This window comes from Lelliottia sp. RD5, from assembly GCF_056032945.1.
The window spans coordinates 1-57,671 of sequence record NZ_JBVYHQ010000001.1; the positions used below are offsets into that span (position 1 = coordinate 1).

General features: G+C 53.7%; 53 protein-coding genes (1 of these 53 running past the window's edge). 34 read left to right on the forward strand and 19 right to left on the reverse strand.

Annotation, left to right across the window (positions count from 1 at the left end):
- Positions 1 to 537: 537 nt before the first annotated feature.
- The gene (locus tag AC0LWE_RS00005; RefSeq protein WP_219347631.1) at positions 538 to 1,797 is read right to left on the reverse strand and encodes a dicarboxylate/amino acid:cation symporter; all 1,260 of its coding nucleotides are present in this window, start codon (positions 1,795 to 1,797) and stop codon (positions 538 to 540) included.
- A gap of 437 nt (positions 1,798 to 2,234) precedes the next feature.
- On the opposite strand from AC0LWE_RS00005, the gene AC0LWE_RS00010 reads away from it, so the two are divergent.
- From AC0LWE_RS00010 to cheZ, 11 genes are all read left to right on the forward strand, one after another.
- On the forward strand, positions 2,235 to 2,804 hold the full coding sequence (locus AC0LWE_RS00010) for a Csu type fimbrial protein (RefSeq protein ID WP_059179678.1): 570 nt from the start codon (positions 2,235 to 2,237) through the stop codon (positions 2,802 to 2,804).
- Between the two features lie 14 nt (positions 2,805 to 2,818).
- Positions 2,819 to 3,367, forward strand: a complete 549-nt coding sequence (locus tag AC0LWE_RS00015; protein WP_059179679.1) for a Csu type fimbrial protein — start codon at positions 2,819 to 2,821, stop codon at positions 3,365 to 3,367.
- A gap of 16 nt (positions 3,368 to 3,383) precedes the next feature.
- On the forward strand, positions 3,384 to 4,145 hold the full coding sequence (locus tag AC0LWE_RS00020) for a fimbrial biogenesis chaperone (RefSeq protein WP_202693054.1): 762 nt from the start codon (positions 3,384 to 3,386) through the stop codon (positions 4,143 to 4,145).
- Positions 4,121 to 6,505 carry a fimbria/pilus outer membrane usher protein gene (locus AC0LWE_RS00025; RefSeq protein WP_219347632.1) on the forward strand — a complete coding sequence of 795 codons (2,385 nt, stop codon included), beginning with the start codon at positions 4,121 to 4,123 and terminating at the stop codon, positions 6,503 to 6,505. Before AC0LWE_RS00020 ends, AC0LWE_RS00025 begins: the two co-directional genes overlap by 25 nt.
- A complete protein-coding gene (locus AC0LWE_RS00030; protein WP_219347633.1) occupies positions 6,502 to 7,467 on the forward strand; it encodes a Csu type fimbrial protein in 966 nt (321 codons plus the stop codon). The genes AC0LWE_RS00025 and AC0LWE_RS00030 overlap by 4 nt, the downstream gene beginning before the upstream one ends.
- 84 nt (positions 7,468 to 7,551) lie before the next feature.
- Positions 7,552 to 9,219, forward strand: coding sequence for a methyl-accepting chemotaxis protein II (gene tar, locus AC0LWE_RS00035; RefSeq protein ID WP_219347634.1), 1,668 nt, complete (start codon positions 7,552 to 7,554; stop codon positions 9,217 to 9,219).
- A gap of 43 nt (positions 9,220 to 9,262) precedes the next feature.
- Positions 9,263 to 10,864 (forward strand): methyl-accepting chemotaxis protein IV, encoded by a 1,602-nt coding sequence (tap, locus tag AC0LWE_RS00040; protein ID WP_219347635.1) that lies wholly within the window; start codon positions 9,263 to 9,265, stop codon positions 10,862 to 10,864.
- Between the two features lie 19 nt (positions 10,865 to 10,883).
- Positions 10,884 to 11,750: a protein-glutamate O-methyltransferase CheR gene (cheR, locus tag AC0LWE_RS00045; protein WP_015959457.1), complete on the forward strand. Its 867-nt coding sequence runs from the start codon at positions 10,884 to 10,886 to the stop codon at positions 11,748 to 11,750.
- Entirely contained in the window at positions 11,747 to 12,796 is a 1,050-nt protein-coding gene (locus AC0LWE_RS00050; RefSeq protein ID WP_059179685.1) for a protein-glutamate methylesterase/protein-glutamine glutaminase, read from the forward strand. Before cheR ends, AC0LWE_RS00050 begins: the two co-directional genes overlap by 4 nt.
- Positions 12,797 to 12,812: 16 nt before the next feature.
- Positions 12,813 to 13,202 carry a chemotaxis response regulator CheY gene (gene cheY / locus AC0LWE_RS00055; protein ID WP_015959455.1) on the forward strand — a complete coding sequence of 130 codons (390 nt, stop codon included), beginning with the start codon at positions 12,813 to 12,815 and terminating at the stop codon, positions 13,200 to 13,202.
- 10 nt (positions 13,203 to 13,212) lie between these two features.
- Positions 13,213 to 13,857, forward strand: coding sequence for a protein phosphatase CheZ (gene cheZ, locus AC0LWE_RS00060; protein ID WP_059179686.1), 645 nt, complete (start codon positions 13,213 to 13,215; stop codon positions 13,855 to 13,857).
- Between the two features lie 45 nt (positions 13,858 to 13,902).
- Here the strand turns inward: cheZ and AC0LWE_RS00065 are convergent, their stop codons facing one another.
- From AC0LWE_RS00065 to AC0LWE_RS00080, 4 genes are all read right to left on the reverse strand, one after another.
- Entirely contained in the window at positions 13,903 to 15,054 is a 1,152-nt protein-coding gene (locus AC0LWE_RS00065; RefSeq protein WP_059179687.1) for a fimbrial protein, read from the reverse strand.
- Positions 15,044 to 17,599, reverse strand: coding sequence for a fimbria/pilus outer membrane usher protein (locus AC0LWE_RS00070; protein WP_219347636.1), 2,556 nt, complete (start codon positions 17,597 to 17,599; stop codon positions 15,044 to 15,046). Before AC0LWE_RS00070 ends, AC0LWE_RS00065 begins: the two co-directional genes overlap by 11 nt.
- A gap of 11 nt (positions 17,600 to 17,610) precedes the next feature.
- Positions 17,611 to 18,297: a fimbrial biogenesis chaperone gene (locus AC0LWE_RS00075; protein ID WP_219347637.1), complete on the reverse strand. Its 687-nt coding sequence runs from the start codon at positions 18,295 to 18,297 to the stop codon at positions 17,611 to 17,613.
- Between the two features lie 128 nt (positions 18,298 to 18,425).
- On the reverse strand, positions 18,426 to 18,995 hold the full coding sequence (locus tag AC0LWE_RS00080; protein WP_219347638.1) for a fimbrial protein: 570 nt from the start codon (positions 18,993 to 18,995) through the stop codon (positions 18,426 to 18,428).
- A gap of 513 nt (positions 18,996 to 19,508) precedes the next feature.
- Between AC0LWE_RS00080 and flhB the strand changes: the two genes are divergently transcribed.
- The 5 genes from flhB (at position 19,509) to bglB (ending at position 26,110) form a co-directional block, all read left to right on the forward strand.
- Positions 19,509 to 20,657, forward strand: a complete 1,149-nt coding sequence (flhB, locus tag AC0LWE_RS00085; RefSeq protein ID WP_059179691.1) for a flagellar biosynthesis protein FlhB — start codon at positions 19,509 to 19,511, stop codon at positions 20,655 to 20,657.
- Positions 20,650 to 22,728: a flagellar biosynthesis protein FlhA gene (gene flhA, locus AC0LWE_RS00090; protein WP_131487887.1), complete on the forward strand. Its 2,079-nt coding sequence runs from the start codon at positions 20,650 to 20,652 to the stop codon at positions 22,726 to 22,728. The genes flhB and flhA overlap by 8 nt, the downstream gene beginning before the upstream one ends.
- On the forward strand, positions 22,728 to 23,120 hold the full coding sequence (gene flhE / locus AC0LWE_RS00095; RefSeq protein ID WP_059179693.1) for a flagellar protein FlhE: 393 nt from the start codon (positions 22,728 to 22,730) through the stop codon (positions 23,118 to 23,120). Before flhA ends, flhE begins: the two co-directional genes overlap by 1 nt.
- Positions 23,121 to 23,382: 262 nt before the next feature.
- Complete coding sequence (locus AC0LWE_RS00100) at positions 23,383 to 24,966, forward strand: MFS transporter (protein WP_219347639.1); 1,584 nt, start codon at positions 23,383 to 23,385, stop codon at positions 24,964 to 24,966.
- Between the two features lie 4 nt (positions 24,967 to 24,970).
- Positions 24,971 to 26,110 (forward strand): beta-galactosidase BglB, encoded by a 1,140-nt coding sequence (bglB, locus tag AC0LWE_RS00105; RefSeq protein ID WP_219347640.1) that lies wholly within the window; start codon positions 24,971 to 24,973, stop codon positions 26,108 to 26,110.
- A 41-nt stretch (positions 26,111 to 26,151) separates the two neighbouring features.
- Here bglB and argS read toward each other — a convergent pair whose 3' ends face one another.
- Positions 26,152 to 27,885: an arginine--tRNA ligase gene (gene argS, locus AC0LWE_RS00110; RefSeq protein WP_219347641.1), complete on the reverse strand. Its 1,734-nt coding sequence runs from the start codon at positions 27,883 to 27,885 to the stop codon at positions 26,152 to 26,154.
- A 239-nt stretch (positions 27,886 to 28,124) separates the two neighbouring features.
- On the opposite strand from argS, the gene AC0LWE_RS00115 reads away from it, so the two are divergent.
- On the forward strand, positions 28,125 to 28,685 hold the full coding sequence (locus AC0LWE_RS00115; RefSeq protein ID WP_131487895.1) for a VOC family protein: 561 nt from the start codon (positions 28,125 to 28,127) through the stop codon (positions 28,683 to 28,685).
- An 86-nt stretch (positions 28,686 to 28,771) separates the two neighbouring features.
- On the forward strand, positions 28,772 to 29,515 hold the full coding sequence (cutC, locus tag AC0LWE_RS00120) for a copper homeostasis protein CutC (protein ID WP_219347642.1): 744 nt from the start codon (positions 28,772 to 28,774) through the stop codon (positions 29,513 to 29,515).
- Positions 29,516 to 29,633: 118 nt separating this feature from the next.
- Here cutC and cmoB read toward each other — a convergent pair whose 3' ends face one another.
- Genes cmoB through AC0LWE_RS00145 form a run of 5 tightly spaced genes read right to left on the reverse strand, consistent with a single transcriptional unit; the run spans position 29,634 to position 33,211 of the window.
- Positions 29,634 to 30,605 (reverse strand): tRNA 5-methoxyuridine(34)/uridine 5-oxyacetic acid(34) synthase CmoB, encoded by a 972-nt coding sequence (cmoB, locus tag AC0LWE_RS00125; protein WP_202693044.1) that lies wholly within the window; start codon positions 30,603 to 30,605, stop codon positions 29,634 to 29,636.
- Positions 30,602 to 31,342: a carboxy-S-adenosyl-L-methionine synthase CmoA gene (gene cmoA / locus AC0LWE_RS00130; protein ID WP_059179700.1), complete on the reverse strand. Its 741-nt coding sequence runs from the start codon at positions 31,340 to 31,342 to the stop codon at positions 30,602 to 30,604. Before cmoA ends, cmoB begins: the two co-directional genes overlap by 4 nt.
- 40 nt (positions 31,343 to 31,382) lie before the next feature.
- A complete protein-coding gene (locus tag AC0LWE_RS00135) occupies positions 31,383 to 31,778 on the reverse strand; it encodes an MAPEG family protein (protein WP_015959439.1) in 396 nt (131 codons plus the stop codon).
- A 51-nt stretch (positions 31,779 to 31,829) separates the two neighbouring features.
- Complete coding sequence (locus AC0LWE_RS00140; RefSeq protein WP_216981258.1) at positions 31,830 to 32,648, reverse strand: DUF72 domain-containing protein; 819 nt, start codon at positions 32,646 to 32,648, stop codon at positions 31,830 to 31,832.
- The gene (locus AC0LWE_RS00145) at positions 32,645 to 33,211 is read right to left on the reverse strand and encodes a hydrolase (RefSeq protein WP_131487900.1); all 567 of its coding nucleotides are present in this window, start codon (positions 33,209 to 33,211) and stop codon (positions 32,645 to 32,647) included. Before AC0LWE_RS00145 ends, AC0LWE_RS00140 begins: the two co-directional genes overlap by 4 nt.
- 264 nt (positions 33,212 to 33,475) lie before the next feature.
- On the opposite strand from AC0LWE_RS00145, the gene aspS reads away from it, so the two are divergent.
- The 6 genes from aspS (at position 33,476) to ruvB (ending at position 38,839) form a co-directional block, all read left to right on the forward strand.
- The gene (gene aspS, locus AC0LWE_RS00150; RefSeq protein ID WP_219347643.1) at positions 33,476 to 35,248 is read left to right on the forward strand and encodes an aspartate--tRNA ligase; all 1,773 of its coding nucleotides are present in this window, start codon (positions 33,476 to 33,478) and stop codon (positions 35,246 to 35,248) included.
- A gap of 1 nt (position 35,249) precedes the next feature.
- Positions 35,250 to 35,693: a dihydroneopterin triphosphate diphosphatase gene (gene nudB, locus AC0LWE_RS00155; protein WP_059179705.1), complete on the forward strand. Its 444-nt coding sequence runs from the start codon at positions 35,250 to 35,252 to the stop codon at positions 35,691 to 35,693.
- A 139-nt stretch (positions 35,694 to 35,832) separates the two neighbouring features.
- Positions 35,833 to 36,573 (forward strand): YebC/PmpR family DNA-binding transcriptional regulator, encoded by a 741-nt coding sequence (locus tag AC0LWE_RS00160; RefSeq protein WP_015959434.1) that lies wholly within the window; start codon positions 35,833 to 35,835, stop codon positions 36,571 to 36,573.
- A 34-nt stretch (positions 36,574 to 36,607) separates the two neighbouring features.
- Positions 36,608 to 37,129, forward strand: coding sequence for a crossover junction endodeoxyribonuclease RuvC (gene ruvC / locus AC0LWE_RS00165; RefSeq protein WP_059179706.1), 522 nt, complete (start codon positions 36,608 to 36,610; stop codon positions 37,127 to 37,129).
- Positions 37,130 to 37,208: 79 nt separating this feature from the next.
- Positions 37,209 to 37,820 (forward strand): Holliday junction branch migration protein RuvA, encoded by a 612-nt coding sequence (gene ruvA / locus AC0LWE_RS00170; RefSeq protein WP_015959432.1) that lies wholly within the window; start codon positions 37,209 to 37,211, stop codon positions 37,818 to 37,820.
- A gap of 8 nt (positions 37,821 to 37,828) precedes the next feature.
- Entirely contained in the window at positions 37,829 to 38,839 is a 1,011-nt protein-coding gene (ruvB, locus tag AC0LWE_RS00175; protein ID WP_059179708.1) for a Holliday junction branch migration DNA helicase RuvB, read from the forward strand.
- A 37-nt stretch (positions 38,840 to 38,876) separates the two neighbouring features.
- Here ruvB and znuB read toward each other — a convergent pair whose 3' ends face one another.
- Together znuB and znuC are read right to left on the reverse strand one after the other, a co-directional pair.
- Positions 38,877 to 39,662, reverse strand: coding sequence for a zinc ABC transporter permease subunit ZnuB (gene znuB, locus AC0LWE_RS00180; RefSeq protein ID WP_059179709.1), 786 nt, complete (start codon positions 39,660 to 39,662; stop codon positions 38,877 to 38,879).
- Positions 39,659 to 40,414 (reverse strand): zinc ABC transporter ATP-binding protein ZnuC, encoded by a 756-nt coding sequence (gene znuC, locus AC0LWE_RS00185; RefSeq protein WP_059179710.1) that lies wholly within the window; start codon positions 40,412 to 40,414, stop codon positions 39,659 to 39,661. Before znuC ends, znuB begins: the two co-directional genes overlap by 4 nt.
- A 77-nt stretch (positions 40,415 to 40,491) precedes the next feature.
- Here znuC and znuA point away from each other — a divergent pair, with 77 nt between their 5' ends.
- The 3 genes from znuA to lpxM all read left to right on the forward strand — a co-directional run bounded on the left by znuA (position 40,492) and on the right by lpxM (position 43,864).
- A complete protein-coding gene (znuA, locus tag AC0LWE_RS00190; protein ID WP_219347644.1) occupies positions 40,492 to 41,436 on the forward strand; it encodes a zinc ABC transporter substrate-binding protein ZnuA in 945 nt (314 codons plus the stop codon).
- A 15-nt stretch (positions 41,437 to 41,451) separates the two neighbouring features.
- On the forward strand, positions 41,452 to 42,771 hold the full coding sequence (mepM, locus tag AC0LWE_RS00195) for a murein DD-endopeptidase MepM (protein ID WP_131487904.1): 1,320 nt from the start codon (positions 41,452 to 41,454) through the stop codon (positions 42,769 to 42,771).
- 121 nt (positions 42,772 to 42,892) lie between these two features.
- A complete protein-coding gene (gene lpxM, locus AC0LWE_RS00200) occupies positions 42,893 to 43,864 on the forward strand; it encodes a lauroyl-Kdo(2)-lipid IV(A) myristoyltransferase (protein ID WP_131487906.1) in 972 nt (323 codons plus the stop codon).
- Between the two features lie 49 nt (positions 43,865 to 43,913).
- Here the strand turns inward: lpxM and pyk are convergent, their stop codons facing one another.
- Together pyk and AC0LWE_RS00210 are read right to left on the reverse strand one after the other, a co-directional pair.
- Positions 43,914 to 45,356, reverse strand: coding sequence for a pyruvate kinase (pyk, locus tag AC0LWE_RS00205; protein WP_059179714.1), 1,443 nt, complete (start codon positions 45,354 to 45,356; stop codon positions 43,914 to 43,916).
- Between the two features lie 106 nt (positions 45,357 to 45,462).
- Positions 45,463 to 46,332, reverse strand: coding sequence for a MurR/RpiR family transcriptional regulator (locus AC0LWE_RS00210; RefSeq protein ID WP_174343334.1), 870 nt, complete (start codon positions 46,330 to 46,332; stop codon positions 45,463 to 45,465).
- A gap of 357 nt (positions 46,333 to 46,689) precedes the next feature.
- Here AC0LWE_RS00210 and zwf point away from each other — a divergent pair, with 357 nt between their 5' ends.
- The 3 genes from zwf to kdgA all read left to right on the forward strand — a co-directional run bounded on the left by zwf (position 46,690) and on the right by kdgA (position 50,892).
- Positions 46,690 to 48,165 (forward strand): glucose-6-phosphate dehydrogenase, encoded by a 1,476-nt coding sequence (zwf, locus tag AC0LWE_RS00215; RefSeq protein ID WP_131487908.1) that lies wholly within the window; start codon positions 46,690 to 46,692, stop codon positions 48,163 to 48,165.
- Between the two features lie 234 nt (positions 48,166 to 48,399).
- On the forward strand, positions 48,400 to 50,211 hold the full coding sequence (edd, locus tag AC0LWE_RS00220) for a phosphogluconate dehydratase (RefSeq protein WP_174343333.1): 1,812 nt from the start codon (positions 48,400 to 48,402) through the stop codon (positions 50,209 to 50,211).
- A gap of 39 nt (positions 50,212 to 50,250) precedes the next feature.
- Positions 50,251 to 50,892 (forward strand): bifunctional 4-hydroxy-2-oxoglutarate aldolase/2-dehydro-3-deoxy-phosphogluconate aldolase, encoded by a 642-nt coding sequence (kdgA, locus tag AC0LWE_RS00225; RefSeq protein WP_216981264.1) that lies wholly within the window; start codon positions 50,251 to 50,253, stop codon positions 50,890 to 50,892.
- Positions 50,893 to 50,926: 34 nt separating this feature from the next.
- Here kdgA and purT read toward each other — a convergent pair whose 3' ends face one another.
- On the reverse strand, positions 50,927 to 52,105 hold the full coding sequence (gene purT, locus AC0LWE_RS00230; protein WP_219347645.1) for a formate-dependent phosphoribosylglycinamide formyltransferase: 1,179 nt from the start codon (positions 52,103 to 52,105) through the stop codon (positions 50,927 to 50,929).
- 176 nt (positions 52,106 to 52,281) lie between these two features.
- Between purT and AC0LWE_RS00235 the strand changes: the two genes are divergently transcribed.
- Both AC0LWE_RS00235 and ptrB read left to right on the forward strand, forming a co-directional pair.
- Positions 52,282 to 52,932, forward strand: coding sequence for a tellurite resistance TerB family protein (locus tag AC0LWE_RS00235; protein ID WP_216981266.1), 651 nt, complete (start codon positions 52,282 to 52,284; stop codon positions 52,930 to 52,932).
- An 87-nt stretch (positions 52,933 to 53,019) separates the two neighbouring features.
- On the forward strand, positions 53,020 to 55,095 hold the full coding sequence (gene ptrB / locus AC0LWE_RS00240) for an oligopeptidase B (RefSeq protein WP_219347646.1): 2,076 nt from the start codon (positions 53,020 to 53,022) through the stop codon (positions 55,093 to 55,095).
- On the opposite strand, the gene exoX is transcribed toward ptrB, so the two are convergent.
- The 3 genes from exoX to AC0LWE_RS00255 all read right to left on the reverse strand — a co-directional run bounded on the left by exoX (position 55,077) and on the right by AC0LWE_RS00255 (position 56,761).
- Entirely contained in the window at positions 55,077 to 55,739 is a 663-nt protein-coding gene (exoX, locus tag AC0LWE_RS00245) for an exodeoxyribonuclease X (protein WP_219347647.1), read from the reverse strand. The two genes, ptrB and exoX, sit on opposite strands and share 19 nt — an antisense overlap.
- A gap of 24 nt (positions 55,740 to 55,763) precedes the next feature.
- Positions 55,764 to 56,420 carry a carbon-nitrogen hydrolase family protein gene (locus AC0LWE_RS00250; RefSeq protein WP_216981268.1) on the reverse strand — a complete coding sequence of 219 codons (657 nt, stop codon included), beginning with the start codon at positions 56,418 to 56,420 and terminating at the stop codon, positions 55,764 to 55,766.
- Between the two features lie 110 nt (positions 56,421 to 56,530).
- Positions 56,531 to 56,761, reverse strand: a complete 231-nt coding sequence (locus tag AC0LWE_RS00255) for a DNA polymerase III subunit theta (protein ID WP_131487922.1) — start codon at positions 56,759 to 56,761, stop codon at positions 56,531 to 56,533.
- 137 nt (positions 56,762 to 56,898) lie between these two features.
- Here AC0LWE_RS00255 and yobA point away from each other — a divergent pair, with 137 nt between their 5' ends.
- Both yobA and copD read left to right on the forward strand, forming a co-directional pair.
- Positions 56,899 to 57,273 (forward strand): CopC domain-containing protein YobA, encoded by a 375-nt coding sequence (gene yobA, locus AC0LWE_RS00260; RefSeq protein ID WP_059179724.1) that lies wholly within the window; start codon positions 56,899 to 56,901, stop codon positions 57,271 to 57,273.
- 1 nt (position 57,274) lies between these two features.
- On the forward strand, positions 57,275 to 57,671 hold the start of the coding sequence (copD, locus tag AC0LWE_RS00265; protein ID WP_216981269.1) for a copper homeostasis membrane protein CopD. It continues 476 nt past the right edge of the window; 397 of the gene's 873 nt are visible here — the first part of the coding sequence; the start codon lies at positions 57,275 to 57,277; the stop codon falls past the right edge of the window.

The window sequence follows — 57,671 nt, forward strand, 5'->3', positions numbered from 1 at the left end:
ATCGCGCCCCCCTTAACAATCCCGGCGACCCGCAATAAAATCGGTGCTTCGCACTGCGCTCACCTCACGACTTTCTGCCTTCGGTCGGCTCAACTCAACATCCTGTCTCGCTTCGCCTCTGTCCGCCATCCCTGGCGTCCAGCCCTTGTCATTCAGTCTCCGGTTCGCCGATTTAAGCGGGGACTCAACATCCGTACCAAATGTATACGACCAGCGATGCTGGCGGGGGCGATGAGTCCGGCCGAAAATTGCCGAGATGTTTCCCCGGAGCCGGGTCTCCGCGCAAGGATGCGCGGAGAGGGCGGGACCTGCATGGATGCAGGATCCTGCCCGACCCGAAGCAGAGGGGAATAAGTCGAGGGTACCGCTAAGCGGCAATTTTCATTGCCGGGAGCCGGGATTGTAAAGGGGGCGGCGATAGCCCCCTTTACACGTTCACTGCAGCGGATATTAAAGGTCATTGAGAAACTTGAGTGAACGGAATTTTTCCACCGTTATCCCATAAAATACATTTGGATAGTGGGGAGAATCGCCAGATTACGCTTCCTGCTCAATAAGCTCTGGCTCCTCCTCCAGCAACCCCTCATTCTGCGCCAGCATCGCAGTCGCAATCCCATTCCCCAGCACATTAATCGCAGAACGTCCCATATCCAGGAAGTGATCGATACCCATCAGCAGTAAAATCCCGGCAACCGGAATATGGAAACTGGGAATGGTAGCGGCCAACACCACCAGCGCAGAACGTGGCACGCCGGCAATACCTTTTGACGCCAGCATCAGGGTTAGCATCAGCACGGTCACTTCAGCTAAACTCAGCTGAATATTGTACGCCTGGGCGATAAACATCGATGCAAACGAGCAATACACCATTGAGCCCACCAGATTAAAAGAATATCCGATCGGCAGAACAAACGAGACGATATTGCGCGAGCAGCCGAAGCGCGTGAGCTGTTCCAGCGTTTTTGGGTAAGCCGCCTCAGAGCTGCTGGTGGTAAACGCCACCAGCACCGGGTCTTTCAGCATGCTGACCAGGCGGAAAACCTCTTTCTTCAGCACCATATATCCCACCGCCAGCAGTACCAGGCAGGTGAGCATAATGGCAACATAATATCCGCCGATAAACGACGCGTAGTTCAGCAGAATTCCCAGACCCTGTGTCGCGATGACCGATGAAATGGCCGCGAAAATAGCCAGCGGCGCAACGTACATCACATAGCCCGTCACCTTGAGCATGATATGGGAAACCACATCGAGCGCGGCAACGAGCGGGGCGTTGAATTTGTCGCCCAGGGACGCGCCGCCAATCCCGAAGAACATTGAAAATACAACAATTTGCAGGATTTCGTTGTTGGCCATCGCCCCGGCAATGCTGGTGGGGATGGTGTGCGACAGGAACGCTTTCAACGACATCCCGCTGACGGCCAGCCCCGTGTCGACAGATTCGACGGGGATCGCCAGGTTCAGGCCGCTGCCCGGTTGTTCGAGTGTAACAATGAACAATCCCACCAGAATGGAGAGCACGGAGGAGCTGATAAACCACACCATCGCTTTACCGCCAACGCGCCCAATGGTTGAGGTTTCGCCGAGTCGCATGATCCCCACCGTCAGGGTGCTGAACACCAGCGGAGCAATAACCATTTTGATAAGACGGAGAAAAATATCGGTGAGGAGCGTGATGTTATCAGCCCAGGCCGCGATGGCGCTGGCCGATGCGTACTCGTGAATTGCTGCCCCTGAAAGAATACCCGCCAGCATGAAAATCACGATGAAGAGCGTGAGTTTGTTTGCACTTGCCACGAAAAAAGACCCTCTGTTATGCAATGAAGTGAAGTGTTTACCGCACGCTGAGTCATATAATTTTTTAATTTCAGCGCATCTAAATATTCATCACATAAATTGAAGTAAAGCGAACATGCATACAACTATTTTTTAAAATTTATTATTTTAGTTGTCCTTGCGATATCGATATATTGTGACGTGCATCACAGAATAATGAATATATCTTCATGTTAGCAGTGATTAACGTCCTCGGGGTAAATGTAACACTTTGTTTTATCGTGAAATAAACCGTAAATCAGGCAATGGTCGTAGATGAAAACAGGTAGGTGGTTGAACCCTCATCCGTAAACTAAATTCACACTAGCTGCTCATCAGGAATGTTAAGCGGTGCTAACAGATTGAGTGTTATCAATAAAATATGAAAAGCGAAGGTTGCATTTTCTGGAGGGCAGTAAATGAAAAGTAAACTCCTTCTGATATGTACAGGTGGATTATTGGCCATGGCGGCACAGAATGCCGGGGCAGTGACCAGCAGCGGGACCATTGGCGCAACGTTAACATTGACAAATGGTTGCCTGATCAATGGCTCACCGACACAAAACGGCATTAATTTCGGGAGCCTGGACTTCGGTACACATCCCGCCACATTTTCAACTCTAACGACCCAGCTCACCGGCGCCAGCGGTGGGAATACCTTTACGATTCAATGCACCACCGCCAGTTATACGGTCGCGATCACGGGTAATACCAACTCTACGGCACCGGGCACGGTGGTCGGCACGCCTGGCACACCGGCGCGGTATCTTGTGAACACCGCCAATACCGCTCAGGGCGTGGCTTACAGCCTCTTCAGCGACAGCGGATTCAATAATATTATCGCGAACAACGCGCCTATTCCTGTGGCATCAACGGCAGGGGGCATCGACAGCTACACCCTGTATGGACGAATTACGGGGGGCGGCAACAGTGTGACCGTCGTACCGGGCACGTATACCGATACCATCAACGTCAGCGTGACCTACTAGCTCAAGCGCTGGAAATGACAGAAGTGATTCCTGATCTGCGACAACGTGCAGAGGGAAAACTGCATGCTTTTTTTGCCCTGGCGCTATGCCTGCTTAGCGCAACTTCCGTGCAAGCGGTCACCACGCAGTCGTTCCAGGTCGCCGCGACCATCACGCCAGGATGCTCGGTGACGGCGGGAACCGGTGGCGTACTGGGAGCGCTGAATTTTGGCACGCGCTCAGGCGTGGCGACCGGTCAGGTGAGCACCAGTTTTGTACCCAACGGATCGTTATCTATTGCCTGTACGCCGGGTGTTTCGCTGAGTATGAGCATTGATGGTGGGCAGCATTACGCGTCAGTACGTCGAATGCAGCGTGCCGGTGGAACAGACGTGGTGGCATATCGGCTTTACAGCAGCAGTTCGCTGGCGGCCAACAGTGAAATAGGCCTCAATCAGGCCGTTCCGGTGACTTATACCAACAGCAACAATATTGCGCTGCCGCTCTTTGGTGTAGCGCTTTTGACGGGATTCAGTCCCGCAGGTACTTATTCAGATCAACTCACCGTGACGCTGTCCTGGTGAAACAGGGAGAAGGTTGATGAAGGCATCTTATTTACGCTACGGCGTACTGAGTTTAGGGGTGATGTTTGCGGCACTGACGGGCAAGACGCACGCGGCGGCGACGATTCTGCTCTGGCCAATCGATCCGTGGCTGTCTGCCGACACCAAAGCCACGGAATTATGGATCCAGAATCAGGGTAACAGCGCCACTACCATGCAGGTGCGCATCGTGCGATGGAAGCAGGAAAACGGATATGAACGCTACACGGCGCAGCAGGATGTGGTTGCCAGCCCGCCGATTGTCACCATTGGCAAAGAGGGCAAGCAGCTAATTCGTCTTATCAAACAAAACACGGTCCCCATGGGTGTCGAGCAAGCCTACCGCATTATTGTCGATGAAATCCCCCAGCCAAACGACAACGCCCAGCCCGAGATCGGCCTGAAAATCCAAATGCGCTATTCCATCCCGTTATTCGTGTATGGCCAGGGTATCCCGACCATTAAGGAAGGGGCGCATCATGCGCTGGTTGACCCGAAGAACCTGAGCTGGCGGATTATCCAGGAGGGAGGGAAACCAGCGGTGCAGGTGCAAAATCAGGGGGATACTCACGTCAGGATAAGCCACGTGGCGATGCAGGAGGGAGGGCAGAATCGTACGATCGCTGACGGACTGCTGGGCTACGTGCTGCCGCACAGCACCCGCAGTTGGCCGCTGCCGTCCGGGTTTCAGCGACCTAACCAGATGAGTGCGCAAATTAATGCCAGAGATACGCAATGGCAGTCTGCGCCGGTCAACTGAAACGGACGATGATCATTCTGCTTTGCGTGACGACGAGCGCCTGGGCGGCATCTGGTGACGACAGTTTACCGCCCCCGCCGGACGCGCAGACGATGAACAACGACGCCATTTTCCAGCTCTCGGTCGTGATAAATCACTACGACACGGGGCTGGTGGTGCCTGTCACGCAGCGTAATGGCACCTTTTTTATCTCCAGTGCCGATCTGCTGCGCGCCGGTCTGCCGCCTGAGCAGGTGCCGACGGGTGAGGTGAATCTCTCGCAGCTGGCTAACGTGCGCGTGGAGTATGACAGTGCCGCGCAACGCCTGTTGCTCACCGTGCCGCGCGAGTGGGTTTCAGCGCGGGTGACGCCATTCGGCGGCCAGCCCAGGCAGAGCAAACCCCAGTTTGGCCGCGGCGCGTTGCTCAATTACGATCTCTACACCAATCATACCGAACACCTTGGCGGCCAGGCATCGCTGTGGCATGAATTCCGCTATTTCAACGAAAACGGGTCGCTCTCTTCAACGGGCTATACCCGCAAAACGTTTACCGGCAACAAGGGGCAGGAAGAGGGCTACGTGCGGTATGACACCACCCTGACGATGACCAACGAAGAGGACGCCACCACCTGGACCGCCGGGGATGTGATCAGCGATGCCGTCAGTTGGAGCAGCAGCGTGCGTATGGGCGGCATCAGCTATGGACGTGACTTCTCGCTGCGCCCGGATCTGGTGACCTGGCCACTGCCCGAGTTTTCGGGTGAAGCCGCCGTGCCGACGTCGGTCGATCTGTTCATCAACGGCTATCGCTCCGGATCAACGCAATTACAGCCCGGTCCTTTCACGCTCACCAATTTGCCGTATATCAACGGTGCCGGCGATGCCGTGCTCATCACCACCGATGCGCTGGGGCGTCAGGTGAGTACCACCATGCCATTTTACGTTACCAGCGAACTCTTAAAGCAGGGACTGAGTGACGGTGCCGTGACGCTGGGGAGCCTGCGACGCAATTATGGCATTAAGAATTTTGATTATGGCCCCGCAGCGGGCAGCGGATCGTATCGCTATGGTCTGACCGACTGGCTGACGCTTGAGGGGCACGGAGAAGGGGCCGAAGAGCTGGCATTAGGCGGTGCAGGGACCATCGTCAAACTCGGGCGCTATGGTGTGGTCAACTCCTCTTATACTCACAGCCGCATGCACGGGGAGGAAGGCGGGCAAACCAGCTGGGGTTATCAGTACAGTACCAGCGAATTCAGCCTTGCCACCCAGCATTCGCGCCGCGATCGGGGATACGGCAATCTGGCGCTTTACGATCAACCCACGATTTACGATGAAAAAAATCAGCCCATTGCCAGCCTGAGCCGTAATACCGACCAATATTCCCTGACGTTTAACCTTGGTAATTTCGGCAATATCGGCGCGGCATGGATTGGCGTTGAGAGTTTTGACAGTCAAAAAACCGAGCTATTGAACCTGTCGTGGAGCCGTAATTTGTGGGGCAGTAGCAGTCTCTATCTGGCTGCCAGCCGCGATCAGCAGCGTGGTGACTGGACGGTTGCTATGTCGCTACAAATCCCGCTGGGTGAACGCGACAGCGCCGCCGTGACGTTCGAAAATACGCCTGATTCGGGCAGCACGCAACGCGTGAACTACAACCACTCCATGCCCACGGATGGCGGATTGAGCTGGAACATGGCCTGGGCAAATCAATCTCAATCGCGCAACTATCAGCAGGCCTCGCTGGGCTGGCGTAATAGTAATATCGAACTGCAGGGCGGCGGATACGGTGAGCAGGACAGGATGACCTGGTGGGGCGAAGCGATGGGCTCGATTGTGCTGATGGATGGCGAACTGTTCGCCGCAAACAAAATTAACGACGCGTTTGTGGTGATCAGCACCGATGGGCATCCCGATGTCCCCGTAAATTACGAAAATCAGCCTGTCGGTAAGACCAACAATAACGGCTATCTGCTGATCAGCGGTGTCTCGGCCTATTATCCGGCGAGCTACAGCATCAACACGCTGAATTTGCCGGCAGATACGCGGCTAAAAGAGACCGAACGCCGCGTCGCTATCCGTCGTAACAGCGGTTTTCTGGTGGATTTCCCGATGGAGCAAGAGCGGGTCGCCAGCGTGATTCTTCATGATGTGGATGGGGTCGCTATTCCGGTCGGGAGTCAGGTCAGACGCGCGTCTCGCAGTACGGCGGTGGTGGGTTATGACGGCATCGCCTGGCTTGAGAATTTGAATAATGTGAACCCGCTGGACGTGATTATGCCGGGGGGCAAGCGCTGTCACGCTACGCTCACGGTAGGCGCGAATCCTGAACATAAATTGCAAACCTTCGGACCGCTGACCTGTCGGGAGGGACCATGAAACGCCTGTTGCTCCTACTCCTGCTGCTGATGACATCGGGCGGCAGTTGGGCGGCATGTAACGTGAGTACCGTCAACGCGTCGTTTGGCAGTGTCACCTCGTTTGCTCTCAGCGGGGCGGGAGAGGTCGAAACGACGGGCACGCTGGTAGTGAGCTGCGATGCGGTATTGAATTTATTGACCAACGATTCGGTGACGCTGAATTACACATCGGCAACCGTGTCGGCAAACAGCCGCGCCACCATGAAGCGCACGGATAATGCGGCCATCACGGATGTGATTCCGACGCGGTTATGCGGTTTGACCGGCTGCTCGGGCAGCACCGAAGTGCAAATCGCCAAAGCTTATACCTGGAGCGGCAGCACGCTGCTCAGCCTGTTGGGTGCAAAACAGTACAATATCCCGCTCTATTTCCGCACCGTTCCCGGACAAAACGTCACGGCGGGGCCGTATCAGGTGATCTTAACGTTTAGCATTAACTACAACGTCTGTTCGGTCGGCCTGGTAGGGGTTTGCCTGACCCCGCAAACCGGGACAGCGACGACCAGCATCACGCTCAATATGAACGTGACAAATGACTGTAGCGCGATGACCACGCCAAACGTCAATTTCAACAGTGCACCGCTGGTGCAAAATTTCCCGACCATTTCCCAGGCCGTATCCGTGACCTGTACCAAAGGCAGCGTGTACACGATTGGCATTAACAATGGGGTCAACGCGCTCAACGGCGTACGCAGAATGGTGAGCGGAAATAACGCGATGAGTTACGACATTTACAAAGGCGCAACAAGCAACCGCTGGGGCGGCAGCGGAACGGAACGCTGGGCAAGCTCAGCCTCGTCGCAAGTCAGTGCTGACGGGCTTTTACGCACCTATAATTACACCGCCAAAGTTCTCACCACCCAGGCCACTCCTCCCGCCGGAACCTATAACGACACCCTGATCGTTGACGTCATGTTCTAAGCTCACGCTTTTCCCTTTCGCAAATGTAAAGTTCCTGCTACCCGTGCCGATAACACCGTTAATAAAACTTAGAGAAGGTGTTGTATGTTGAACCGTATCCGCGTAGTCACAATGCTGATGATGGTGCTGGTCATTTTCGCACTTTTGCAGCTTATTTCCGGTGGGCTATTTTTCTCATCTTTGAAACAAAATCAGGAGAGCTACACGGCTTCAAACGATCTGCGTTTGCAGCAGCGTGAACTCACTTCGGCCTGGGATCTGATGCTGCAAACGCGTATCAACCTGAGCCGCTCCTCCGCCCGTATGATGATGGACCCCAATAATCAACAGAGCACGGCTAAAACAGACCTGTTGAAAAATGCACGTGCCACGCTGGCGGATGCGGCGAAACATTACGACGCCTTCAAACAAATTACGCCTCAGCCTGCGATGGAGCAGGTGAGTCTTAACATTGATGAAAAATATAACAACTACGCTGCAGGGCTGACGGAACTGATTCAGTTCCTCGAGAGCGGTAATACGGATGCCTATTTCGCCCAACCGACCCAGGGAATGCAAAATGCACTGGGGGCTGCGCTTAAAGAATACGACACCGCCAGCAGCCAGCAATATCTTACGGCGCTAACAGAAACCCGTGACGATTACCGCTTTGCCAAATGGCAGATGGCGGTTCTGGCATTGGCATTAGTGATTGTGCTGGTGGGCGTCTGGTACGGCATTCGTCATATTCTGCTGAATCCGTTAGGGAACGTTATCGGCCATATTCGTGAAATCGCCAGTGGCGATCTCACCAAAAAGCTGACGATTTCCGGACGTAACGAAATCACTGAACTGGCGAGCAGCGTGGATCACATGCAGCGCTCCCTCACGGAAACCGTGGCCAATGTGCGTCAGGGATCAGATGCGATTTACACCGGTACCAGCGAAATCGCGATGGGCAACAACGACCTCTCCTCGCGTACTGAAGAGCAGGCCTCCGCGCTGGAAGAGACGGCCGCCAGCATGGAACAGCTGACCGCCACCGTGAAGCAAAACGCCGACAACGCCCGTCAGGCGTCTCAGTTGGCTGAAAGAGCCTCAGAAACGGCGCTGCACGGCGGGAAAGTGGTGGATGGTGTGGTGAAAACCATGCAGGAAATCACCGGCAGTTCGAAAAAAATCGCCGATATCATCAGCGTGATCGATGGAATTGCCTTCCAGACCAATATCCTGGCACTGAACGCCGCAGTTGAAGCCGCGCGCGCAGGTGAACAAGGACGTGGGTTTGCCGTCGTTGCGGGTGAAGTGCGTAACCTTGCGAGCCGCAGCGCAAATGCGGCCAAAGAAATTAAAACCCTGATTGATGACTCCGTTTCACGCGTCAATACCGGTTCAGTGCTGGTTGAGAGCGCCGGTGAAACGATGACGGACATCGTTAACGCGGTGACCCGCGTGACGGACATCATGGGCGAAATTGCCTCGGCATCTGACGAACAAAGCCGGGGGATCGATCAGGTCGCTCTGGCCGTACAAGAAATGGATCGCGTTACACAACAAAACGCCGCGCTGGTGCAGGAGTCCGCTGCGGCGGCCGCTGCGCTGGAAGACCAGGCGAGCCGTCTGAAGATGGCCGTCTCGGCGTTCCGCCTTACCTCTACGCCTGTCAATACGGATACGTCGCGTGCAGTTTTTGCCGGGACGACGTCTGCCGCTGTGGTGAAAAACACCCGTGCGACGGCCCATGGAAAAGAAGAAAACTGGGAAACATTTTGACTGAAATTTAACTGCGGCAGATTGCCGCTTGATGGGAGCGTGGATGTTAAATCGTATTCGTATCTCGACCACACTGTTTTTAATTCTGATCCTTTGCGGTGTGTTGCAGGTTGGCAGTAACGGGTTGTCTTTTTGGGCTTTTCGCGATGGCTATCAGAACTTACAGGAAGTTGAGACGAGTAATCAGCAACGCTCCACGCTCGCACAAACGCGCGCGGTGCTTTTGCAGGCCAGCACTGCGCTGAACAAAGCGGGCACATTAACCGCGCTGAGCTATCCGCCTGATGACATCAAGGCGCTGATGACCACCGCACGCGACAGCCTGAAGCAGGCGCAAGCGCAATTTAAAGCTTTTGCCGAGCAGGAAGCGGTCAGTGAAAAAGGGAAAGCGCTGACAGCGCAAATGCAGAAGGATTATGCGCAGTGGCACAGCGATCTGGAGCATCAGGCGACCTGGCTTGAGAACAATCAGCTGTCGGATTTCTTGACCGCACCGGTGCAGGATTCCCAGGCCGCATTCGATAAAAGCTTTAACGCCTGGCAGCAGGATATTAATCAGTTCGTGGCCAAGGCCAGCGGAGACAGCCAGACCAGCTATCACATGTCGGGCGTCATTTTTGCCACGATGGTGGTGCTGGCGGCACTGTTGACAGCCGCGTCGTTGCTCTGGTCGCGCAGAATGATTGTGCTGCCGCTGGCGATTATCAGCAGCCATTTTGACAGTATCGCGAAAGGCAACCTGGCGCGTCCGGTTTCGGTGTATGGCAAGAACGAAATTTCGGCGATTTTTGCCAGCCTTAAGGCCATGCAAGGTTCGCTGCGTGAAACCGTTACCGATGTGCGTCAGGGCAGTTATGCCATGCACACTGGGATTTCAGAAATTGCGGCGGGGAATAACGATTTGTCCTCGCGAACAGAACAGCAGGCGGCCTCGCTGGCGCAAACGGCGGCCAGCATGGAAGAGTTGACGGCGACGGTGAGCCAGAACGCCGATAACGCCCGTCAGGCGTCGGACCTGGCGAAGCGAGCGGCACAAACCGCCACAAAGGGCGGCGAACAGGCTTCGCACGTTGCGACCACGATGCAGGATATCGCCACCAGTTCGCAGAAAATTGGTGACATTATTAGCGTAATCGATGGAATTGCGTTTCAGACCAATATTCTGGCACTGAACGCCGCAGTCGAAGCCGCGCGCGCCGGTGAGCAGGGCCGTGGCTTTGCCGTGGTCGCCGGTGAAGTCCGTAATCTGGCCAGCCGCAGCGCGAACGCGGCGAAAGAGATAAAAGTGTTAATCGAAGAGTCAGTTTCTCGCGTTCAGCAAGGGTCTGAACTCGTCGATACCGCCGCGCACACCATGACGGAAATCGTCACGTCGGTCACGCGAGTGAACGACATCATGGGCGAAATAGCATCCGCCTCTGACGAACAACGCCGTGGGATTGAGCAGGTTGCTCTGGCGGTGACGCAAATGGATCAGGTAACGCAACAGAACGCTTCGCTTGTAGAAGAAGCGGCCGCCGCTACCGACCAGCTCGCAAATCAGGCCGATCATCTGACAAGTCTGGTTGCGGTATTTAACGTGAAAGAGCAAGTCGAAAAAGTAGCCGAAGCCGGACGGTCGCAGACCGTGCCCGTTGTAACCTGAAAGTGATTAAGAAGGCGCCATGACAACACCACAGCCCTCGGGCCAATCGTCATTATTGTTGCAAATGACCCAGCGCCTCGCGCTGTCCGACGCGCATTTCCGTCGGATCTGTCAGTTGATTTACCAGCGTGCTGGGATTGTGCTCGCCGATCATAAGCGAGACATGGTCTACAACCGACTGGTCAGGCGCTTACGTACCCTTGAGCTTGATGACTTTGGTCGTTACTTGAGCATGCTGGAGGCCAACCAAAACAGTGCAGAGTGGCAGGCATTTATTAACTCGCTGACCACCAACCTGACGGCGTTTTTCCGCGAAGGTCACCATTTCCCGGTGCTTGCGGAGCACGCGCGTAAACGTGGCGGTGAGTATCGTGTCTGGAGTGCCGCCGCGTCTACAGGTGAAGAACCGTATTCACTGGCGATTACGCTCGCTGATACGTTGGGAATGGCGCCTGGACGCTGGAAAGTCTATGCCAGCGATATCGATACCGAAGTGCTGGAAAAAGCACGCAACGGTGTGTATCGCCTTGAAGAGCTGAAAACGCTGTCACCTCAACAGTTACAGCGCTATTTCATGCGCGGAACCGGGCCCCATGAAGGGCTGGTTCGTGTGCGTCAGGAGCTGGCGAATTGTGTCGAATTTGCCTCGGTAAACCTGCTGGATAAGCAGTACAACGTGCCGGGTCCGTTTGACGCTATTTTTTGTCGTAACGTAATGATTTATTTTGACAAAACGACGCAGCAGGACATTCTGCGTCGTTTCGCCCCGCTGCTTAAGCCGGATGGCTTGTTGTTTGCAGGGCACTCGGAGAACTTCAGCAACCTCGCCCGCGAATTTAGCCTACGTGGACAAACGGTTTATGCGCTGAGTAAGGAAAAAGCATGAGTAAAATCAGGGTTTTATCTGTCGATGACTCCGCGCTTATGCGCCAGATCATGACTGAGATTATCAACAGTCATAGCGATATGGAGATGGTGGCCACTGCCCCCGATCCTCTGGTCGCGCGTGATTTAATTAAAAAATTTAACCCCGACGTGCTCACGCTGGATGTGGAAATGCCGCGTATGGATGGCATTGATTTTCTTGAAAAATTAATGCGTCTGCGCCCAATGCCCGTGGTGATGGTGTCTTCCCTGACAGGGAAAGGCTCAGAGATCACCCTGCGCGCGCTGGAGCTAGGGGCGATAGATTTCGTCACCAAACCGCAGCTCGGCATTCGTGAAGGGATGTTAGCCTACAGCGAAATGATCGCAGAGAAAATTCGTACCGCTTCGCGGGCAAAACTGGCGGCGCATACGCCTGTTGCGGCTCCCGTGGCGATTAAAGCTGGACCGCTGCTGAGCTCGGAGAAGTTGCTGGTGATTGGCGCGTCAACCGGAGGAACAGAGGCAATTCGCCATGTACTCCAGCCATTGCCGCTCTCAAGTCCCGGTATTCTTATTACCCAGCATATGCCGCCAGGTTTTACCCGTTCGTTCGCGGAGCGTCTGAATAAGCTGTGTCAGATTAGCGTTAAAGAAGCGGAAGATGGCGAACGTGTTCTGCCCGGTCATGCCTATATTGCGCCGGGTGACAAACATATGGAGCTGGCGCGCAGTGGCGCTAACTACCAAATCAAAATTCATGACGGACCGCCGGTTAACCGGCATCGTCCGTCAGTGGATGTGCTGTTTCATTCGGTGGCGAAACATGCGGGGCGCAATGCCGTTGGGGTTATCCTGACGGGCATGGGCAACGACGGTGCGGCCGGAATGCTAGCGATGCATAAGGCTGGCGCATGGACGATTGCGCAGAATGAAGCAAGTTGTGTGGTGTTCGGCATGCCGCGCGAGGCCATCAATATGGGTGGCGTGAGCGAAGTGGTCGATCTTAGCCAGGTAAGCCAGCAAATGCTGGCGAAAATCAGTGCCGGACAGGCAATACGTATTTAACGAGGAGTGTAGTTTTATGGCGGACAAAGAGCTCAGATTTTTGGTTGTGGATGACTTTTCCACCATGCGTCGCATCGTACGCAATCTGCTGAAAGAGCTGGGTTTTAATAACGTTGAAGAAGCAGAAGACGGTGTCGATGCGCTGAACAAACTGCAAGCCGGTGGCTTTGATTTTGTTATTTCTGACTGGAACATGCCTAACATGGATGGTCTGGAACTGCTGAAAACAATTCGCGCTGACGGCAATATGTCTTCTCTCCCGGTTCTGATGGTGACAGCAGAAGCCAAGAAAGAAAACATTATTGCGGCAGCACAGGCGGGCGCGAGCGGTTATGTGGTTAAACCATTTACTGCTGCGACCCTGGAAGAGAAACTCGGCAAGATCTTCGAGAAACTCGGCATGTGAGGTGCTGGTGATGATGCAATCTTCTATTAAACCCGTTGACGCGCTTTCGCCCAACGACATAATTGTTCGCATTGGTAGCCTGACGCGCATGCTGCGTGACAGCTTACGCGAGTTGGGCCTGGATCAGGCGATTGCCGAAGCAGCCGAAGCGATTCCTGATGCACGCGATCGTCTGGACTACGTCGTACAGATGACCGCGCAGGCAGCAGAGCGTGCGCTGAACAGTGTTGAAGCGTCGCAGCCGCACCAGGATGCGATGGAAAAAGGCGCGAAATCGCTGAGCAAACGTTGGGATGCGTGGTTCGAAAATCCAATCGAACTGACCGATGCGCGTGAGCTGGTGACCGATACGCGTCAATATCTGGGTGAAGTGCCGGATCATACCAGCTTCACCAATGCTCAGCTGTTGGACATTATGATGGCGCAGGATTTCCAGGACCTTACGGGCCAGGTCATCAAGCGTATGATGGATGTGATTCAGGAAATCGAACGTCAGTTACTGATGGTACTCCTGGAAAACATGCCGGAACCCGCATCACGTCCGAAACGCGAGAATGAAAGCCTGTTGAATGGCCCGCAACTCGATACCACCAAGGCGGGCGTTGTCGCCAGCCAGGATCAGGTGGACGATCTGCTGGACAGCCTCGGATTCTAATTGTTGCGATGTATACGCAGGTTGTTTGCGCAACCTGCGTATCGCTTAACGCAAATCCATTTTTACCGTGACGTTACCTTCAAATTTACCGGGTTCAGGCGTTTTACTGGTGGTGCTGACGGGCGCGGCTTTGATGCGCACGACGCCATTCCCCTGATCGTCCATTGGGACCGGGAACTCGAATGTGCCGTCTAGTGCCACGCTTTGATTATTCTCGTCATACACTCTCACCCCCACATCCTCTTTATCGAGCATTTTGGCGATCAGCGGATCGCTGCTATCGACAACGCCCTGATCGGCAGTCAGCGTTAGCTTGATTCTGTCATTATTCCCAACAGCGTTATCATCGCAGTGGTAAGAAATGTCGACATTTTTCAGGGCGTATCCCTGAGGTGGTTGGCTTTTACCGCTAAACTGTTTGCTCACGATATTGCCAAAATCGACCTCAATCGTACTGCCTTCATTAATGGTGCAGCTTAACGGGGCAGAGAGCGATCCGCTCAGCCAGATATTTGAGACCTGCTGCGCGTCGCTGAAGCTACAACTTCCTGAACCAAAATAAAGACAGGTATAGTTTTGAACGACGAGCGTGGACGGAATCGCTTCTTTGCCAATAATCGGTTTTTTGATGTAAAACTTTGCACCAATCACGTTTAATTTAAATTTTCGTTTAACGGACGTTGAGTCAGCAGGGCGTGTACTCTCACTGCATACGCTGGCTGTGCCTTCTTTTGTTTTAATATCTTCAATTGTGTTAGACATTGAGGAAAGTGATGTTGGGTACTGATTAATACTCAGTCCGAATAATCCAGCGCCATCAGGTGAATTGACTGCATCCGTATATCCCCTGACATCGATATCCACTTTATCAGTCAAATATCCATACCCGCTGACGCCTGGCGAAAGTGGGCTACCCGCCAATGTGAGTTCCAGCACAGGTGTGGAGCCAGAGATGTTTTTAGGACAGCTGCAGTTAGCCTCTATTTCCATTCCATCGCCGATTAAATGATCCACATTGATATCGTGATGAGTAATATTTTCACTGGCGTTTAACTCGCGGTCATAGGTGATGTTGTATTCTTGTGGTGCGCCAAAGCAACCATGCAAGATAGTAGCTGCGGGCGCTGAAGCCGAAAAGACGAGACTCAGCACTACACCTGTGCAGGTGCGAAAAAGGGTTTTTATATCAGTTAACATGTTTCATTTCCTGCTGACAAATTGCGCGGACGGAGCGAATGCCTGTTGGGTTTATCGCATTTTGCGATGAATCCAACGACACGTTGGCCGTGCATTGCTGGTTTGGTGCATTACCCCACTTAACATCGAGCTGGACGTTGTCCGATACACCGGCAAGATAGAGCGTGCCGGTCTCGTCAACGATGCCGCTGATAACCGGTGACCGTGCGGAGGCGATAGCGCCAAAGGGAACGGTTTTGCCATCGCTACGGATTAAGGTAATGAGCGCGCGGTAGCCGACATGGGCCTCAAAACGGGCGACGACACCTGCATTACGGGAAGGAATCACCGTGACGGCCGTATCCGTGGTATCGACGTTTTCAGGCAAACTGGTGGTATCAATGCGGATACGGTTTTCCTGATATGGGCTCAGTGAAGGGATGATGGCATTTCCCTGCCAGTCAGTCTGAATGCCACGCTGGTTCTGGAAACGTACGCCTGATGCATGGTTCGCATTGACAATAGCGAATTGACTTCCTAAGGGTTGGGCAAGCGTCACCCCCAGAGGATGCGCCACCACTGCGCCACTGACGCCATAGCTGAGCTGCTGGGAATTATCAGAAGAGTAGTAATAACCTGCGTTGAGGTTGGCATACTGCGAACGATAGCTGCCGTAAACACTGCTGGTATCTTCCCCGTCGTGGTTTGAGTGACTTTGCTGAAGGGAATAGCTCAAGCGCTCGTCTTCGAGCAATGTGCCATTCACTCCCACGTTTTGTCGTGTGTAACCGTGTTTGCTGTTACTGATGTTGTAGCTGCTCCAGGCGCGGGGGAGCCATTGGCTCAGCGGCATACTCAAGCCGAAAGAAACCATCTGGTCATTTTCACTGTCGTTGGTTTTACTGTAGGTGTACGCCAGATGGTAACTGATGCTTTTCACAACGGTATTCAGTCCGGCTGAAATGCTGCGTTCGGTCTGTGAGGTTTGCCAGTAATCCTGTTGATAACCATTCAGATAGAGGCTGACATCGTAAATCTTCTGGCTAATACTCGCCTGGATACGGTTACGTTTGTTATAGCGAAAAAGGTCATCATCTTCATGCTGATCGTACTTTTGGGTCGCATCAGCAAAGCTGTAGTAACCACGGGTGGAGTAGCGATAACTGGCCAGGGTGAAGTTTGTGTCGGTGGCATCCACTTTGCCAGAGTAAAGCAGGCGATACGACTGTCCGGTGCTTTTCTCATCATTATCGAGCTGCGCTTTCGCGATCGTGACGTCCGCTGAAATCGAACCTAAAGCACCGAGCGCGATACCCGTCCCGGTGTTGGCCGCTTGATAGTCCTGCGAGGTGGTCACGCCCCCGAAAACGGTCAAGTAGTTATTCACACCGTAGATAAGACTGCCCTGAGCGAAGACCGGCTCATTCTGATCGCTGCCACTGTCAGCTCGGTAACGCGCTGCGGTGAATTCATACTTCATTTGAGAGGGGCGTTGCATTACGGCGACGCTGGAGTAAGGCTGCGTGAAGCGATGTTCACTGCCATCCGCTTCTTTTACCGTGACTTCCAAGTCGCCGCTGTTGGTTGTGGAGTAGAGGTCGTCAATGGCAAAAGCACCGGGAGCGACGTTTTGCTGGTAAATAAGATAGCCGTTCTGGCGCACCGAAACTTCTGCATTTGAACTCGCAATTCCGCGAATCGTGGGTGCGTAGCCGCGTTGACTGTACGGCAGCATCTCTTCATCAGAAGCAATGTTGATGCCGCGATACTGCAGGCTGTCGAAAACCTCTCCACGCGTACTGCTCTCACCGCCGGTAAATTGCGCCTTCAATGCGTCGATATCATGTTGCAGATAGGTATTGATGGTATCCCAGCTGTTGGTATCGTCAGTTTTGCTCCAGGTGGAATAGTTACGCACGCGCCAGCCCCCGAGATTAGCGCCGTTACGTATATTCAGATACTGATTGGTTGTCCTGCTGTGCGAGTCATCCTCACTTTGTGATCCGGAAAAACTGTAATCGACAAAGGCCACCGGGGCACCATCGTCCCAACGTGAAGGATCGATATAACCTTTGCCATGACTGTTCATTGCCGCTTGTGGAATACTGAGGTTCAGCGTCATCACAGAAAAATCGAGCTTCGCTGCCGCCTGAGGAATGTAGTCACCGAGTGATTTTTCGAGAGGCGTGGTGGCCACTTGTGATGCAAGCGGAGGATATTTATCAATATCAATCCCCCATTTGCGCAGCATTTCAGGTGTCAGCTGTGGAACGAGAGCGCCACTTTTATCGCTGAGATACGTGATATCGACAGTCTCTATTTGGCTGTCGTTGACTCTGACTTTTGAGGAGTAGACGCCGGGTAACTGAGCATTGGATTTCGAAAATAATGACAGATCGATATCCTGTTGCATCAGCATGTCGCCCTCCAGTGAAGAAGGGGAGAAACGATACTCTCGCGCATGGGTCACAGCCGAAGCCATCATCAAAGCCCCGCCTAAATAACGAACAATCGGATTAAAGCGCAGGCGGCGCTGGCTAAGCGAGGAACAGAGTCCACGGGTCATTTTGTTTCGTCCTAAGCCAGTGTGAATGAGAATTGCGTTGAGGCATTACCGTAATCCGTGATGCAACGCCAGGTGACGTTTGTCCCGGTGACGCCCTCTGGAATGAGGATGCTGACGCTTGACTGAGGACTGACCTGATCGGCTTTTTCGATCTTCGTGTTACCCACCTTGAGGTTATCGAAGATGCTGTAGTAATCGCCGTTATTCACCACGGTCAGCATTTTGCCACTGCGCGTAAAACGAAGTTGTTTGCAGGTCTCGCTGGGCGTGCCTTTCAGGCCCGCGGGGCGCCAGAAGAGTTTCAGTCGCGTTTTATAGATCAAGCGCAGGACGTTTTTTTCATCGTCTTCCTTTGCCGTCGCCGGGATGGTGCGAATGTTCATGTAGAATAAGGATTCTTTATTTTCAGGCAGCGCAGCGCCATTCCATGCAATACGAAGGCTCTGCTCTTTTTCCGGATCCAGACGAAATAAAGGGGGCGTGACAATGAAGGGCCCGCGTGTTTTTCCATCACCCGTATCGGTCCAGGATTGCACCAGCCATGGCAGCGAGCGATCTTTATTCACCAGCGGAAGAGCAATCTCTTTTTTACCCGCTTCATAAATAATTCGTGTGCGCCCAATCTGTATGCCTGCAGCATGACTTATAGTGGTTGAAATAACCGGAATGCATAATAATAAAAGCGAGAAAATACGCATCAAAACTCCCTTTTAACGAATTTTATCTCAAGGGAAACGATAGTCCGAATAAGGATTCGGACTATCAATATGACTAACCCTTAAGGAAACGCTGCTAAAATATATGTTTTATGAATAAGGGGAGGGTATTAACGATAAAGAATATTCACTGTCAGGTCACCGTCGGCTGGACCAGCAGTCACTGTTGACGCGAAAGCTTTATATCGCGCATTAAAATCTGACTTAATCTGGTCTTCTGGAGCTTCAGGAAGATCGATGTAGACTTGTCCTTCCTTACCGTCCAGCGAAAGCAGTTGATCATCTTCTCCTTGAGCACTGATTGCGATGCCAACACCGGTTGCTGCGGTATCGCCAGTCGTGGCGCCTACATCCAGAAGAGTCGTAGCGCCAGTCAATGTTGTTGGGCCTGTAAGGGTTAACTGAACTTGCGGTAAGCCATCACTTTTTACCGGGCAATCAACGAGGGTGATTGAAAAGGGCACAAGAGTAGACTCATCTCCTACATCCGTAAATAAACTGGTGGGATAGGTTCCGAGAGGGACTGTGCTATCGGTGCCGTTATCACCTTTAATAGTACAGCTTGGTTCAATAATTTGACCGGTAAAATGGATAGTTCCGGCGTTGGTTTCAGCCGCACAGGCGCTGCCGGAAATAATCGCCAGAATAGTGGCGGCAATGACATTTTTCCTTAATTTCATAAGCTGAAGCTCCGTGAGATTTATATCCAGTAGTTGAATGTATTCATCGGGATTTATATGAACTTATTTCATCCCAGGGCTCAGTATACAACTTTGTTTATTTCAGGAAAGAGGTTGAGCAATGGTTTGAAAGTTTATCGGTCTATTTAAATGTGGCTGTAATATAACGCATTGGCATTTTAATATTAGCTTTTGTTATTAATTTAATACAGAGCATAGTTACTAATTATGAATGGCGTCGTAGTTCCCTTTAATTGTTGATTTTACTTAAGGGGAGTGTTGTTTTAATGTTTAAAAACGTCGATGAAACGGACCGTTTCTTTTATCTGTCCTAATGAATTAAAGGAAGTAATAATAACTATCGATCTAAATTTGGAGTGTTTAACGCGTTCAAATTGCCCTGTTTGCAGCGTTAAACGGGACAAAAAGGACAAGTTATATGAGCTTTTCCCCCCATTGGTCAGCTGCGGCTCTGGCATGATAAGCCTGACGTAATGGGCAGCGAGCACGACAGTGGCAGACGATAGCGACGACAAAACAGAAGCCCCCACACCCCACCGACTAGACAAAGCGCGTGAGGATGGGCAAGTCCCCCGATCCCGAGAACTGACATCCCTGCTGATTTTAATCGTAGGAGTATGCATTATCTGGTTCGGCGGCGGGGCGTTTGCCAACCGGCTGGCGGGTATGCTCTCGGCCGGGCTACGTTTCGACCACAGTATTGTCAATGACCAAAATTTGATACTTAGCCAAATTATCTTGTTGATAAAAAACGCGATGATGGCGTTGTTACCGTTGATCAGCGGTGTTGTAGTGGTTGCACTGGTATCGCCGGTCATGCTGGGTGGCCTGATATTCAGTGGGAAATCGCTGCAGCCCAAATTTTCAAAACTCAATCCGTTCCCGGGCATTGCGAGGATGTTTTCTGCGCAAACGGGCGCGGAGCTGCTCAAGGCAATCCTTAAGTCAGTGCTGATGGGCAGCACCGCCGGATTTTACCTTTGGCACCACTGGCCAGATATGATGCGCCTCATCAGTGAATCTCCGCTTACCGCCATGCGTAATGCGATGGATTTAGTGGGTTTCTGTGCGGTGCTGGTGGTGCTCAGTATCATCCCTATGGTTGGATTTGATGTGTTCTTCCAGATCTACAGCCATATCAAAAAACTGCGTATGTCCCGCCAGGATTTGCGCGACGAATATAAACAGATGGAAGGCGATCCGCATGTTAAAGGACGTATCCGTCAGATGCAGCGTGCCGCCGCGCGCCGTCGCATGATGGAAGATGTGCCGAAGGCTGACGTCATTGTCACCAACCCGACGCACTATTCTGTCGCACTAAAATACGACGAAAACAAAATGAGCGCGCCAAAAGTGGTCGCAAAAGGGGCGGGGCTGATTGCGCTACGCATTCGAGAAATTGGAAGTGAGAACCGCGTGCCGGTACTCGAAGCGCCGCCTTTAGCGCGTGCGCTTTATCGTCACGCTGAAATTGGTCAGCAAATTCCGGGGCAGCTCTACGCTGCCGTAGCGGAAGTGCTGGCATGGGTATGGCAATTGAAACGCTGGCGTTTAGCAGGCGGTCAACGACCTGAAAAACCTGGCAACCTTCCGGTGCCTGCAGCACTGGATTTTATGAATGAGAAGGACACTGATGGCTAATTTGGTGGCGATGTTGCGCCTGCCCAGCAACATGAAATCGGTACAATGGCAGATCCTTGCCGGACCGATTCTCATCCTGCTAATTCTGTCGATGATGGTGCTGCCGTTGCCAGCATTTATCCTCGATCTGCTTTTTACCTTCAATATTGCGCTGTCCATCATGGTGTTGTTGGTGGCGATGTTTACCCAGCGCACGCTGGAGTTTGCCGCGTTCCCTACCATTCTGCTGTTCACAACGTTATTGCGCCTGGCGCTGAACGTCGCGTCCACGCGTATCATTCTGATGGATGGTCATACGGGCGGTGCGGCAGCGGGTAAAGTGGTTGAAGCATTTGGCCACTTCCTGGTGGGCGGGAACTTTGCCATCGGTATCGTGGTGTTCGTGATCCTCGTTATCATCAACTTTATGGTCATTACCAAAGGTGCGGGACGTATCGCAGAAGTCGGCGCGCGTTTTGTACTGGACGGGATGCCAGGCAAACAGATGGCTATCGATGCCGATCTTAACGCCGGGTTGATTGGTGAAGATGAAGCGAAGAAACGCCGCTCTGATGTGACTCAGGAAGCTGATTTCTACGGTTCAATGGACGGTGCGAGTAAATTCGTTCGCGGTGATGCCATCGCCGGCATCCTGATCATGGTGATCAACGTGGTGGGCGGATTGCTGGTCGGTGTTCTGCAACACGGAATGGATATGGGCCAGGCGGCAGAGAGCTATACGCTGCTGACGATCGGTGACGGCCTTGTGGCGCAGATTCCCGCCCTCGTCATCTCTACTGCGGCAGGTGTTATCGTCACCCGCGTGAGCAACGACGAAGATGTCGGTCAGCAGATGGTGACGCAGTTGTTCACTAACCCGAACGTGCTGATGCTCTCTGCTGCCGTACTCGGTCTGCTCGGTATGGTGCCAGGCATGCCAAACTTCGTCTTCCTGCTTTTCACCGCGGCACTGCTTGGCCTGGCCTGGTGGTTACGTGGACGTGAAAACAAACCTGCTGTGGAAGCCGTCCCGGTCAAAATGCCGGAAAATACTCAGGCGGTTGAGGCAACCTGGAATGACGTCCAGCTTGAGGATTCCCTCGGGATGGAAGTGGGCTATCGTTTGATTCCGATGGTTGATTTCCAGCAGGACGGCGAACTGCTCGGGCGCATCCGCAGTATCCGTAAAAAATTCGCTCAGGATATGGGGTTCCTGCCGCCGGTGGTGCACATCCGTGACAACATGGATTTACCGCCAGCACGCTATCGCATTCTGATGAAAGGCGTTGAAATTGGCAGCGGTGACGCCTATCCAGGGCGCTGGTTGGCCATCAACCCAGGCACTGCGGCGGGCACGCTGCCCGGTGAGCAAACAATCGATCCGGCATTTGGCCTGGCGGCGATCTGGATTGAAAGTGCGCTGAAAGAACAGGCGCAGATCCAAGGCTATACGGTAGTTGAAGCCAGTACCGTGGTGGCGACGCACCTTAACCACCTTATTGGTCAGTTCTCGGCGGAACTGTTTGGACGCCAGGAAGCACAGCAGTTGCTCGATCGCGTCACGCAAGAGATGCCAAAACTGACTGAAGATTTAGTGCCGGGTGTGGTCACGTTAACCACGCTGCATAAGGTGCTGCAAAACCTGCTGGAAGAAAAAGTCCCGATCCGCGATATGCGCACCATTCTGGAAACGCTGGCGGAGCATGCTCCACTGCAAAGCGATCCGCATGAGCTGACCGCCGTGGTACGCGTGGCGTTAGGGCGCGCAATCACTCAGCAGTGGTTCCCGGGAACAGGAGAAGTCCAGGTCATTGGGCTTGATACACCGCTTGAGCGTTTGCTTCTGCAGGCATTGCAGGGCGGAGGTGGTCTCGAACCTGGCCTTGCCGATCGACTGCTGGCCCAGACGCAGGAAGCGCTTACGCGTCAGGAAATGCTCGGCGCACCGCCGGTACTGCTGGTAAACCACGCGCTTCGTCCGCTGCTCTCACGCTTCCTGCGCCGCAGTCTGACGCAACTGGTGGTGCTGTCGAATATGGAACTGTCGGATAACCGTCATATCCGTATGACGGCGACAATCGGAGGAAAATAATGCGCAGATGGCTTTTGATTTTACTGTTCCCGCTCGTGGCGCAAGCCGCCGGAGAGGGGGCATGGCAGGCCAGCAGTATCGGGATCACGCTCAGTAACCGTGGCGTATCGGCATCGTCACGACCGCTTTCGGCACCGGAGCCGGTTTCAGGGCTGATGACGCTGGTGGCCTGGCGTTATCAACTTATCGGTCCCACTCCCGCGGGGCTTCGCGTGCGGTTATGTGCGCAGACGCGCTGCACGGAACTCGACGGAGAAAGTGGCACAACGCGCGGGCTTGACGGCGTTCCCGCCATTGAGCCGCTGCGTTTCGTCTGGGAAGTGCCGGGCGGGGGGCGTTTGATTCCTGCACTCAAGGTTCAAAGTAACCAGGTGATTGTTAACTACCGCTAGTTGCCTGCCTTTTCACCAGCCGTTAGAAGAATCTGACGGCTGGCTCGCAAAAAATGACCCAACCTTTTGATGCAAGAGAAACGCTGTTTTATAAATCAGTGACACGCGTACTTAATCTCTTTGCATTATTGCCATTTGTTTCAGTGCGATGGCAGAAACAGAAAGGTATCCCCTTGGCGATAATTCTACTGTAGCCGTGTAAAAACTCCCGGATGAGGTTTGCTTCCCAGGGAGTCTCCCAAAACTGAAAGGGTTAACGGCAATGAAAACACGCAAAATAGGACTCGCAAATTACCTCGCTTACGGTTCAGGCGACTTTCTTGGCGCAGGCACGACTGCGCTGACGGCTGCCTGGCTTTTGTATTTTTACACGACCTTCTGTGGACTCACGCCGATTGAAGCGACATTCATCTTTGCTGCGGCAAGGGTTCTGGATGCCGTTGTCAGTCCGCTGATGGGCTTTTTGACGGACAATTTCGGGACCACCTGGCTCGGCAAACGGTTTGGTCGCCGCAAATTCTTCATCCTGCTGGGTATCCCCTGCGTATTCAGTTACTCACTGATGTGGGTAGGCGACATGGGATTCTGGTATTACCTGCTGACCTATCTGGTCTTTGATATCGTCTACACCATGATTCTGGTGCCGTATGAAACGCTGGTGCCGGAAATGACCGACGATTTCAAACAGAAGACCAAATTTTCTGGCGCGCGTATCTCCATGGCGCAGATGTCAGCGATTCTGGCCTCCTTCCTGCCGGGTATTTTGCTGACGCATTTTGGCAAAGACAACGCCGTCTCCTTCTTCTATGCAAGCCTGGTGTTCTCCGTACTCTGCGCCGTCATGCTGACATTCGTTTGGTTCTTTACCTGGGAACGTCCGCGAGGAGAGTGGTCTGAAGCAGCGCTCAGAGCGGAAGAAGAGAAGAAACAGCTCAACCTTGGGCAAAGCCTTAACCGTCTGTTTGTTGAGCTAAGTTCCACGCTGCGCGTGAAGATTTTCCGCCAGCATCTGGGGATGTATCTCGGCGGGTACATTGCGCAGGACGTGTTCAACGCCGTATTCACCTATTACGTCGTTTTCGTGCTGATGCAGGAAGCGTCGATGGCGTCTAACCTGCTGGGTACGATGGCGATCTTCCAGTTCATTGCCGTTATCGCGATGATCCCGCTGTGCATCCGTTTTGGACCCGCGCCGTCCTACCGCATGGTGGTGGTGCTGTTTGGTCTGGCGTCAATCTCCTACGCGGTGCTCTATTACGCAGGGCTTAGCGATGTTTACGCTCTGCTGTTGCTGGTCTCTGCTGTTGCGGGCCTGGGACGCGGCGGAATCAACTATGTCCCATGGAACGTTTACACCTATATCGCGGACGTCGATGAAGTGATCACCGGTCAGCGTCGAGAAGGGATTTTCGCCGGGATTATGACCCTGACGCGCAAAGCCTCGCAGGCGGGGGCCATCATGCTGGTCGGGATTGTGATGCAAATGTCTGGCTTTGTGAGTGGGCAGAAAACACAGCCAGCAGAGGTTAGCCACACCATTCTGATGATTCTGAGCGTAGGCACCATTTTGGTCCTGTTCTGTGGTTTCCTCGTCTCATTGCGCTTTAAGCTCAACCTGCAAACGCACAGCACGTTACGCGAAGAGACCGCCAAAATGCGTGAGTCCGGCCGGGCTATGCCTGAGACCACCACGCCGCAAGCCCGCGCCACCGTGGAAATGCTGGCGGGAATGCCATTCGAATCGCTGTGGGGTAACAACAATATTGGTTACCTGAATCGCAATAAACCTGTTGCACCTGCGCTGAAGGATCGCGCGGTACTGAACTCGACCTATCACAGAGGATAAGAAAATGAAGGTTTGGCCTGTCAAACATAGCCCGTTACTGCGTCAACCTGAGCATTTTATTGCCAGGGATGAACTGAAATCGTTGATTCAAAAGGTGACGCACAACCTGGTGAATATTCATGATAAAAACGGCGAGTTTTTATTGCGGCTGGACGACGGGCGCGTCATTGATACCAAAGGTTGGGCGGGGTGGGAGTGGACGCACGGCGTCGGTCTTTACGGAATCTGGCAGTATTACTGCCAGACCGGTGACGAGGAAATGCGTCACATCATCGATACCTGGTTTGCCGATCGCTTTGCTGAAGGTGCCACCACCAAAAACGTCAACACGATGGCGCCATTTCTGACGCTGGCGTATCGCTACGAAGAAACGCAAAACCCAACCTATCTGCCGTGGCTGCAAACCTGGGCGGAATGGGCGATGAATGACATGCCGCGTACGGACCATGGGGGGATGCAGCACATCACTCTGGCAGAAGAAAATTATCAGCAGATGTGGGATGACACGCTGATGATGGCGGTTCTGCCGCTGGCGAAAATCGGCAAATTATTGAATCGTCCGGATTATGTGGAAGAGTCGATTTATCAGTTTTTGCTCCATATCCAGAACCTGATGGACAGGGAAACGGGGCTGTGGTTCCACGGCTGGAACTACGACGGGCAGCACAATTTTGCGAAGGCGCGTTGGGCGCGCGGAAATAGCTGGTTAACGATCGTGATTCCCGATTTCCTTGAGCTGGTCGATTTACCAGAAAACAATGCCGTCCGCCGCTATCTGGTGCAGGTTTTAGATGCACAAATTGCGGCGCTGGCGAAGTGCCAGGATGAAAGTGGGCTGTGGCATACGCTGCTTGACGATCCGAATTCGTATCTGGAATCATCGGCGACGGCGGGTTTTGCTTACGGAATTTTGAAAGCGGTGCGTAAGCGTTATGTGAGTGCGGAATATGCCGACGTGGCGGAAAGGGCAATTCGCGGGATAGTGAAAAATATCTCAGCGGAAGGCGAACTGCTACAAACGTCGTTTGGCACGGGCATGGGCAGCAATCTGGAGTTTTACCGTCAGATCCCGAGGACCTCAATGCCATACGGACAGGCGATGGCGATTCTGTGTCTTACGGAATATCTGCGAAAATACTTCTGATAATAAAAAACCCGGCAATTGCCGGGTTTTTTGTTTCTGCGTTACATACGCTCGACGGTTTCGATACCCAGGGTATCGAGACCTAATTTCAGCGTTTTAGCCGTCAACTGCGCCAGCTTGAGGCGGCTGTTGCGCGCTTCTTCATTTTCTGCAGACAGGATAGGGCAGTGCTCGTAGAAGCCAGAGAACAGACCCGCGAGATCGTACAGATATGAACACATGACATGCGGGGTGCCTTCGCGGGCAACCACCGTCAGTGTTTCTTCGAACTGCAACAGGCGGGCAGCCAGCTGGGCTTCGCGGTCTTCAGTGATGACGACGGGGGCGTTAGCCAGCGCGCTTTCATCGATATCGGCCTTACGGAAGACAGACAGCACGCGGGTGTAGGCATACTGCATGTACGGCGCCGTGTTGCCCTCGAAAGCGAGCATGTTGTCCCAGTCGAAAATGTAATCGGTGGTACGGTTTTTGGACAGATCCGCGTATTTCACTGCGCCGATGCCCACGGCATTGGCCAGTTTTTCCAGCTCTTCTGCCGGCATGTCGGGGTTCTTCTCAGCCACCAGACGGCGTGCGCGTTCCAGCGCTTCGTCCAGCAGGTCGGACAGTTTTACAGTGCCGCCCGCGCGGGTTTTAAACGGCTTGCCGTCTTTACCCAACATCATGCCAAACATGTGGTGTTCCAGTGGAACGGATTCCGGTACATAACCGGCTTTACGCACGATAGTCCACGCCTGCATCAGGTGCTGATGCTGACGGGAATCGATGTAATACAACACGCGATCGGCATGAAGCGTTTCGTAGCGGTATTTCGCACAGGCGATATCCGTTGTGGTGTACAGATAGCCGCCATCCTTTTTCTGGATGATCACGCCCATCGGTTCGCCTTCCTTGTTTTTATACTCATCAAGGAAAACAACCGTTGCTCCTTCACTCTCTACCGCCAGTTTTTTGGCTTTCAGATCGGCCACGATACCGGGCAGCATTGGGTTGTAGAGGCTTTCACCCATCACGTCGTCACGGGTCAGCGTGACGTTCAGACGGTTATACGCGAGCTGGTTCTGAGACATCGTAATGTCAACCAGTTTGCGCCACATCTCGCGGAAGTACTCGTCACCGCCCTGGAGTTTTACCACATAGCTGCGTGCGCGTTCGGCGAAGGCTTCGTCTTCGTCATAGTGCTTCTTCGCTTCGCGGTAAAAACCTTCGAGGTCAGCCAGTGCCATTTCGCCGGCATTTTCCTGCTGCTGTTTTTCGAGGAAGGCGATCAGCATGCCGAACTGCGTTCCCCAGTCACCCACGTGGTTAGCGCGAATCACTTTATGGCCCAGGAATTCCAGCGTGCGCACAGCGGCATCACCGATAATGGTGGAACGCAGGTGACCCACGTGCATCTCTTTCGCGACGTTGGGGGCAGAGTAGTCGACCACAATCGTTTCGGCCTTCGGCTGAGCAACGCCCAGACGATCGGACTTCAGTGCCGCATCAACGTGGCTTGCCAGGAAAGCCGGCTCCAGAAAAATGTTGATAAAGCCAGGGCCTGCAATCTCAACTTTGTTAGCAATGCCGTTGAGATCCAGATGAGTCAGCACCAGCTCAGCGAGTTGTCGCGGCGGCATGCCCAGTTTTTTTGCAACTGCCATCACGCCATTGGCCTGATAGTCGCCAAACTGTACTTTTGCTGACTGACGAACCTGCGGTTCGCAATCCGCAGGCGCACCTGCGGCAATCAGTGCCTGACTGACTTTTTCGGAGAGAAGAGCCTGAATATTCACCTGGATACCTTACCTTTTTGAAGCGGATGAGCGACAACCCGCGCCAGTTTAAGAATTTAGGGCGGGAGTATACTGCAAATGGCCCCTGGCGTCAGCATTGCACCGCCTCGAGACCGTTCAGAAAGCAGGCGATGAAAGAGTGCATAAGCATGCAACGGTAAAATCCTCAAAACTGCGGTTGGTTGACGGGAGCCAACAGAGTAAATTAGCGGCTTTGCGACACGAAAAGAGACCTTCTGATGACGAACTGGCAATCCATTGATGAACTGCATGATATTTCCGCAGATCTTCCGCGTTTCACTCAGGCGTTCACAGAACTTGCCACTCAGCTTGGGCTGGATATTGCCCCCCTCGACGCGGATCACATTTCTCTTCGCTGCCATCAAAATGCAACGGCGGAGCGCTGGTGTCGTGGGTTTGAACAGTGCGGGGAACTGCTGTCCGAAACCGAAATTAACGGCCGTCCTATTTGCTTGTTCAAGCTTCGCGACCCCGTATGCGTTGCGCACTGGCAGTTTAGCGTTGTGGAATTGCCGTGGCCGGGCGAAAAACGCTATCCGATTGAGGGCTGGGAGCATATTGAAATTGTGTTGCCAGGCGATCCCGACACCCTGAATGCGCGCGCGCTGGCCTTATTATCAGATGACGGTTTGAGCAAACCGGGTATTTTTGTCAAAACCAGTTCACCGAAAGGCGCGCGCGAACGACTGCCTAATCCTACTTTGGCGGTAACGGACGGCAACGTGACGGTCAAATTTCACCCCTGGACCCTTGAGCAAATTGTCGCCAGTGAAGCATAGGCCGCATAAGTTTGTGAACTCACGCGAGGTGCGCCGTTTTGCGGCGTGGCATGATGGTGCGTTAACGTCATTTTAAGGAGGATGTCTTGGCGCTTTTGGAGATCTGTTGTTACAGCGCGGAATGCGCGGTAACGGCGCAACGGTACGGAGCCGATCGCATTGAATTATGTGCGGCACCAAAAGAGGGTGGGTTAACGCCGTCATGCGGGGTACTAAAATCGGTTCGCCAGACGGTGACCATCCCTGTACACCCGATTATTCGGCCTCGCGGTGGTGACTTTTTCTATTCAGCGGGTGAATTTGACGCCATGCTGGAAGACATCGCACTGGTTCGCGATCTGGGTTTCCCGGGGCTGGTGATTGGCCTGCTGGATGAAGATGGTAATGTCGATATGCCGCGTATGCGTCAGGTTATGACGGCCGCGAAAGGGATGGCGGTGACATTTCATCGTGCGTTTGATATGTGCAAAAATCCGCTGCCAGCGTTTGATAATCTGGCAGAGTTAGGAGTTGCACGTATCCTGACATCGGGCCAGGCATCGTCGGCTGAAAAAGGAATAAAATTAATTACGGAACTTAAAGCACATTCAGGTGTTCCAATAATCATGGCAGGCGCGGGTGTCCGTGCCAGCAATCTGGAAATCTTTATCAACGCCGGGGTTGAGGAGCTTCACAGCTCTGCGGGCAAATGGACGCCTTCACCCATGCGTTATCGCAATACAGGATTGTCAATGTCGACGGATGCCGAAGCGGATGAGTATTCCCGCTACGGCGTAGAGGGAGAGTCGGTTGCGGTAATGAAATCGATAATTGAGCGTCATCACGTGTAGCAACGTACCGATTTTTACCGCGCATCATCTTGCCCAATATGATGCTTGCTTGTACCAGGCCCCTGCAATTTCAACAGGGGCCTTTTTTTATCGTTTTTTCCTGCAACCGATACTGGTTCTACGGCTTCGTGGCGATCAACACTGCGCGCATTGGTGCAGGATAGCCTTCGATCGTTTTTGTACTGTCGTTCGGATCGAGGAACTCGGCCAGTGATTCCGTGGTGAGCCATTCCGTGCGTCGCTGCTCTTCTGTCGATGTGACACACACATCGGCGATACGCACATCAACAAAACCACACTTCTCCAGCCAGTTTTTCAACGCCAGCGCGGAAGGAATGAAATAGACATTGCGCATCTGCGCATAGCGGTCGCCCGGCACCAGCACCGCATTTTCGTCACCTTCAATCACCAGCGTTTCCAGCACCAGTTCGCCACCGCTGACCAGCTGATCTTTCAGCTGCCATAAATGCTCGAGCGGCGAACGGCGGTGATAAAGCACGCCCATCGAAAAGACAGTGTCAAAGGCAGCCAGGGCAGGCAGCTGCTCTATGCCCAACGGCAGCAGGTGCGCGCGCTGATCGTTGCCCAGTAGCTTACGCACGGCTTCGAACTGACACAGAAACAGCTGCATCGGGTCGATACCGACGGCCAGATGCGCGCCAGCGCCGATCATGCGCCACATGTGGTAACCACTCCCGCAGCCCACGTCGAGAATCGTACGCCCGGTCAGATCCGACAGATGAGGCAGGACGCGATCCCATTTCCAGTCGGAACGCCATTCGGTGTCAATATTCAGGCCGTAAAGTGAAAACGGTCCTTTGCGCCAGGGCATGAGATTGCGCATTAATTTATCGAGGCGCAGCAGTTGCCCATCGCTCAGCGGCGCTTCGCTTTCAGCCGTCACGCTGTGCAGCAGATCCAGTTTATACGGCGTCATTTCCGGTAAAAACTCGACGGCATTGCTCCACTGCTTAAACTGACCGTGCAGTTGTTCGCGCTGCCATGAGGCAACCTGCGCGGGCAAGGTTTCCAGCCAGTGGGAGAGATGGTTTTTAGCGATAAGCTGATAAAAATTGCTGAACTCAATCATGCCTGACCGCCTTTCAGTGCCACCAGAGAACCAAAGTTGAAGCACTGGAACCAGAGTTCACTGTGTTCAAATCCGGCTTTATGTAAACGCGCTTTGTGGGCTTCGACGGAGTCGGTCAACATCACGTTTTCCAGCATGCTGCGTTTCTGGCTGATTTCCAGTTCGCTGTAGCCGTTGGCACGCTTGAAATCATGGTGCATGTTGAAAAGCAGTTCACCCACGCTGGCATCTTCAAAGCTGAATTTTTCAGACAGGACCAGCGCGCCGCCAGGATTAAGCCCCTGGTAAATTTTGTCCAGCAATAACTGGCGATCGTCAGGTTCAAGAAACTGCAGGGTAAAATTCAGCACGACCATCGAAGCATTGGTGATCTCGACAGTGCGGATATCCCCTTCGATCACGTCGACCGGCGTGGGGGCTTTGTACGCGTCCAGGTGACGGCGGCAGCGCTCCACCATGGCAGGTGAGTTGTCGACAGCAATAATTTTGCAGCCTTCATGATGCACGTTACGACGAACGGACAGCGTTGCCGCGCCCAGCGAGCAGCCCAGGTCATAGACCTGCGTGCCGGGCTGAACGAAACGCTCAGCCAGCATGCCGATCATAGAGATAATATTGGAGTAACCTGGAACAGAGCGCTGGATCATATCCGGGAAGACTTCGGCTACCCGTTCATCAAAGGTCCAGTCGCCCAGACTGGCGATAGGCGCGGAAAAAAGCGTGTCGCGATCGGTCATAACGTAAAAATCCGGGAAAAATAAAGTGGCGTATTGTGCGCTAATGAAACGAGAAAACCAACTCCCACGGCATATACCACAGGTTTGCCAGCACCATCAGCAACAGCGAGCACCAGGTTGCGCTCATGCCGGAACGACGCCAGCGGAATAAGCGGTGGTGAAAACCGTAGTAATGCATGATGCGTCCGGCGATCAGCAGCAGACCGCAGACGTGAACCATCCAGGTTTCCGCGCCGTCCATTTCCATGAGCAGCAGCAGAATTAATGCAACCGGAATATATTCCACGGCATTGCCGTGAATGCGGATCGCGCTTTGTAGTTCCGAAAATCCACCGTCACCGTAAGAGACACGGTATTGCATTCTCAGGCGCACAACATCGAACGAAAATTTAATCAGTAGTAATGCACCTAACACCGCGTACAGCGCGCTGACCATACAAACTCCCTGTTGTTTTGGCAGATGGCACTTCTATGATAGGGGCTGATTTCAGAAAAGAGAAGATTGTTGTGGGATAGCGGGGGCAGGGCCAAGCGACGGCGCGGCGGCCTGCAAGGCTTGCCAAAGAGCATCGACCAGTTCAGGGGCCTGCGCAATGTCCGGTGTATGTAAGAAAAGATACGGTGTCGTGGTCTGTTCCCATTTCGGTAACGTTTGTAGCCAGACGCCAAACAGTTCGCGATTTTGCTGCATGTTATCGCTGCCGATAAACCTGACCATTGGGTTGCCGCCTGTGACAATCGCGTGAACCGGCACTTTCGGCTTTTTGCGTTGGGCCTCAATAATGGCTTCATTATGAGGAATGGCGCTGTGCACCGGACGACTGTCGAGGATCACGCGATTCACCCCGCGTTCGTGTAAGCCACGATTTAACGCTTTTTCATCTTCGCCCTTCGTGAAAAACGCCGGGTGTCGAACTTCAACGCCATAGCGAAAGTCGCGAGGCAGGGCATCGAGAAAGTGCCACAGTGCGGGTAAATCTCGCGGACTAAAGGTGGCGGGCAGTTGCAGCCAGTACTGTCCGATCCGGTTTGCCAGCGGTGACAGGCGTTCCAGAAATTCCTGCGTAAGATCGCCGCAGTTTCGTAGCGCGGCGTTGTGAGAAATCGTCGCCGGGAATTTAAAGCAAAAGCGAAAATCATCGGTGGTTTGCTCGCGCCAACGCGCAACAATCTCCGCTCTCGGAAGCGCGTACAGCGTGGTGTTACCCTCGACGCAATTAAAGTGTCGGGCATACTCTTCGAGACTGGTAATGCCAAGGCGCACCCATTTGGGGTGCGACCATTGTGGGAGACCCAGATAAATCATAACGCGCTTAAAATCTCTTCAGTCGTACGCACGCGACCAATACGCGGGAAGATATTGGTCATGCTGCCCATATGCTGGTCAGTCGCGGCTGCGCTGCAGGCGTCTTCGGCGATCACCAGATTAAAGCCCATCTCCCACGCGTTTCGTGCGGTAGATTCCACACCGATGTTCGTGGCGATGCCGCACAGAATAATGGTGTCGATCCCGCGACGGCGCAGCTGCAGTTCAAGATCGGTGCCGTAGAACGCGCCCCACTGGCGCTTAGTCACTTCGATATCACTGTCTTGCTTGTTGAGGGCGAGCGGATAATCCCACCAGTTGTCCGGCAGCGCCTGGCCTGGAGTCTGTGCGTCGACAGGTTGTTTCAGCGCTTCGGCAAAATCCGCAGACCAGCCCACACGCACCATCACCACCGGTGAACCGTTTTCGCGGCACTTCTCAGCGAGTCGCGCACTGCGGCTAACGACGTCCGCCGCCGCATGTGGGCCGCCTGCGAAGGGCAAAATGCCTTCCTGTAAATCGATCACGACGAGCGCGGTTTTTGTGGCATCCAGTGTGAACATGTTAACTCCAGTCAAATAATTAGCTTTGGTAACACCTTACGACGAGAAAGCCTGTTGAAGATCGGATAATTTTGTTAATTTTTGTGAGAATGCGCAATAAGAGTGCAGCAATCGCGCGTCTGGCGCGCTTCTCTCTTATCGTACGGCGGAATTTCCAGTATAATAGCCGCCTTTTTTCACCCATTAGTGACATACAGAAAGCTGCGACATAGTAGCCTGTTAAACAGGCGACATTTAGCCTGCGGCTAAATTAAGGGATATCTCATGCGTACAGAATATTGCGGGCAGTTACGTCAGTCCCACGTCGGACAGCAGGTGACCCTGTGTGGTTGGGTCAACCGTCGTCGTGACCTTGGTAGCCTAATCTTCATCGATTTACGCGATCGTGAAGGCATCGTTCAGGTGTTCTTCGATCCGGATCGTGCAGAGGCGTTAAAACTGGCCTCCGAACTGCGTAATGAGTTCTGCATCCAGGTTACCGGCACCGTGCGTGCGCGTGACGAAAAAAATATTAATGCGGACATGGCGACTGGCGAAATCGAAGTGCTCGCGTCCGATCTGACCATTATTAACCGTTCAGAATCGCTGCCGCTTGACTCCAACCACGTCAATACCGAAGAAGCGCGTCTGAAATTCCGCTATCTGGATCTGCGTCGTCCGGAAATGGCTCAGCGCCTGAAAACGCGCGCCAAAATCACCAGCCTGGTGCGCCGCTTTATGGACGATCACGGTTTCCTGGATATCGAAACCCCGATGCTGACCAAAGCCACGCCAGAAGGCGCGCGCGATTATCTGGTTCCTTCACGCGTCCATAAAGGCAAATTCTACGCGTTGCCACAGTCTCCTCAGCTGTTCAAACAGCTGCTGATGATGTCTGGCTTCGATCGCTACTACCAGATCGTAAAATGCTTCCGTGATGAAGACTTGCGCGCAGACCGTCAGCCTGAATTTACCCAGATCGACGTCGAAACCTCCTTCATGACCGCGCCACAAGTGCGTGAGCTGATGGAGGCGCTGGTTCGCAGCCTGTGGTTGGATGTAAAAGGTGTGGATCTGGGTGATTTCCCTGCCATGACCTTTGCTGAAGCAGAACGTCGTTACGGTTCTGATAAACCGGATCTGCGTAACCCGATGGAGCTGGTGGACGTCGCTGACCTGCTGAAAGCGGTTGAATTTGCGGTCTTCTCCGGCCCGGCTAACGATGCAAAAGGCCGTGTGGCTGCATTGCGCGTTCCTGGCGGTGCAAGCCTGAGCCGTAAACAAATTGACGAGTACGGCAATTTCGTGAAGATCTACGGCGCGAAAGGGCTGGCTTATATTAAAGTCACCGAACGTGCGAAAGGCATCGAAGGGATCACCAGTCCGGTTGCTAAATTCCTGAACGCCGAAATCGTTGAGTCCATTCTTGAGCGTACTGACGCGCAGGACGGCGATATGATCTTCTTCGGCGCAGACAACAAAAAAGTGGTTGCCGATGCACTCGGTGCGCTGCGTCTTAAATTGGGTAAAGACCTGAACCTGACCGACGAAGCCAAATGGGCGCCGCTGTGGGTTATCGACTTCCCAATGTTTGAAGATGACGGTGAAGGCGGCTTGACCGCAATGCACCACCCGTTCACTTCCGCAAAAGACATGAACGCTGATGAGCTGAAAGCAGCACCAGAAACCGCGATTGCTAACGCCTACGACATGGTTATTAACGGCTACGAAGTCGGCGGCGGTTCTGTGCGTATTCACAGCGGTGACATGCAGCAGACGGTGTTTGGCATCCTGGGCATCAATGAGCAAGAGCAGCGTGAGAAGTTTGGCTTCCTGTTGGATGCGCTGAAGTACGGTACACCGCCGCACGCAGGTCTGGCGTTTGGTCTGGACCGTTTGACCATGCTGCTGACCGGCACTGATAACATCCGTGACGTTATCGCCTTCCCGAAAACCACTGCCGCCGCGTGTCTGATGACCGAAGCGCCAAGTTTCGCCAATCCGGCATCCTTAGCGGAGCTGGGTATCGACGTGGTGAAGAAGGAAGAGAAAAACTGATATGGCCTTTAAGCGTCCCGTTTCGGTGTTAGTCGTCATTTTTGCAGCCGACACCAGACGGGTGCTGATGTTGCAGCGGCGCGACGATCCTGATTTCTGGCAGTCGGTAACCGGCAGTCTGGAAGAGGGTGAAACTGCGCTGCAAGCCGCCGCACGCGAAGTAAAGGAAGAGGTCCTGATTGATGTTGCCGACGAGCAACTGACCTTGATGAACTGCCAGCGTACGGTGGAGTTTGAAATTTTTAGCCATTTACGTCATCGCTATGCGCCGGGAATTAAGCGCAATACGGAATCATGGTTCTGTCTTGCGCTGCCCCACGAACGGGAAATTGTGTTCACAGAACATTTAACCTACCGCTGGGTTGATGCGACAGATGCCGCAGCGCTCACCAAGTCGTGGAGCAATCGGCAGGCGATTGAAGAATTTGTAATTAATGTTAATTAATTTCCGAGCATTTTAGTTTCCAGCAACGCGGCAAGGCCGTTCATCGACAGGCGCTTACTTAGGTAAGTGACGGGATTAAACAGGCGCAGCCAACGCATCTGGAAGCTGAAAGGCGAAGGATAATTTTGGAGAACTTTTTATGGCAGGTCATAGTAAGTGGGCCAACACAAAGCACCGCAAAGCGGCACAGGATGCCAAGCGCGGTAAAATTTTCACTAAGATCATTCGTGAGCTGGTGACCGCAGCGCGTCTGGGTGGCGGTGATGCGGGTTCCAACCCACGTCTGCGCGCGGCTATCGACAAAGCGCTGGCGAACAACATGACGCGTGACACCCTGAACCGCGCTATCGCGCGTGGCGTGGGCGGTGATGACGACGCGAACATGGAAACCATCATTTATGAAGGTTACGGTCCTGGCGGTACAGCGGTTATGGTCGAGTGTCTGTCTGACAACCGTAACCGTACCGTTGCTGAAGTGCGTCATGCCTTCACCAAAACCGGTGGTAACCTGGGCACTGACGGTTCCGTGGCCTATCTGTTTAGCAAGAAAGGGGTGATCTCTTTCGATGCGGGCGATGAAGATGCGATTATGGAAGCGGCGCTGGAAGCTGGTGCTGAAGATGTTGTGACCTTTGACGACGGCGCGATTGATGTCTACACCGCGTGGGAAGAGATGGGCGCTGTGCGTGACGCACTGGCTGCTATGGGTCTTAAAGCGGATAACGCGGAAGTGTCCATGATTCCATCAACCAAAGCGGACATGGATGCGGAAACCGCGCCAAAACTGCTGCGTCTGATCGACATGCTCGAAGACTGCGATGACGTGCAGGAAGTTTACCATAACGGTGAAATTTCTGATGAGGTTGCAGCGACTCTCTGATGAGAGCCTCTGAACCCCTTACAGGAGATGCGTGATGTCGATTATCCTCGGGATTGACCCCGGCTCACGCATCACCGGTTATGGCGTTATCCGCCAGGTCGGGCGTCAGTTAACCTATCTTGGCAGCGGGTGCATTCGCACCAAAGTGGATGATTTACCCTCGCGTCTTAAGTTGATTTACGCGGGCGTGTCGGAAATCATCACCCAGTTTCAGCCGGACTTCTTCGCCATCGAGCAGGTGTTTATGGCGAAAAATGCCGATTCAGCGCTGAAACTGGGCCAGGCGCGCGGCGTCGCGATTGTGGCGGCGGTCAACCAGGATTTACCCGTGTTCGAATATGCCGCGCGTCAGGTCAAACAGACCGTGGTAGGGACAGGCGGTGCGGATAAAAGTCAGGTACAGCACATGGTGCGTACCTTGCTTAAACTCCCGGCGAACCCGCAAGCGGATGCCGCGGATGCGCTGGCCATTGCGATAACGCACTGTCACGTGACCCAAAATTCCATGCAAATGAGTGAGTCTCGGCTCAGTCTGGCGCGAGGTCGGTTACGATAATCACAAATCAGGCTGGATAAACATCCAGCCTTTTTTTATGATGGCGGTAAATCTTTAGCCCTTAACGCAGGAGCGTCATGTGATTGGCAGACTCAGAGGCATTATTCTTGAAAAACAACCCCCGTTAGTCCTGCTTGAAACAGGAGGCGTGGGGTACGAAGTCCATATGCCGATGACCTGTTTCTATGAACTTCCGGACGCGGGCAAAGAAGCCATCATCTTCACCCAATTTGTGGTGCGTGAAGATGCGCAGCTGCTGTATGGTTTCAACAATAAGCAGGAACGCATGCTGTTCCGTGAGCTGATTAAAACCAACGGCGTGGGGCCGAAGCTGGCGCTGGCGATTTTGTCCGGCATGTCTGCGCACCAGTTTGTAAATGCCGTTGAGCGTGAAGATCCCGCCGCATTGATCAAATTGCCAGGCATTGGCAAAAAAACCGCCGAGCGACTGATTGTCGAAATGAAAGACCGCTTCAAGGGTCTGCATGGCGATCTGTTTACGCCTGCCGCCGATCTGGTATTGACGTCACCGAACGGCCCAACGTCAGATGACGCTGAGCAAGAGGCGGTGGCTGCGCTGGTGGCGCTGGGCTATAAGCCTCAGGAAGCCAGCCGTATGGTGAGTAAAATCGCTAAACCCGACGCTAATAGTGAAACCCTGATTCGTGAAGCGCTCCGCGCTGCATTGTGAGGTAAAGGATGATTGAAGCAGACCGCCTGATATCGGCAGCCAGCAACCAGCCGGAAGATGTGGTGGATCGTGCCATCCGCCCTAAGCTTCTGGAGGAGTACATTGGTCAGCCGCAGGTACGCTCGCAAATGGAAATCTTTATCCAGGCGGCGAAGCTTCGCGGTGAAGCGCTCGATCATCTGCTGATTTTTGGTCCGCCGGGGCTGGGGAAAACCACGTTAGCGAATATTGTGGCTAACGAGATGGGCGTTAATTTGCGTACCACGTCAGGGCCGGTGTTGGAAAAGGCAGGGGACCTGGCGGCGATGCTCACCAACCTCGAGCCGCACGACGTTTTATTTATCGATGAAATCCACCGCCTCTCGCCTGTGGTCGAAGAGGTGCTGTATCCGGCGATGGAAGACTATCAGCTGGATATTATGATCGGTGAAGGCCCTGCGGCGCGCTCCATCAAAATCGACCTGCCGCCGTTTACCCTCATCGGCGCGACGACGCGTGCAGGGTCATTGACCTCACCGCTTCGCGATCGTTTCGGTATTGTGCAACGTCTTGAATTTTATCAGGTACCCGATCTGCAATATATCGTGGGCCGCAGCGCCCGATTTATGGGGCTGGAGCTCAGCGATGATGGCGCATTCGAAGTGGCTAAACGCTCACGCGGTACGCCACGTATCGCCAACCGTCTGCTGCGTCGTGTGCGCGATTTTGCCGAAGTGAAACACGACGGGACGATCTCCCTGGACGTCGCAGCTCAGGCGCTGGATATGCTTAACGTTGACGCCGAAGGTTTTGACTATATGGACCGCAAGCTGCTGCTGGCGATTCTGGATAAATTCTTTGGCGGGCCGGTCGGGCTGGATAACCTTGCGGCGGCGATCGGTGAAGAGCGTGAAACGATTGAGGACGTTCTGGAACCCTATCTGATTCAGCAGGGATTTTTGCAGCGCACCCCGCGTGGACGTATGGCGACGGTGCGTGCGTGGAATCACTTTGGCATCACCCCTCCGGAAATGCCTTAAGGCGCTTTACCCTCTCCGGTGGGAGAGGGTACTCACGTCAACTCGCGGGCTTTTTCATCATGCTGAAGATAAACATCAGCGCGGCACAGAGCACGACCGACGGGCCTGCAGGTGTGTCGTAAAAAGCAGAGAACGTTAAGCCCCCCGTGACTGCAATCATGCCGATTACCACGGCGACTCCCGCCATTTGCTCAGGTGTGCGAGCAAAACGACGCGCCGTCGCCGCCGGAATAATCAGCAACGATGTGATGATAAGCGCACCGACAAATTTCATCGCGACGCCAATCGTCAGGGCGGTCACCAGCATCAGCAACAGCTTCACACGCTGAAGCTTAACGCCATCGACAAAGGCTAAATCTTCACTGACGGTCATGGCGAGCAAATTGCGCCACTGCCACAGCAAAATCCCCAGCACAATCACAACGCCAATGGCGATAGAGATGAGATCTTCTGGCGTCACCGCCAGCAAATCGCCAAACAGATACGCCATCAAGTCGACGCGAATGTTCGACATCAGGCTCACCACCACCAGGCCAAGAGACAATGCGCTGTGCGCCATGATGCCCAACAGGGTATCGACGGCGAGATGAGGGCGTTTTTCGAGCCACACCAGGCCGGCGGCCAGCATCAGCGTGACGGCAATGACTGCATAGAAGGGATTCACATCCAACAGTAAGCCAAATGCCACGCCTAACAGCGAAGCATGTGCCAGCGTATCGCCGAAGTAGGACATTCGACGCCAGACGACAAAAGATCCCAGCGGACCCGCCGCGCAGGCGAGCATAATCCCGGCAAGCCAGCCGGGTAATAACAGTTCAATCATGAGTGTCCATTTCCCCGACGCAGGACAATCCGTCCCTGTAAATCATGGCGATGATTATGGTTGTGGCGATAAATCCCAAGCTGTTCGGCACCGCGAGAGCCAAACATCGAAATGAATTCTGGATGCATGGAGACGACTTCAGGTGTACCCGAACAGCAGATGTGATGATTCAGGCACAGGACTTCGTCGGTTTTCGCCATCACCAAATGCAGATCGTGCGAAACCATCAGCACGGCGCAATCCAGCTCGCGACGGAGTTGGTCAATTAAGTCGTACAGTGCAACCTGACCGTTAACATCCACGCCCTGAGTCGGTTCATCGAGCACCAGAAGCTGGGGGCGGCTCAGTAACGCTCGCGCCAGCAATACGCGCTGCGTCTCGCCACCCGACAGTTTCTGCAATGGGGCTTCAATCAGGTGGCCCGCCTGCACACGCTTTAACGCAGGGAGAATATCGGCTTTACGGGTACCGGGACGCAGCCGCAGAAAACGACTTACGGTCAGCGGCAGGGTAGAGTCCAGGTGCAATTTTTGCGGGACGTAGCCAATTCGCAGTTTTTCGTCGCGCTTGATGACACCGGCATCAGGTGCTACCAGACCAAGAACTACGCGAACCAGCGTCGATTTACCTGCACCATTGGGGCCGAGTAACGTCAATATTTTGCCCGGTTTCAGATTCAGGGACACGTCAGAAAGGACGCGGCGCTGACCGAATGAGACCGAGATATTTTCGAGAGAAACTAAATTCATCATGTCAATTTAAGCTTGCAGAAGTCATCGAATGTTATAATATCACATCCAACTCATTCATTACGATCATAAGTTGCATTATGTTACATAAAAATACGCTTCTTTTCGCAGCATTATCCGCTGCCCTTTGGGGTAGCGCAGCACAAGATGTTAACGCCGCCGTTGTCGCTTCGCTTAAGCCGCTGGGATTTATCGCCTCTGCCATCGCCGATGGCGTCACTGAAACGCAGGTATTGCTGCCTGACGGTGCTTCAGAACATGACTATTCACTGCGTCCATCTGATGCAAAACGCTTACAGAACGCGGACTTAGTGGTGTGGATTGGTCCGGAGATGGAAGCCTTCATGCAGAAATCCGCGAGCCAGACACCTGAGCAGAAAAAGGTCACTATCGCTGAACTTGCCGGTGTGAAACCGCTGCTCATGAAAGGGGCAGATGACGACGATCATGATGAAGGGCACAACCATGGTGAAGGTGAAAAAGGTGACGACCATCACCATCATGGGGAGTACAACATGCATCTTTGGCTTTCTCCAGAGATAGCGCGGCTCTCAGCGGTTGCAATCCACGATAAATTAGTGGAACTTATGCCGCAAAGTCGAGCCAAACTAGACGCCAACCTGAAAGATTTTGAGGCAAAATTAGCCGCAACCGATAAGCAGGTAGGTAACGAGCTCGCACCGTTGAAAGGAAAAGGGTATTTCGTTTTTCATGATGCTTATGGCTACTATGAAAAACACTACGGTCTGACCCCGCTGGGGCATTTCACCGTCAACCCGGAAATTCAACCTGGTGCGCAGCGTTTACATGAAATAAGAACACAGTTGGTTGAGCAAAAAGCGACATGCGTTTTTGCTGAGCCACAGTTCAGGCCAGCGGTCGTTGAAGCCGTGGCCCGGGGGACTTCCGTGCACATGGGAACCCTGGACCCGCTTGGAACCAATATTACGTTGAGTAAAACGAGCTACTCGCAGTTTCTCAGCCAATTGGCGAACCAGTATTCAAGCTGCCTGAAAGGAGATTAACGAGGAAGTGAATACGTGCAACAGATAGCCCGCTCTGTCGCCCTGGCATTTAACAATCTGCCTAGACCCCACCGCGTCATGCTGGGGTCTCTTACAGTTCTCACTTTAGCGGTCGCCGTCTGGCGGCCCTATGTGTACCACCCGCATTCAGCCCCTATCGTTAAAACCATCGAGCTGGAAAAGAGTGAAATCCGCTCGTTGTTACCTGAAGCCAGCGAGCCCATCGATCAGGCTCCGCAGGAAGATGAAGCGATCCCTCAGGATGAGCTGGATGACAAAACCGCAAATGAAGCCGGTATCCATGAATACGTCGTGTCGACAGGGGATACACTCAGCAGCGTATTGAATCAGTACGGCATTGAGATGGGCGATATCAGCCAGCTTGCTGCCTCAGATAAAGAATTACGCAACCTAAAAATTGGTCAGCAGCTCTCCTGGACCCTGACTAACGACGGCGATTTACAGCGCCTGACCTGGGAAGTCTCCCGGCGCGAAACCCGTACCTACGATCGTGCTGGAAACGGTTTCAAGATGACCAGCGAAATGCAGCAGGGCGACTGGGTTAATAACGTGTTGAAAGGCACCGTTGGCGGCAGTTTTGTGGCCAGCGCCCGTGACGCCGGTTTAACCAGCGGTGAAATCAGCTCCGTCATCAAAGCGATGCAGTGGCAAATGGATTTCCGCAAACTGAAAAAAGGCGACGAGTTTTCTATTTTGATGTCCCGCGAAATGCTGGACGGCAAGCGCGAGCAGAGTCAACTGATGGGCGTGCGTTTACGCTCTGAGGGTAAAGATTATTATGCGATTCGCGCAGAAGACGGCAAGTTCTACGACCGTAACGGGACTGGACTTGCTAAAGGATTCCTGCGTTTCCCAACGTCGAAGCAATTCCGAATTTCCTCCAACTTTAATCCACGCCGTCTGAACCCGGTGACGGGACGCGTCGCGCCACACCGTGGTGTTGACTTCGCGATGCCGCAAGGTACGCCAGTGCTCTCGGTGGGTGATGGTGAAGTAGTGATTGCTAAACGCAGCGGCGCGGCAGGGTATTACGTTGCCGTTCGTCACGGTCGCACCTACACCACCCGCTACATGCACCTGCGTAAACTGCTGGTTCAGCCGGGTCAGAAGGTGAAACGTGGCGACCGCATTGCGCTTTCCGGCAATACCGGACGCTCAACGGGGCCACATCTGCACTATGAAGTGTGGATTAACCAGCAGGCGGTTAACCCGTTGACGGCTAAATTGCCGCGTACCGAAGGGCTGACAGGTAAAGATCGCAGCGATTACCTGGCACAGGTGAAAGAAGTGATGCCGCAACTGCGTTTCGACTAGTTTTATCGCGTTTTGAAAAGCCGGTGCGAACATGCGCCGGCTTTTTCTTTTGTGCCTTTGAGCCTCCCTCGCTAAACTACCTCATTATTATTTTGTGCGTCACCAGACCCTGGAACCAGCAATGGAAACCCAAAAAAACAATATTGAATACATTCCCGAGTTTGAGAAATCCTTTCGCCATCCGCGCCACTGGGGGGCCTGGCTTGGTGTCTACGCCTTTGCTGGCATCGCCTTACTTCCCGCCGCTGTGCGCGATCCTGTGCTGGGTAAAATAGGTTTGCTTGCCGGTCGATTGGGAAAAAGCGCCCGTCGCCGCGCACAGATTAACCTGTACTACTGTTTCCCGGAAAAAACCGACGCCGAACGCGAAGCGATTATTGATGTCATGTTCACCACTGCGCCGCAGGCGATGGCGATGATGGGGGAACTGGCGTTACGCGGGCCCGAAAAAGTGATCAATCGCGTCGACTGGAAAGGGCTGGAAATCATCGAGGAGATGCGTCGCAACGATGAGAAGGTGATTTTTCTGGTGCCGCACGGCTGGGCGGTGGATATTCCCGCGATGCTAATGGCGTCGCAGGGCCAGAAGATGGCGGCGATGTTCCATAACCAGGGCAACAAGATTTTCGATTACGTGTGGAATACAGTACGCCGCCGCTTTGGTGGGCGTTTGCATGCGCGTAACGATGGGATTAAACCCTTTATCAAATCTGTTCGTCAGGGATATTGGGGCTACTATTTGCCGGACCAGGATCATGGGGCTGAGCACAGCGAATTTGTTGATTTCTTTGCCACCTATAAAGCCACGCTGCCCGCGATAGGCCGCTTAATGAAAGTGTGTGGTGCCCGCGTCATACCTCTCTTCCCGGTCTACGATGGGAAAACGCATCGACTGACCATTGAAGTCCGCCCGCCGATGGATGATTTGCTCACCGCAGACGATCATACGATTGCGCGTCGCATGAATGAAGAGGTCGAAATTCTGGTGGGGCCGCATCTGGGGCAGTACACCTGGATACTCAAACTTCTGAAAACGCGTAAGCCAGGCGAAAAAGAGCCTTACAAACGCAAAGAGTTATACCCGAAGAAATAAAAAATCCCCCGGAAACGGGGGATTTTTTTATGCGCGACAGCTAACGCATTTACTCGACGGTCATGACACGCGTCGTGTTTGTTGAGCCAATGGTGCTCATTACGTCGCCCTGGGTGACGATAACGATATCGCCAGACACCAGATAGCCTTTGTCTCGCAGCAAGTTAACGGCATCGTTAGCAGCCGCAACGCCATCACTGGTGCTGTCGAAGTACACCGGCGTGACGCCACGGTACAGCGTCGTCAGGTTCAGCGTGCGCTCGTGGCGGGACATGGCGAAGATAGGCAGACCAGAGCTGATACGTGACGTCATGAGTGCCGTACGGCCTGATTCCGTCATAGTAATGATGGCGGTTACGCCTTTCAGATGGTTTGCCGCGTACATGGCGGACATGGAAATCGCTTCTTCCACATTGTCGAACTGAATATCCAGGCGGTGCTTAGACACGTTAATGCTTGGGATCTTCTCAGCGCCCAGGCACACACGCGCCATGGCAGCAACGGTTTCAGCAGGATATTGACCCGCTGCGGTTTCCGCCGACAGCATCACGGCATCGGTCCCATCCAGCACGGCGTTTGCCACGTCCATCACTTCTGCACGCGTTGGCATTGGATTGGTAATCATTGACTCCATCATCTGAGTCGCGGTGATCACCGAGCGGTTCAGCTGACGCGCACGGCGAATCAGCGCTTTCTGGATCCCAACCAGTTCCGGATCGCCAATTTCAACACCCAGATCGCCACGCGCCACCATCACTACGTCGGAGGCCAGAATCACATCATCCATTGCGTCCTGGCTGCACACGGCTTCTGCACGTTCGACTTTCGCGACAATTTTGGCATCGCAGCCAGCATCGCGCGCCAGACGGCGTGCATAATTCAGGTCCTCGCCGCAGCGCGGGAAGGAGACGGCCAGATAGTCGACGCCGATTTGCGCGGCGGTGATGATGTCGGCTTTATCTTTCTCAGTCAGCGCTTCTGCGGACAGGCCGCCGCCCAGTTTATTGATGCCTTTGTTGTTTGACAGTGGGCCGCCCACCGTGACTTCGGTGAACACTTTCATGCCCTGAACTTCCAGCACTTTCAGCTGTACGCGACCATCATCAAGCAGCAGGATATCGCCCGGCACAACGTCAGCGGGGAGACCTTTATAGTCAATGCCGACTCTCTCTTTGTCGCCTTCACCTTTACCCAGGTTGGCATCCAGGAGGAACTTGTCGCCGATATTGAGGAAAACTTTGCCTTCTTTAAATGTCGACACGCGGATCTTCGGACCCTGCAGGTCACCGAGGATAGCCACGTGACGCCCCAGTTTAGCCGCGATCTCACGGACTTTGTCTGCACGTAATTTGTGGTCTTCTGGTGTACCGTGAGAGAAGTTCATGCGTACCACGTTGGCGCCTGCGGCAATAATTTTCTCGAGGTTATTATCGCGGTCAGTAGCCGGACCTAAGGTGGTAACGATCTTGGTTCTGCGAAGCCTTCTGGACATGTAATACTCCGTTGACTGAAACAACTTTGGTGTTGCGTGAACATTGATTCGGCGCTGTGTAGAAACTTACCGAATACCGAAAAAAGTAACAACCTTATAACATCATTTAGGGTACATCGCCCTTAATGAGCAACTCTTTATCAAAACGCGATTCCTTAAGCGCTTCTTTGACCCGCTTCAAGTTATCTCGGAATTTTGCCCCACGACGCAGCGTAAAACCGGTTGCCAGCACGTCAATGACGGTTAATTGCGCCAGTCTGGACACCATCGGCATGTAGACGTCCGTATCTTCCGGTACGTCGAGCGTAATGGCTAGGGTCGCTTCTCGTGCCAGTGGGGTGCCAGCTGTGGTGATTGCGATGACCATGGCATCGTTTTCACGCGCTAACTGCGCCAGTTCTACCAGACTTTTGGTCCGCCCGGTGTGCGAGATAAGCACGACCACGTCATCCTCATCACAATTCATACAGCTCATGCGTTGCAGGACGATGTCATCAGAATAGATAACCGGCACGTTAAAACGGAAAAATTTGTTCATCGCATCATGCGCGACTGCGGCCGATGAGCCAAGGCCAAAGAAGGCAATCTTTTTCGCCTGGGTCAGCAAATCCACGGCGCGATTGACTGAGGCTCTGTCCAGCGACTGGCGGACGTGATCCAGCGTCGCCATCGCCGATTCAAAAATTTTACCGGTGTAGGCTTCGACGCTGTCATCTTCATCGACATTGCGATTTACATAAGGCGTGCCGTTTGCCAGACTTTGCGCCAGATGCAGTTTAAAATCAGGAAAACCGCGTGTCTCCAGACTGCGGCAAAACCGGTTTACGGTGGGTTCGCTCACACCGGATTCTTGTGCCAGCGTGGCGATGCTTGAATGAATGGCCTGAGCAGGGGAGGCGAGAATAACTTCAGCCACTTTCCGCTCGGATTTGCTAAGGTGTTCCAGTTGAAACTGGATTTTTTCCAGCATGTTCATTATGACAAGGCGCTCACGTGTGGAAGCGATTTCATTAATAGAAGAAATCGTGATTCTAATGAGGAAGAATATACCCCTCTAGCCTGGCCGAGGGCTAATTAACGACATCAAAAGTTGTTGTATTTTTTCATTACTTGATCGCTGTCGAGTTTTGGCAAAATCAGGTCGAACAAAGATTCAACGGTTTCATCCTTATTCCCCTAACTGAAACGCATAATGAGCGAAAAAACGCGTTATCGCACGTGAGGATAAGCGCAAATGGTTTCGGGAATGACGTAAAAGCAGTACAGTGCGTTGTAATAAAATTACAACGATATCCTGGCATAAGCACCAGGGAATCCAACTGAGGAGAATGACATGGCGGTAACGCAAACAGCCCAGGCATGTGACCTGGTCATTTTCGGCGCGAAAGGCGATCTTGCACGTCGTAAATTGCTGCCTTCCCTGTATCAACTGGAAAAAGCAGGCCAGATTCACCCGGATACCCGCATCCTGGGCGTGGGTCGCGCTGACTGGGACAAAGACGCTTACACCAAAGTGGTGCGCGAAGCGATCGAGACTTTCATGAAAGAGAAAATTGATGAAAGTTTATGGGATACGCTGAGCGGTCGTCTTGATTTCTGCAACCTGGATGTCAACGATACCACCGCGTTCGGACGCCTCGGTAAGATGCTTGACCAGGAAAATCGCGTAACGATTAACTATTTTGCCATGCCGCCAAGTACGTTTGGTGCGATCTGCAAAGGCCTGGGTGAAGCGAAACTCAACGCAAAACCAGCGCGTGTGGTGATGGAAAAACCGCTGGGAACCTCGCTGGCGACGTCACGCGAAATCAACGATCAGGTGGGCGAATATTTCGAAGAGTGTCAGGTCTATCGTATCGACCACTATCTCGGCAAAGAGACGGTACTGAACCTGCTGGCGCTGCGTTTTGCAAACTCCCTGTTTGCCAATAACTGGGATAACCGCACTATCGATCACGTCGAAATCACCGTGGCCGAGGAAGTGGGCATTGAAGGCCGTTGGGGCTATTTCGACCAGGCCGGTCAGATGCGCGACATGATCCAGAACCACCTTCTGCAAATTCTGTGCATGATTGCGATGTCTCCACCGTCTGACCTTTCAGCGGATAACATCCGTGATGAGAAGGTGAAAGTGCTGAAGTCGCTGCGCCGTATCGATCGCTCGAACGTGCGTGAGAAGACCGTTCGTGGGCAGTACACCGCTGGCTTTGCGCAGGGTAAAAAAGTACCGGGCTATCTGGAAGAAGAGGGCGCGAATAAGTCCAGCAACACTGAGACCTTTGTCGCTATCCGCGTGGATATCGATAACTGGCGCTGGGCGGGTGTCCCGTTCTATCTGCGCACCGGGAAACGCCTGCCGACGAAATGTTCCGAAGTGGTGGTGTATTTCAAAAATCCAGAGCTGAATTTGTTCAAAGAGTCCTGGCAAGAACTGCCGCAGAACAAGCTGACCATCCGCTTGCAGCCTGACGAAGGTGTCGATATTCAGGTTCTGAACAAAGTGCCGGGGCTGGATCACAAGCACAACCTGCAGACCACCAAGTTGGATCTGAGTTACTCCGAAACCTTCAACGAAACGCACCTTGCCGATGCTTACGAGCGTCTGCTGCTGGAAACCATGCGCGGTATTCAGGCGCTGTTTGTGCGTCGCGATGAAGTTGAAGAGGCATGGAAATGGGTCGACTCCATTACGGAAGCGTGGGCCGCCGATCAGGATGCGCCTAAACCGTATCAGGCGGGCACCTGGGGACCCGTGGCATCTGTCGCGATGATCACCCGTGACGGCCGCTCCTGGAACGAGTTTGAGTAATTCTGGCGGATAATCCTAAGGGGTTATTTTACCGGTAACATGATCTAACACAGATTGTGGCACAATTTTTAAGCATTTAAGCTCCGTGTGGATTCACCCACGGAGCTTTTTTTATTACACTAGCCTCAGTGATTTTGCCCCTGAGCTCCTGACCACAAGCGTTTCAGCCTTGTTAATACATGCGCATCACCTTGTTAACCATGAGCACGGACAGATAAATTTGAGGAGCCCTTTATGAATCCAGTAATGTTACGGGTAACACAGCGTATTATCGAACGCTCGGAAAAGACACGTTCTGCCTATCTCGCCCGCATCCAGCAGGCCAAAACCGACACGGTACATCGCTCCCAACTGGCCTGCGGTAATCTGGCCCACGGGTTTGCTGCCTGTCAGCCAGAAGATAAAGCGTCGCTGAAAAGCATGCTCCGTAACAATATTGCGATTATCACCTCTTACAACGACATGCTGTCCGCGCATCAACCCTACGAACACTATCCGGAGATCATCCGTAAAGCGCTGCACAGCGCCAACGCAGTCGGGCAAGTCGCAGGCGGCGTTCCGGCCATGTGCGACGGTGTCACGCAGGGGCAGGACGGCATGGAGCTGTCACTGCTGAGCCGCGAAATCATTGCCATGTCAGCAGCGGTCGGTTTGTCGCACAACATGTTCGATGGCGCGTTATACCTGGGCGTCTGCGATAAAATCGTCCCGGGTCTGGCGATGGCCGCGCTCTCATTCGGCCATTTACCGGCTATTTTCGTGCCGTCTGGCCCGATGGCGAGCGGCCTGCCGAACAAAGAAAAGGTGCGTATTCGTCAGCTTTATGCCGAGGGCAAAGCCGATCGTATTGCCCTGCTTGAAGCAGAAGCGGCCTCTTATCACGCACCGGGCACCTGTACCTTCTACGGCACGGCCAACACCAATCAGATGGTCGTGGAATTTATGGGTATGCAGTTGCCGGGTTCATCGTTCATTCAACCGGATGCCCCGCTGCGCCAGGCGCTGACTGAAGCGGCAGCGCGTCAGGTCACGCGCTTGACCGGCAACGGAAACGAGTGGATGCCGCTTGGCAAAATGGTTGACGAAAAAGTGGTGGTGAACGGTATTGTCGCGTTGCTGGCGACGGGCGGGTCAACGAACCACACCATGCATTTGGTGGCGATGGCGCGCGCGGCAGGCATTCTGATTAACTGGGATGACTTCTCTGAGCTTTCCGATGTGGTTCCGCTGATGGCGCGTCTCTATCCGAACGGCCCGGCAGACATCAACCACTTCCAGGCGGCAGGTGGCGTACCGGTTCTGATCCGCGAGTTGCTGAAAGGCGGTCTGCTGCACGAAGACGTTAACACCGTTGCGGGCTTTGGCCTGCAGCGCTACACCATGGAACCATGGCTGAATAACGGCGAACTGGACTGGCGCGACGGTGCGCGTGAGCCTCTCGATGAAGCCGTTATCGCGACGTTTGATAAACCCTTCTCCCGCCATGGCGGCACCAAAGTATTGAGCGGAAATCTTGGTCGCGCGGTCATGAAGACGTCTGCGGTGCCGGTTGAAAACCAGGTGGTAGAAGCGCCGGCCGTTATTTTTGAAAGCCAGCACGATGTTTTGCCTGCTTTCGAAGCGGGACTGTTAAACAAAGACTGCGTGGTGGTGGTGCGTCATCAGGGACCAAAAGCGAACGGCATGCCAGAATTACATAAACTTATGCCGCCACTTGGTGTATTATTGGACCGCTGTTTCAAAATTGCGTTGGTCACCGATGGACGACTCTCTGGCGCATCAGGTAAAGTGCCATCAGCGATTCACGTCACGCCCGAAGCCTATGATGGTGGATTGCTGGCGAAAGTCCGCGATGGCGACATCATCCGCGTGAATGGCCAGACAGGCGAATTGACCCTGCTGGTGGATGAAGCCGAACTTGAAGCCCGTAAGCCGCATATTCCTGACCTGAGCGCGTCGCGTGTGGGAACAGGGCGCGAAATGTTCAGTGCGCTGCGCGAGAAACTTTCCGGCGCTGAACAGGGTGCGACCTGTATTACGTTTTAAGACGACAAGAATTATCGATCTGGCGAGAGAAAAACACTGATGAAAAACTGGAAAACAAGTGCGGAAGCAATCCTGACAACCGGTCCTGTAGTGCCGGTTATCGTGGTGAATAAACTGGAGCACGCCGTTCCGATGGCGAAAGCACTGGTTGCAGGTGGGGTTCGTGTTCTGGAAGTGACGCTGCGTACGCCATGCGCAATGGATGCCATCCGTGCCATTGCGAAGGAAGTCCCTGATGCAATTATCGGTGCCGGTACCGTGCTGAATCCACAGCAGCTGGCTGAAGTGACTGAAGCAGGCGCGCAGTTTGCCATCAGCCCGGGCCTGACTGAGCCACTGCTGAAAGCGGCAACAGAAGGTTCTATCCCGTTGATTCCTGGGATCAGCACGGTTTCTGAACTGATGCTGGGTATGGACTACGGTCTTAAAGAGTTCAAATTCTTCCCGGCGGAAGCGAATGGCGGCACTAAAGCGCTGCAGGCGATTGCAGGCCCGTTCTCTCAGGTGCGTTTCTGCCCGACTGGCGGTATCTCTCCGGCAAACTACCGCGATTACCTGGCGCTGAAAAGCGTACTGTGTATCGGTGGTTCCTGGCTGGTTCCGGCGGATGCGCTGGAAGCGGGCGACTGGGAGCGCATTACCAAACTGGCGCGCGAAGCAGTCGAAGGCGCGAAGCAGTAAGACCATCAAAAACGGGCCAAACGGCCCGTTTTGTTTATCCTCTGACGATCACACTCGCACTGGCCTTTTTCGCTCTCGCAACAGCCTCTTCTACGCTGTCCGCTACTGCTAACGTCACGCCCAGACGACGCGAACCGTCAATTTCCGGCTTGCCAAACAAACGTACCTGCAGACCTGCACCCACGGCAGATTCCACGCGATCAAACATTACGTTTTGACTGGTGAGCTTTGGCAGGATCACGGCGGACGCGGCCGGACCGTACTGACGAATTCCGCCCACAGGCAACCCCAGGAATGCGCGCACGTGCAGCGCAAACTCTGATAAATCCTGAGAGATCAGCGTCACCATGCCGGTATCGTGCGGGCGAGGGGACACTTCGCTGAAAATGACGTCGTCGCCACACACAAACAGTTCCACTCCAAACAGGCCGAAACCGCCCAGTGCGATGACCACTTTGCGGGCGATCTCCTGCGCGCGCTCAAGCGCCAGAGCGCTCATTTGCTGCGGCTGCCAGGATTCACGGTAATCCCCGTCTTCCTGACGGTGTCCAATCGGGTCGCAGAAATGCACGCCATCAACTGCGCTTACCGTGAGCAGGGTGATTTCGAAATCAAACTTCACCACCCCCTCGACGATAACGCGTCCGGCGCCCGCACGGCCACCCTGTTGGGCGTAGTCCCAGGCTTTATCCAGTGTGCTTTCATCGCGAATAAAACTCTGCCCTTTACCCGAGGAACTCATTACCGGTTTAATGATGCACGGGTAACCAATCTCTTCTACAGCCTGCAGGAAATCGGCTTTACCGTCCGCGAAGCGGTAGCTTGACGTCGGGATTGCCAGCTCTTCCGCCGCAAGACGGCGTATGCCTTCACGGTTCATGGTCAGCTTCGCGGCGCGAGCGCAAGGCACAACGCGTTGGCCTTCCGCTTCCAGTGACAACAATGTGTCCGTCGCGATGGCTTCAATTTCCGGCACGACATAGTCAGGATTCTCGCGTTCGATCAGTGCGCGAAGGGCATCGCCATCCAGCATATTGATAACGTACGACCGATGCGCGACGTGCATGGCTGGGGCATCGGGATAACGATCGACGGCGATCACTTCGATGCCCAGACGCTGGCATTCAATGGCCACTTCTTTTCCCAGCTCGCCTGAACCTAACAGCATGACGCGCGTGGCTGCCGGACGCAGCGCAGTTCCTAAACAAGTCATAAAATCCCCCTGAAAAAGTTGCGCGCAGTATATACGAAAACGTTTGCGTATGTCTTCATCCGGGGAAGGTAATGATGCCTGGCGAGGAAATTTGCGCTTCTTTTGCACGGACAGACATTTCCTGACATCACCTCGCTTAGGCTGTGATCATTGTGAACGGATAAGTGGGGAAAAATATGTCAGGCTGGTTAAATCAATTGCAGTCGATGTTAGGTCAAAAGGCGTCATCATCCGGCGAGCAGGGGCTGAGCAAACTACTGGTACCGGGTGCGCTGGGTGGTCTGGCAGGTTTATTGGTGGCGAACAAATCCTCGCGAAAGCTGTTGGCCAAATATGGCACCGGCGCACTGTTAGCCGGTGGAGGCGCCATTGCCGGAACGGTGCTCTGGAATAAATACAAGGATAAAGTCCGAACGGCCCATCAGGGCGAACCCCAGTTTGGACAACACACGTCGCCAATCGATGTGCGTACCGAGCGGTTAATTCTGGCGCTGGTCTTTGCTGCTAAAAGCGACGGACACATCGACGACCAGGAGCGCTCCGCCATTGAGCAGCAGATGCAGGAAGCGGGCGTTGAAGAGCAGGGTAGAGCGTTAGTCGCTCAGGCGATTGAACAGCCGCTGGATCCCGTGCGTCTGGCGCAAAGTGTGAAAAACGAAGAGGAAGCGCTTGAGCTGTACTTCCTCAGCTGTGCGGCCATCGACATCGATCACTTTATGGAACGCAGCTATCTGAATGCGCTGGGTGACGCGCTCAAAATTCCGCATGATGTTCGCGAAGGCATCGAAAAGGATATTCAGGCGCAAAAACAGGCATTACCGGGGTAAATTTCGCCTGCGGCTGTCACGTTTCGCTTGCATCATGCGTGTGTTTTGCCACCCTTATAGGGTGTAAAACATAAAAGAAACACTGATATGCTGCCAAAAGCCCGACGTATTCCAAAAGCGCTCACCACTCACGGTGACACGCGCATCGATAATTACTACTGGCTGAGGGACGATTCGCGCTCGCAGCCAGAGGTTCTCGACTACCTTCACCAGGAAAATGACTATGGCCGACAGGTCATGGCTTCTCAGCAGGCATTGCAGGATGAACTGTTGGCGGAAATGGTCGCGCGCGAACCGCAGCGTGATGTCTCTGCGCCCTGGACCCGAAACGGTTACCGCTATCGTCACATCTACGAACCGGGCAACGAATACGCTATTTATCAACGCCAGTCGGTATTGAGCGCCGAGTGGGACGACTGGGAAATCCTGCTTGATGCCAATCAGCGCGCTGCGCACAGCGAATTCTATACCCTCGGCGGGATGGGCATTTCACCTGATAACACCATTATGGCGTTGGCGGAGGATTATCTTTCTCGGCGGCAATATGGGCTGCGATTCCGCAATCTGGAGACCGGGAACTGGTATCCAGAGATGCTGGATAACGTCTCGTCAGCCTTCGTCTGGGCAAATGATTCAGAAACGGTGTATTACGTCAAAAAACACGCGTCAACGTTGCTGCCTTATCAGGTGTGGCGCCATACGGTGGGTACTTCCTCGGATAGCGATGAGCTGGTGTATGAAGAAAAAGACGAGACGTTTTACGTCAGTCTGCATAAAACCACCTCTAAACACTATGTGATTATCTCGCTGGGCAGTGCGACCACCACGGAAGTGCTGCTGCTGGATGCTGAATTGCCCGATGCCCAGCCGCTCTGTTTCTTACCGCGCCGTAAAGACCATGAATACAGTCTCGATCACTTCCAGCACTCTTTCTATCTGCGCTCTAACCGCGAAGGTAAAAACTTTGGCCTGTACAAAACCAAAGTGCGTGATGAACGTAAATGGGAAGTGCTGATCCCGGCTCGCGATCATGTCATGCTGGAAGGGTTTACCCTGTTCACCGACTGGCTGGTGGTTGAAGAGCGCCAGCGCGGGCTGACCAGCATTCGTCAAATAAACCGCAAAACGCGCGACGTGGTCGGTATTGCCTTTGACGATCCGGCTTACGTGACGTGGATTGGTCACAATCCCGAACCGGAGTCTTCGCGGCTACGCTACGGCTATTCATCAATGACCACCCCGGACACGCTGTTCGAACTGGATATGGATACCGGACAACGTCGAGTGATCAAACAGGCGGAAGTCACCGGGTTTGACGCCAGCCATTACCGCAGTGAACACCTGTGGGTGACGGCTCGCGACGGCGTAGAAGTGCCGGTGTCTTTGGTGTATCACAAAGATCATTTCCGCAAAGGCAAAAATCCCCTGCTGGTTTACGGCTACGGCTCGTACGGATCCAGCATGGATGCGGATTTCAGTAGCAGCCGGCTGAGCCTGCTCGACCGGGGATTTGTGTATGCCATTGCGCACATCCGCGGCGGCGGCGAACTGGGGCAGCAGTGGTACGAAGACGGCAAGTTCCTGAAGAAGAAAAATACCTTTAACGACTATCTCGACGTTTGCGACGATCTTATCGCGAAAGGCTACGGCGATCCTGACCTGTGCTTTGGCATGGGCGGCAGCGCGGGCGGGATGCTCATGGGGACAGTGATCAACCTGCGTCCGGAACGATTTAAGGGCATTGTCGCGCAAGTGCCTTTTGTCGACGTGGTGACCACCATGCTGGATGAGTCGATCCCCTTAACCACCGGCGAGTTTGAGGAGTGGGGCAATCCGCAGGATGAAACCTATTATCGCTACATGAAGGAATACAGCCCGTACGATAACGTTGTGCCCAAAGCCTATCCTCATATGCTGGTGACGACGGGCCTGCATGATTCCCAGGTGCAATACTGGGAGCCGGCAAAATGGGTGGCGAAACTACGCGAAGTGAAAACGGACGATAACTTACTGCTGCTCTGCACGGATATGGATTCCGGGCACGGCGGTAAATCCGGCCGCTTTAAATCTTATGAAGGGGTGGCGTTGGAATATGCCTTTATCATTGGCCTTGCGCAGGGGGCTTTGCAAGGCCGTTCAGCCGATCAGGCTTCGTCCAGATAATGGCGCAGCGTCAGGCGCAGCTCCGGGCTCATGCGTTCGAGGTTGTTGTATAACCAGCGCAAATATCCCGGATCGCGCTCTGCCACTTCGGACACCGCTTTCCCACGATATTTACCGAAGGTAAAGGTCGTCAACAGCGCCGGGCGGCCGGTGATGGTCGCCATCTCATCCGGCGTCCATCCCGAGTTATTCATGATATCGATGAGCAATGCTGCCGTGATATAGCAATCATAGAGTGCGCGGTGATGATGAAGACCTTCCGGCGTTTTCACGCTCAGCTTGCGGGATTTATACAGCGCCATATTGCTGTATTTAATCCCCGGCCATAAGCGCCGCGCCAGCTTCATGGTGCAGATCCATTCCCCGGGCATTTCGGGCAATACACGGCGGTCAAAGCTCGCGTTATGCGCGACATACCATGTGCTGCCGTAGTAGTTCGGGATCACCTCTTCAATCCACGGTTTATCGGCCACCATCGATTCAGTGATGCGATGGATCGCCATCGCCTGAGGGCTGATAGGACGATCGGGACGAACCAGGTGGCTCATCGGGTTAACTATCTGTCCGTTGATGACGTCAACAGACGCGACCTCGACAATTCCGCCCTGCAGATCGCAGGTTTCGGTATCGATGACACGCAGCATGGCTCGCTCCTGGCCTTAAAACGTTTAGCGTAATGGAATGATATCACCTTGCCAACCCTGCTTACCCCAGGAACCCGTTAATAAGAGTTCGCCTTTATCCGCGCGAACAATTAATTGGCCGCTCGCATCCCACAGCGCGCTGTTCCCGTAGGCATTCGCCATCAGGACGGCAATAGCGTATTTATGGGCGAAACGCTGCAAACGGCTAATCGAGTCGCGGCATCGCGTTTCACCGATTGCCTGACTGCTGGTAAATAATGCGGCCAGCGGATCGACAGGAGGGAGTTCTGCTTTGTTCTCAACGATGAGCAGGTGCGGGTCGTCTGCGGAAAGGTACGCACCGCTGCCCTGTTGATAGCACAACGGTCTGGACATTTTAGGGGAAAACAGCGCCACGCCTTTCTGGCGAATCCCTTTACTGTTGAGCGTTACGCCGGCGATCACCGTAATGTTGTGTGTGTGAACGGCGCGAACGACAGGCGCCAAATCGTGCTCACTGGGCGGGGCGACCAATAGACCACTCTCATTAGCAGGGCCCGTCAATGAGAGTTCTGGAAAGACCAGTAAATGGCACTGTTGGCGGGCAGCTGCGTCGATAAAGCGCAGGTGGTGTTGAACGTGGGCGTCAATGCCCTGACGGCCTGGGGTGTACTGAGCGGCGGCAACATTCCATGGAGACATCGTGATTTCCTTATACACTTCGTCGCAGAGATTCGATAATACACCTGAATACTTCAGGGTTTTCTTATCCTGCCACAATCCCTGTAAGGAAATGTCACCAGATGAAGCGTTTACTTAACTTTAGGTTCGTAAGGTAAGCGCGACAGCGTCACGGAGGCGAGGCGATGCGCAATCAGTCGTTCGCGAAACCAGTCGCGCAGATGAGCGGGCTGTTCGCGCTCGACCACTTCGGCAATGACAGGCATGTTATAGCGCTCTTTAAATGCCACGCCTGCCGCCGCCAAATCGATATTGACTTTATCCATTTCGTCCTGAGGAAGGGTCGCCAGATTAATCTTCATTCTCTTCTCCTGTTTTTGCGGCGCCAACGTTACCGCGGTTACATGTCGTTGACAAGCCGCCGGAGGATGATCCTCGACTCAGATATTATACAGCGTTATCCTCTGTCATATAGACATAACCAAAAGGAATGATTGATATGGTATTTACCGCATCCCGCGCGGCTTGCGCACTGACCTTTGTACTTGCCATTGTGACGGCTCCCGCAGCGCTGGCGCACGCGCATCTGAAACATCAATATCCCGCTGCTGACGCGGAAGTCGTCGCCGCGCCGCAGGCGCTCACGCTGAATTTTTCGGAAGGTATTGAACCAAAATTTAGCGGCATTTCGATCACGGGTGATAAGCAGCAAATCATTAAGGTCGGAACGGTGAAACGGGCTGAAAATGATAAAACTCAGCTCATCGCCCCGCTTGAGCAAGCATTAACCCCGGGGACCTATCAGGTGGATTGGCATGTAGTGTCCGTTGACGGTCACAAAACCAAAGGCAGTTATCACTTCAGCGTGAAATAACATGCTGGCATTCAGCTACGTCGCCCTGCGCTTTGTGCACTTCGCCGCGCTAATGCTGATTTTCGGTAACGCGTTGTATTGCGCGTGGCTGGCGCCTTCCTCGTTGCAGCGTCTGATGACGCGTCGCTTTCAGCGGCAGCAAAAAATCGCTGCCATCGCGAGTCTTGTGTCAGCGGTGCTGATGCTGGCGACGCAGGGCGGCTTAATGGGCGATGGCTGGGCTGACGTTTTCCGTCCTGAAGTTTGGATGGCGGTTGCCAGTACCCAGTTTGGCAGCGTCTGGCTGTGGCAGATTGTTTTTGCCGTGCTGACCGCATGTGCGGCGTGGATTGCCCCAATCAAAAGTGCGCGGCTGTTATTATTGCTGGCAGCCGGTCAGTTCGTGCTTCTGGCGGGTG

Excerpts from the sequence above, each read along its gene's own strand:
- AC0LWE_RS00010 (WP_059179678.1), top strand. The coding sequence starts at position 2,235 with ATGAAAAGTAAACTCCTTCTGATATGTACAGGTGGATTATTGGCCATG.
- AC0LWE_RS00015 (WP_059179679.1), top strand. The coding sequence starts at position 2,819 with ATGACAGAAGTGATTCCTGATCTGCGACAACGTGCAGAGGGAAAACTG.
- AC0LWE_RS00020 (WP_202693054.1), top strand. The coding sequence starts at position 3,384 with ATGAAGGCATCTTATTTACGCTACGGCGTACTGAGTTTAGGGGTGATG.
- AC0LWE_RS00025 (WP_219347632.1), top strand. The coding sequence starts at position 4,121 with ATGGCAGTCTGCGCCGGTCAACTGAAACGGACGATGATCATTCTGCTT.
- AC0LWE_RS00030 (WP_219347633.1), top strand. The coding sequence starts at position 6,502 with ATGAAACGCCTGTTGCTCCTACTCCTGCTGCTGATGACATCGGGCGGC.
- tar (WP_219347634.1), top strand. The coding sequence starts at position 7,552 with ATGTTGAACCGTATCCGCGTAGTCACAATGCTGATGATGGTGCTGGTC.
- tap (WP_219347635.1), top strand. The coding sequence starts at position 9,263 with ATGTTAAATCGTATTCGTATCTCGACCACACTGTTTTTAATTCTGATC.
- cheR (WP_015959457.1), top strand. The coding sequence starts at position 10,884 with ATGACAACACCACAGCCCTCGGGCCAATCGTCATTATTGTTGCAAATG.
- AC0LWE_RS00050 (WP_059179685.1), top strand. The coding sequence starts at position 11,747 with ATGAGTAAAATCAGGGTTTTATCTGTCGATGACTCCGCGCTTATGCGC.
- cheY (WP_015959455.1), top strand. The coding sequence starts at position 12,813 with ATGGCGGACAAAGAGCTCAGATTTTTGGTTGTGGATGACTTTTCCACC.
- cheZ (WP_059179686.1), top strand. The coding sequence starts at position 13,213 with ATGATGCAATCTTCTATTAAACCCGTTGACGCGCTTTCGCCCAACGAC.
- AC0LWE_RS00065 (WP_059179687.1), bottom strand. The coding sequence starts at position 15,054 with ATGTTAACTGATATAAAAACCCTTTTTCGCACCTGCACAGGTGTAGTG.
- AC0LWE_RS00070 (WP_219347636.1), bottom strand. The coding sequence starts at position 17,599 with ATGACCCGTGGACTCTGTTCCTCGCTTAGCCAGCGCCGCCTGCGCTTT.
- AC0LWE_RS00075 (WP_219347637.1), bottom strand. The coding sequence starts at position 18,297 with ATGCGTATTTTCTCGCTTTTATTATTATGCATTCCGGTTATTTCAACC.
- AC0LWE_RS00080 (WP_219347638.1), bottom strand. The coding sequence starts at position 18,995 with ATGAAATTAAGGAAAAATGTCATTGCCGCCACTATTCTGGCGATTATT.
- flhA (WP_131487887.1), top strand. The coding sequence starts at position 20,650 with ATGGCTAATTTGGTGGCGATGTTGCGCCTGCCCAGCAACATGAAATCG.
- flhE (WP_059179693.1), top strand. The coding sequence starts at position 22,728 with ATGCGCAGATGGCTTTTGATTTTACTGTTCCCGCTCGTGGCGCAAGCC.
- AC0LWE_RS00100 (WP_219347639.1), top strand. The coding sequence starts at position 23,383 with ATGAAAACACGCAAAATAGGACTCGCAAATTACCTCGCTTACGGTTCA.
- bglB (WP_219347640.1), top strand. The coding sequence starts at position 24,971 with ATGAAGGTTTGGCCTGTCAAACATAGCCCGTTACTGCGTCAACCTGAG.
- AC0LWE_RS00115 (WP_131487895.1), top strand. The coding sequence starts at position 28,125 with ATGACGAACTGGCAATCCATTGATGAACTGCATGATATTTCCGCAGAT.
- cmoB (WP_202693044.1), bottom strand. The coding sequence starts at position 30,605 with ATGATTGAGTTCAGCAATTTTTATCAGCTTATCGCTAAAAACCATCTC.
- cmoA (WP_059179700.1), bottom strand. The coding sequence starts at position 31,342 with ATGACCGATCGCGACACGCTTTTTTCCGCGCCTATCGCCAGTCTGGGC.
- AC0LWE_RS00135 (WP_015959439.1), bottom strand. The coding sequence starts at position 31,778 with ATGGTCAGCGCGCTGTACGCGGTGTTAGGTGCATTACTACTGATTAAA.
- AC0LWE_RS00140 (WP_216981258.1), bottom strand. The coding sequence starts at position 32,648 with ATGATTTATCTGGGTCTCCCACAATGGTCGCACCCCAAATGGGTGCGC.
- AC0LWE_RS00145 (WP_131487900.1), bottom strand. The coding sequence starts at position 33,211 with ATGTTCACACTGGATGCCACAAAAACCGCGCTCGTCGTGATCGATTTA.
- aspS (WP_219347643.1), top strand. The coding sequence starts at position 33,476 with ATGCGTACAGAATATTGCGGGCAGTTACGTCAGTCCCACGTCGGACAG.
- nudB (WP_059179705.1), top strand. The coding sequence starts at position 35,250 with ATGGCCTTTAAGCGTCCCGTTTCGGTGTTAGTCGTCATTTTTGCAGCC.
- AC0LWE_RS00160 (WP_015959434.1), top strand. The coding sequence starts at position 35,833 with ATGGCAGGTCATAGTAAGTGGGCCAACACAAAGCACCGCAAAGCGGCA.
- ruvC (WP_059179706.1), top strand. The coding sequence starts at position 36,608 with ATGTCGATTATCCTCGGGATTGACCCCGGCTCACGCATCACCGGTTAT.
- ruvB (WP_059179708.1), top strand. The coding sequence starts at position 37,829 with ATGATTGAAGCAGACCGCCTGATATCGGCAGCCAGCAACCAGCCGGAA.
- znuB (WP_059179709.1), bottom strand. The coding sequence starts at position 39,662 with ATGATTGAACTGTTATTACCCGGCTGGCTTGCCGGGATTATGCTCGCC.
- znuC (WP_059179710.1), bottom strand. The coding sequence starts at position 40,414 with ATGATGAATTTAGTTTCTCTCGAAAATATCTCGGTCTCATTCGGTCAG.
- znuA (WP_219347644.1), top strand. The coding sequence starts at position 40,492 with ATGTTACATAAAAATACGCTTCTTTTCGCAGCATTATCCGCTGCCCTT.
- lpxM (WP_131487906.1), top strand. The coding sequence starts at position 42,893 with ATGGAAACCCAAAAAAACAATATTGAATACATTCCCGAGTTTGAGAAA.
- pyk (WP_059179714.1), bottom strand. The coding sequence starts at position 45,356 with ATGTCCAGAAGGCTTCGCAGAACCAAGATCGTTACCACCTTAGGTCCG.
- AC0LWE_RS00210 (WP_174343334.1), bottom strand. The coding sequence starts at position 46,332 with ATGAACATGCTGGAAAAAATCCAGTTTCAACTGGAACACCTTAGCAAA.
- zwf (WP_131487908.1), top strand. The coding sequence starts at position 46,690 with ATGGCGGTAACGCAAACAGCCCAGGCATGTGACCTGGTCATTTTCGGC.
- edd (WP_174343333.1), top strand. The coding sequence starts at position 48,400 with ATGAATCCAGTAATGTTACGGGTAACACAGCGTATTATCGAACGCTCG.
- kdgA (WP_216981264.1), top strand. The coding sequence starts at position 50,251 with ATGAAAAACTGGAAAACAAGTGCGGAAGCAATCCTGACAACCGGTCCT.
- purT (WP_219347645.1), bottom strand. The coding sequence starts at position 52,105 with ATGACTTGTTTAGGAACTGCGCTGCGTCCGGCAGCCACGCGCGTCATG.
- AC0LWE_RS00235 (WP_216981266.1), top strand. The coding sequence starts at position 52,282 with ATGTCAGGCTGGTTAAATCAATTGCAGTCGATGTTAGGTCAAAAGGCG.
- ptrB (WP_219347646.1), top strand. The coding sequence starts at position 53,020 with ATGCTGCCAAAAGCCCGACGTATTCCAAAAGCGCTCACCACTCACGGT.
- exoX (WP_219347647.1), bottom strand. The coding sequence starts at position 55,739 with ATGCTGCGTGTCATCGATACCGAAACCTGCGATCTGCAGGGCGGAATT.
- AC0LWE_RS00250 (WP_216981268.1), bottom strand. The coding sequence starts at position 56,420 with ATGTCTCCATGGAATGTTGCCGCCGCTCAGTACACCCCAGGCCGTCAG.
- AC0LWE_RS00255 (WP_131487922.1), bottom strand. The coding sequence starts at position 56,761 with ATGAAGATTAATCTGGCGACCCTTCCTCAGGACGAAATGGATAAAGTC.
- yobA (WP_059179724.1), top strand. The coding sequence starts at position 56,899 with ATGGTATTTACCGCATCCCGCGCGGCTTGCGCACTGACCTTTGTACTT.